Annotated in this window: 47 protein-coding genes and 1 pseudogene (1 of these 48 running past the window's edge); 15 read left to right on the forward strand and 33 right to left on the reverse strand. The window is 71.3% G+C overall.

Going from position 1 to position 57,671, the window contains the following annotated elements:
- The 5 genes and pseudogenes from DA085_RS21170 to DA085_RS11435 form a co-directional block, all read left to right on the forward strand.
- Window positions 1-185, forward strand: a pseudogene (locus tag DA085_RS21170) (aldehyde dehydrogenase family protein); the annotation flags it as partial.
- Between the two features lie 3 nt (window positions 186-188).
- Window positions 189-782: a GNAT family N-acetyltransferase gene (locus DA085_RS11420; RefSeq protein ID WP_109473112.1), complete on the forward strand. Its 594-nt coding sequence runs from the start codon at window positions 189-191 to the stop codon at window positions 780-782.
- Window positions 782-2,731 (forward strand): GNAT family N-acetyltransferase, encoded by a 1,950-nt coding sequence (locus DA085_RS11425; RefSeq protein WP_109473113.1) that lies wholly within the window; start codon window positions 782-784, stop codon window positions 2,729-2,731. The genes DA085_RS11420 and DA085_RS11425 overlap by 1 nt, the downstream gene beginning before the upstream one ends.
- 145 nt (window positions 2,732-2,876) lie before the next feature.
- Window positions 2,877-4,592, forward strand: coding sequence for an ABC-F family ATP-binding cassette domain-containing protein (locus tag DA085_RS11430; RefSeq protein ID WP_237565458.1), 1,716 nt, complete (start codon window positions 2,877-2,879; stop codon window positions 4,590-4,592).
- Window positions 4,589-5,056 (forward strand): GNAT family N-acetyltransferase, encoded by a 468-nt coding sequence (locus DA085_RS11435; protein WP_109473115.1) that lies wholly within the window; start codon window positions 4,589-4,591, stop codon window positions 5,054-5,056. The genes DA085_RS11430 and DA085_RS11435 overlap by 4 nt, the downstream gene beginning before the upstream one ends.
- A gap of 45 nt (window positions 5,057-5,101) precedes the next feature.
- Here DA085_RS11435 and DA085_RS11440 read toward each other — a convergent pair whose 3' ends face one another.
- From DA085_RS11440 to DA085_RS11470, 7 genes are all read right to left on the reverse strand, one after another.
- Entirely contained in the window at window positions 5,102-6,013 is a 912-nt protein-coding gene (locus DA085_RS11440) for a ribokinase (protein ID WP_161958486.1), read from the reverse strand.
- Entirely contained in the window at window positions 6,010-6,963 is a 954-nt protein-coding gene (locus DA085_RS11445; RefSeq protein ID WP_109473117.1) for a nucleoside hydrolase, read from the reverse strand. Before DA085_RS11445 ends, DA085_RS11440 begins: the two co-directional genes overlap by 4 nt.
- Window positions 6,963-7,727 carry a glutamine amidotransferase gene (locus DA085_RS11450; protein ID WP_109473118.1) on the reverse strand — a complete coding sequence of 255 codons (765 nt, stop codon included), beginning with the start codon at window positions 7,725-7,727 and terminating at the stop codon, window positions 6,963-6,965. Before DA085_RS11450 ends, DA085_RS11445 begins: the two co-directional genes overlap by 1 nt.
- A gap of 78 nt (window positions 7,728-7,805) precedes the next feature.
- A complete protein-coding gene (locus DA085_RS11455; protein WP_202619201.1) occupies window positions 7,806-8,855 on the reverse strand; it encodes a phosphotriesterase family protein in 1,050 nt (349 codons plus the stop codon).
- Window positions 8,856-8,857: 2 nt separating this feature from the next.
- A complete protein-coding gene (locus DA085_RS11460) occupies window positions 8,858-9,868 on the reverse strand; it encodes an ABC transporter permease (protein WP_109473119.1) in 1,011 nt (336 codons plus the stop codon).
- An 8-nt stretch (window positions 9,869-9,876) separates the two neighbouring features.
- Window positions 9,877-10,638: an ATP-binding cassette domain-containing protein gene (locus DA085_RS11465; protein WP_202619202.1), complete on the reverse strand. Its 762-nt coding sequence runs from the start codon at window positions 10,636-10,638 to the stop codon at window positions 9,877-9,879.
- 54 nt (window positions 10,639-10,692) lie between these two features.
- Window positions 10,693-11,673 carry a substrate-binding domain-containing protein gene (locus DA085_RS11470; RefSeq protein ID WP_109473120.1) on the reverse strand — a complete coding sequence of 327 codons (981 nt, stop codon included), beginning with the start codon at window positions 11,671-11,673 and terminating at the stop codon, window positions 10,693-10,695.
- A gap of 158 nt (window positions 11,674-11,831) precedes the next feature.
- On the opposite strand from DA085_RS11470, the gene DA085_RS11475 reads away from it, so the two are divergent.
- Complete coding sequence (locus DA085_RS11475) at window positions 11,832-12,833, forward strand: LacI family DNA-binding transcriptional regulator (protein WP_161958487.1); 1,002 nt, start codon at window positions 11,832-11,834, stop codon at window positions 12,831-12,833.
- A 98-nt stretch (window positions 12,834-12,931) separates the two neighbouring features.
- On the opposite strand, the gene DA085_RS11480 is transcribed toward DA085_RS11475, so the two are convergent.
- The 4 genes from DA085_RS11480 to DA085_RS11495 form a co-directional block, all read right to left on the reverse strand.
- Window positions 12,932-13,735, reverse strand: a complete 804-nt coding sequence (locus DA085_RS11480; RefSeq protein WP_154402181.1) for a class F sortase — start codon at window positions 13,733-13,735, stop codon at window positions 12,932-12,934.
- Between the two features lie 128 nt (window positions 13,736-13,863).
- Window positions 13,864-20,832 carry a hypothetical protein gene (locus tag DA085_RS11485; protein WP_109473123.1) on the reverse strand — a complete coding sequence of 2,323 codons (6,969 nt, stop codon included), beginning with the start codon at window positions 20,830-20,832 and terminating at the stop codon, window positions 13,864-13,866.
- Window positions 20,833-21,112: 280 nt separating this feature from the next.
- Entirely contained in the window at window positions 21,113-22,408 is a 1,296-nt protein-coding gene (locus tag DA085_RS11490) for a thymidine phosphorylase (protein WP_109473124.1), read from the reverse strand.
- A gap of 120 nt (window positions 22,409-22,528) precedes the next feature.
- Window positions 22,529-23,104, reverse strand: a complete 576-nt coding sequence (locus tag DA085_RS11495; RefSeq protein WP_109473125.1) for an NADPH-dependent F420 reductase — start codon at window positions 23,102-23,104, stop codon at window positions 22,529-22,531.
- A gap of 154 nt (window positions 23,105-23,258) precedes the next feature.
- On the opposite strand from DA085_RS11495, the gene DA085_RS11500 reads away from it, so the two are divergent.
- The gene (locus DA085_RS11500) at window positions 23,259-23,756 is read left to right on the forward strand and encodes a MarR family winged helix-turn-helix transcriptional regulator (protein WP_109473126.1); all 498 of its coding nucleotides are present in this window, start codon (window positions 23,259-23,261) and stop codon (window positions 23,754-23,756) included.
- Window positions 23,757-23,882: 126 nt separating this feature from the next.
- Window positions 23,883-24,563, forward strand: coding sequence for a hypothetical protein (locus DA085_RS11505; protein ID WP_154402182.1), 681 nt, complete (start codon window positions 23,883-23,885; stop codon window positions 24,561-24,563).
- Here the strand turns inward: DA085_RS11505 and DA085_RS11510 are convergent, their stop codons facing one another.
- From DA085_RS11510 to DA085_RS11550, 9 genes are all read right to left on the reverse strand, one after another.
- Window positions 24,564-24,959 (reverse strand): cytidine deaminase, encoded by a 396-nt coding sequence (locus DA085_RS11510; protein WP_109473128.1) that lies wholly within the window; start codon window positions 24,957-24,959, stop codon window positions 24,564-24,566.
- A gap of 11 nt (window positions 24,960-24,970) precedes the next feature.
- On the reverse strand, window positions 24,971-26,293 hold the full coding sequence (locus DA085_RS11515; RefSeq protein ID WP_109473129.1) for an ABC transporter permease: 1,323 nt from the start codon (window positions 26,291-26,293) through the stop codon (window positions 24,971-24,973).
- Window positions 26,290-27,540 carry an ABC transporter permease gene (locus DA085_RS11520; RefSeq protein ID WP_109473130.1) on the reverse strand — a complete coding sequence of 417 codons (1,251 nt, stop codon included), beginning with the start codon at window positions 27,538-27,540 and terminating at the stop codon, window positions 26,290-26,292. The genes DA085_RS11515 and DA085_RS11520 overlap by 4 nt, the downstream gene beginning before the upstream one ends.
- On the reverse strand, window positions 27,537-29,132 hold the full coding sequence (locus DA085_RS11525) for an ABC transporter ATP-binding protein (RefSeq protein ID WP_109473131.1): 1,596 nt from the start codon (window positions 29,130-29,132) through the stop codon (window positions 27,537-27,539). The genes DA085_RS11520 and DA085_RS11525 overlap by 4 nt, the downstream gene beginning before the upstream one ends.
- Window positions 29,133-29,235: 103 nt before the next feature.
- Window positions 29,236-30,387, reverse strand: coding sequence for a BMP family lipoprotein (locus DA085_RS11530; RefSeq protein WP_337189781.1), 1,152 nt, complete (start codon window positions 30,385-30,387; stop codon window positions 29,236-29,238).
- A gap of 139 nt (window positions 30,388-30,526) precedes the next feature.
- A complete protein-coding gene (locus tag DA085_RS11535) occupies window positions 30,527-31,768 on the reverse strand; it encodes an amidohydrolase (RefSeq protein ID WP_337189782.1) in 1,242 nt (413 codons plus the stop codon).
- Window positions 31,769-31,851: 83 nt separating this feature from the next.
- A complete protein-coding gene (locus DA085_RS11540; protein ID WP_109473132.1) occupies window positions 31,852-33,435 on the reverse strand; it encodes an acyl-CoA mutase large subunit family protein in 1,584 nt (527 codons plus the stop codon).
- A gap of 4 nt (window positions 33,436-33,439) precedes the next feature.
- The gene (locus DA085_RS11545; RefSeq protein ID WP_109473133.1) at window positions 33,440-36,064 is read right to left on the reverse strand and encodes an ATP-binding protein; all 2,625 of its coding nucleotides are present in this window, start codon (window positions 36,062-36,064) and stop codon (window positions 33,440-33,442) included.
- Window positions 36,065-36,067: 3 nt separating this feature from the next.
- On the reverse strand, window positions 36,068-37,165 hold the full coding sequence (locus tag DA085_RS11550; RefSeq protein WP_109473134.1) for a cyclic nucleotide-binding domain-containing protein: 1,098 nt from the start codon (window positions 37,163-37,165) through the stop codon (window positions 36,068-36,070).
- 80 nt (window positions 37,166-37,245) lie between these two features.
- Here DA085_RS11550 and DA085_RS11555 point away from each other — a divergent pair, with 80 nt between their 5' ends.
- Entirely contained in the window at window positions 37,246-37,560 is a 315-nt protein-coding gene (locus tag DA085_RS11555; RefSeq protein WP_109473135.1) for a hypothetical protein, read from the forward strand.
- 10 nt (window positions 37,561-37,570) lie between these two features.
- On the opposite strand, the gene DA085_RS11560 is transcribed toward DA085_RS11555, so the two are convergent.
- A complete protein-coding gene (locus DA085_RS11560; RefSeq protein WP_237565459.1) occupies window positions 37,571-38,653 on the reverse strand; it encodes a quinone-dependent dihydroorotate dehydrogenase in 1,083 nt (360 codons plus the stop codon).
- Window positions 38,654-38,697: 44 nt separating this feature from the next.
- Between DA085_RS11560 and DA085_RS11565 the strand changes: the two genes are divergently transcribed.
- Together DA085_RS11565 and DA085_RS11570 are read left to right on the forward strand one after the other, a co-directional pair.
- Window positions 38,698-39,768, forward strand: coding sequence for a mannose-1-phosphate guanylyltransferase (locus DA085_RS11565; RefSeq protein WP_109473282.1), 1,071 nt, complete (start codon window positions 38,698-38,700; stop codon window positions 39,766-39,768).
- Window positions 39,769-39,902: 134 nt separating this feature from the next.
- The gene (locus tag DA085_RS11570) at window positions 39,903-41,057 is read left to right on the forward strand and encodes a glycosyltransferase family 4 protein (RefSeq protein WP_202619211.1); all 1,155 of its coding nucleotides are present in this window, start codon (window positions 39,903-39,905) and stop codon (window positions 41,055-41,057) included.
- A 4-nt stretch (window positions 41,058-41,061) separates the two neighbouring features.
- Here DA085_RS11570 and DA085_RS11575 read toward each other — a convergent pair whose 3' ends face one another.
- Window positions 41,062-41,610, reverse strand: a complete 549-nt coding sequence (locus DA085_RS11575; protein ID WP_202619203.1) for a 2'-5' RNA ligase family protein — start codon at window positions 41,608-41,610, stop codon at window positions 41,062-41,064.
- A 45-nt stretch (window positions 41,611-41,655) separates the two neighbouring features.
- Between DA085_RS11575 and DA085_RS11580 the strand changes: the two genes are divergently transcribed.
- Both DA085_RS11580 and DA085_RS11585 read left to right on the forward strand, forming a co-directional pair.
- Entirely contained in the window at window positions 41,656-43,239 is a 1,584-nt protein-coding gene (locus DA085_RS11580) for a S10 family peptidase (RefSeq protein WP_109473138.1), read from the forward strand.
- Between the two features lie 129 nt (window positions 43,240-43,368).
- Window positions 43,369-44,073 carry a maleylpyruvate isomerase family mycothiol-dependent enzyme gene (locus DA085_RS11585; RefSeq protein ID WP_109473139.1) on the forward strand — a complete coding sequence of 235 codons (705 nt, stop codon included), beginning with the start codon at window positions 43,369-43,371 and terminating at the stop codon, window positions 44,071-44,073.
- 93 nt (window positions 44,074-44,166) lie between these two features.
- Here DA085_RS11585 and DA085_RS11590 read toward each other — a convergent pair whose 3' ends face one another.
- Window positions 44,167-45,387, reverse strand: a complete 1,221-nt coding sequence (locus tag DA085_RS11590) for an NADP-dependent isocitrate dehydrogenase (RefSeq protein WP_109473140.1) — start codon at window positions 45,385-45,387, stop codon at window positions 44,167-44,169.
- Window positions 45,388-45,625: 238 nt separating this feature from the next.
- Here DA085_RS11590 and DA085_RS11595 point away from each other — a divergent pair, with 238 nt between their 5' ends.
- Entirely contained in the window at window positions 45,626-46,615 is a 990-nt protein-coding gene (locus DA085_RS11595) for a malate dehydrogenase (protein ID WP_109473141.1), read from the forward strand.
- Window positions 46,616-46,712: 97 nt separating this feature from the next.
- Here the strand turns inward: DA085_RS11595 and DA085_RS11600 are convergent, their stop codons facing one another.
- The 9 genes from DA085_RS11600 to DA085_RS11640 all read right to left on the reverse strand — a co-directional run bounded on the left by DA085_RS11600 (window position 46,713) and on the right by DA085_RS11640 (window position 55,350).
- On the reverse strand, window positions 46,713-47,027 hold the full coding sequence (locus tag DA085_RS11600; protein WP_161958488.1) for a DUF3017 domain-containing protein: 315 nt from the start codon (window positions 47,025-47,027) through the stop codon (window positions 46,713-46,715).
- The gene (locus DA085_RS11605; RefSeq protein WP_109473143.1) at window positions 47,024-47,905 is read right to left on the reverse strand and encodes a bifunctional methylenetetrahydrofolate dehydrogenase/methenyltetrahydrofolate cyclohydrolase; all 882 of its coding nucleotides are present in this window, start codon (window positions 47,903-47,905) and stop codon (window positions 47,024-47,026) included. The genes DA085_RS11600 and DA085_RS11605 overlap by 4 nt, the downstream gene beginning before the upstream one ends.
- Window positions 47,906-47,973: 68 nt before the next feature.
- On the reverse strand, window positions 47,974-48,990 hold the full coding sequence (locus DA085_RS11610; protein ID WP_109473144.1) for a DMT family transporter: 1,017 nt from the start codon (window positions 48,988-48,990) through the stop codon (window positions 47,974-47,976).
- On the reverse strand, window positions 48,980-50,587 hold the full coding sequence (gene purH / locus DA085_RS11615) for a bifunctional phosphoribosylaminoimidazolecarboxamide formyltransferase/IMP cyclohydrolase (protein ID WP_109473145.1): 1,608 nt from the start codon (window positions 50,585-50,587) through the stop codon (window positions 48,980-48,982). Before purH ends, DA085_RS11610 begins: the two co-directional genes overlap by 11 nt.
- Window positions 50,584-51,219 (reverse strand): phosphoribosylglycinamide formyltransferase, encoded by a 636-nt coding sequence (gene purN, locus DA085_RS11620; protein WP_109473146.1) that lies wholly within the window; start codon window positions 51,217-51,219, stop codon window positions 50,584-50,586. Before purN ends, purH begins: the two co-directional genes overlap by 4 nt.
- 20 nt (window positions 51,220-51,239) lie before the next feature.
- Window positions 51,240-52,496 carry a cell division protein PerM gene (locus tag DA085_RS11625; RefSeq protein ID WP_109473147.1) on the reverse strand — a complete coding sequence of 419 codons (1,257 nt, stop codon included), beginning with the start codon at window positions 52,494-52,496 and terminating at the stop codon, window positions 51,240-51,242.
- 223 nt (window positions 52,497-52,719) lie between these two features.
- Complete coding sequence (sucD, locus tag DA085_RS11630; RefSeq protein WP_109473148.1) at window positions 52,720-53,607, reverse strand: succinate--CoA ligase subunit alpha; 888 nt, start codon at window positions 53,605-53,607, stop codon at window positions 52,720-52,722.
- A 20-nt stretch (window positions 53,608-53,627) separates the two neighbouring features.
- A complete protein-coding gene (sucC, locus tag DA085_RS11635; protein WP_109473149.1) occupies window positions 53,628-54,800 on the reverse strand; it encodes an ADP-forming succinate--CoA ligase subunit beta in 1,173 nt (390 codons plus the stop codon).
- Between the two features lie 136 nt (window positions 54,801-54,936).
- A complete protein-coding gene (locus tag DA085_RS11640; protein ID WP_109473150.1) occupies window positions 54,937-55,350 on the reverse strand; it encodes a coenzyme B12-dependent isobutyryl CoA mutase small subunit in 414 nt (137 codons plus the stop codon).
- Between the two features lie 277 nt (window positions 55,351-55,627).
- On the opposite strand from DA085_RS11640, the gene DA085_RS21830 reads away from it, so the two are divergent.
- Window positions 55,628-56,593 carry a M23 family metallopeptidase gene (locus DA085_RS21830; protein WP_154402183.1) on the forward strand — a complete coding sequence of 322 codons (966 nt, stop codon included), beginning with the start codon at window positions 55,628-55,630 and terminating at the stop codon, window positions 56,591-56,593.
- Between the two features lie 108 nt (window positions 56,594-56,701).
- Here the strand turns inward: DA085_RS21830 and pcrA are convergent, their stop codons facing one another.
- Window positions 56,702-57,671: the final stretch of a DNA helicase PcrA gene (pcrA, locus tag DA085_RS11650; RefSeq protein WP_109473152.1), read on the reverse strand. 1,463 nt of this gene lie beyond the right edge of the window; only the last 970 of its 2,433 coding nucleotides appear in the window; the start codon falls outside the window, past its right edge — the gene reads right to left on this strand; its stop codon occupies window positions 56,702-56,704.

Raw genomic sequence — 57,671 nt, forward strand, 5'->3', positions numbered from 1 at the left:
CCAACGCCACCGGCCTGAACTGGGGCGACCTCGAAGCCGCCGCCGCCACCAACCTCAAACGCGTCCTGCGCCCCGCCGGCACCACCCCCACCGCCGAAGAACCCGACTTCACCACCGAACCCGGACTCACCCGCATCGAAACCTTCCTCGAAACCAAGACCGTCTGGCACCCCAAAGGCACCTGACACGTGCCCCACCCACTCGACCCCCGGCGCTTTCGTGCCTACTGGCGCCGCCGGGAGATCCTGGACCTCTACACGTTCCCGGTGCACGGACCGGGTCCTGCTGCCGACACCTCGCGGAGCCTCGAGGACGCCACGGCCGAGGTCCTGGACCTGATGCGCGAGGCGTACCCGAAGGACTTCAACGCGCGCAAGCACCAGCTGCTGCTGGACCGACTGACACACCCTGCCGATCGCACCCTGATCATCCGGGACGAGCACGGCGAGGCCTGCGGCTACTGTCACATCACCGACGAGAACACGGAGAACGCCCGCATCAGGCTGCCGATCAAGGTCTCGGCGCGGCAGGCCTACCTGTGGGACGACCAGGTGTTCGCGCGCCACCGGCGACGCGGGCTGCACGCGTTCTCCATCGCGCGGCGTCTCGAGCTGCTGGCCGAGCAGGGCCGCACCGAGGCGCTCACGATCATCTCCCGCCCCAACGAGGCCTCCCGCCGGTCCTACGGGGCGTTCGGCCTGCGGCGGCGACGCGTCCTGATCTACCTGCCGGCGCTGAAGCGCACCTTCTCCGTGCCGGCCACGAGGACGGTGCCCGACTGATGGAGGTCAGGGTCATCACCAGCTCGGAGGAGCTGGCGGGACTGGGCGCGGAGTGGGAGGAGCTGGAGGCTCGCCCCCACACGCCCTACTACGTGCGGCACCGCTTCGTCACCGCGTGGTGGAACAGCTACCGGCAGGCGCCTGGATACCGCCTCCACGTCGTGACCGTGCGCCAGAACGGCCGCCTCGTCGGGATCGGTCCGTTCGCGATCCGTCCTGAACAGCGCTCGGGTCAGCCCGTCCGGGTGCTCCGGTGGGCCAGCCACGGTGACTACCTCTCGCTGCTCCACGCCGACGACTCGCACGGCTCGACCGCCCGACCGGAGGTGATCACCCAGCTCATCCTGCAGGAGCTCACCCGGCTGGTCGATGACGGCACGGTCGTGAGCGTGCACCTGACCGGCATCCCGTCCGAGTCGGACTTTGCCTGGCACGTGCGCAAGTCACAGGACTACCACCAGCGCCTGGCCTTCCTCGTCGAGAACCCCTACCTCGACCTGTCCGACGGCTACACCACGCCCTCCCACACCACCAAGTACCGCAACAAGCTGCTGCGCGAGCACGAGCTGACGTTCGCCGTCTTCCACGGCGCCGAGCACCAGATCCTCGAGCGGATCGCTGCCGTGCACGTCGCCGAGAAGCAGCATCTCGTGGAGCACGGACGTGACGAGCGTCATTCCCTCTACGAGGACCCGCGACGGCTGGAGCACATTCGCGGTGTCTTCGAAGGGACCCGGGATGCCGTGACCTTCGCCTATGTCGAGGGGGAGGACCCGGCCACCGGGACGATCGCTGCCTACCGCACCGTCTTTCGCGACGCCGGCCGGCTGCTGTCCTGGAACAGCGCCTATCTGCCCGCGTACGAGCGCTACCGCATGGGCAAGGTGCTGCAGCTGCGGATCCTGGAGCACCTCTGTGGTCCCGAGGGGGAAGACCTCGGCGTGCAGGAGTTCGACTTCGGGGCTGGCCGGTACCCGTGGAAGTTCGAGTGGACCCCCAGCCTGCGGGCCACCTACCGGCTGCTGATCAAGGCGCCGCTGCTGCCCGAGAAGGCCGCGCCCATCCCGCCCAAGAAGGCCACGTCACCACCGGAGGCAGGGACCCAGCCGCGTCGCCCGGAGCAGCGGCCGCCGGCCCAGCCCGCCGCGGCGCCCTCCGAGGCCTCCGATGCACGGCGGTCCACGGTGCGGCGGCGCACCGCGCGGCTGGCTCGCCGGGTCGCGCCCCACCTGCCGGCTGTGATCGTCGCTCCGGCACGCCGGCTCGTCCGTGCGCAGCGGGTGCGGCGCTCGCCGGTCACCATCTGGTACGCGCCCCACCCCGACGACGAGACGATCTTCATGGCCGGGTCGCTGGCCAGCGTGCGCAACCGGCGCAAGATCATCGTCCTGCTGACGGCCGGTGAGTCGTCCCGGGCGATCGAGGGCATCAACCGCAAGCTGGACCGGCCCATCTCCCGGGCCGAGTTCGTCGCCTCCCGTGACCGGGAGCTCCGCGCGGCCACCCGCCACCTCGGGGTGGCTCGTCGGGACATCGTGCGCGTCGGCCTGCCGGACAACGGGCTCCGGGCCGAGGACGTGCTCGACGTCATCAGGGCCCAGGCCCGCCGGTTCCCCGGGGCCAGCCACCGCACCATGAGCTACCTCGACATCCACCCCGACCACGCGGCGGCCGGAGAGGCTCTTCTGGAGGCGCACCGCCAGCACATCGTGGAGGACGTCCTGTTCCACCTACCGGTCCCCCAGGTGCGTGACGACCGCGCCTCCAGGGTGACGTTCGGCACGGCAGCGACCGAGGCGAAGCTGGCAGCGCTGCGTGAGTACTGCGTCTGGGAGCCTGCTCAGGGTCGCTACGCCGTGGGACGCCGCAGCGTCAGCGAGCTGATCAGGCACCACCGCCGGACACCCGATGAGCTGGTGCACGGTCCGGAGCTGCCCCCGCCGGACTGACGGCCAGCTCTCCCCGGCAAACCGGTTGCAGTGAGGGGAACCGGTCCCATAGCGTTCTCGGCATGTGGATCTCCTGAAGCCGCCCGGCCGCGCTGGTCACCCCACGTCGTGACCGGTGCGGGCCACCGCTTCCCCCTGGAGCTCTGTGTCTCACCCAGCCCCGCTGCATACCTCCGCCGTCTCCGGCGCGGAGCACCTCCGCGTCGACGGCATCTCCCGCTCGTTCGCTGACCGGCGGGTGCTCACCGACGTCTCACTGATCGTCTCCGCCGGTGAGGTGGCCTGCCTCATCGGTGAGAACGGCTCGGGCAAGTCCACCCTCCTGCGGATCGCCGCAGGGCTCGACCACCCGGACGCGGGCTCCGTCAGTGTGCCCGGCACCGTCGGGCTGTTCCACCAGGAGCCACCGTTCCGCCCGACCCTGACGATCGATGAGGTGCTCGCCGAGGCGACGGCGCCCGTGCGACAGCTCGCCCGCCGGGTCGAGGTCGAGGGCCAGGCCATGGCGGACGGTGCCCCGGGGGCAGCAGCACGCCTCCACGCCGCCCTCGAGGCCGCGCAACGGCACGAGGCCTGGGACCTGGACCACCGCGTGGACCGGGTGGTGGCCGGGCTCGGCCTCGCCCAGCTGCCGAGAGACCGTCGGGCCGGTGAGCTCTCGGATGGTCAGGTCTCCCGCCTGTCGCTTGCCTGGTTGCTGCTCCGCTCCCCGGACACCCTGCTGCTGGACGAGCCCACCAACCACCTCGACGACGCCGCCACCGAGACCCTCACCGGTCTGCTGCGCGGCTGGTCCGGGCCGGTCCTCATCGCCACCCACGACCGTGCCTTCCTGGACGAGGTCGCCACGACCCTGCTGGATCTGGACCCGGCACCAGCGCCGTACGCCGCCGTGCGGCACGACACTGACTCCCCAGGCTCGGGGTTCGGGCTCACCGCCTTCACCGGAAGCTACACGGCCTACCTGCAGCACCGGCAGAACGAGCGCGAACGCTGGGTGCGCCGGTTCCGCGAGGAGCAGACCGAGCTGGCCCGGCTGCGTGCCCGCGTGCGCGATGACCACACGGTCGGACGGCCAGACCGACCGCCGCGGACCGAGGGCGCGATGGCCAGGAAGTTCTACGCGGACCGCAACGCCAAGGTGGTCGCCCGCCGGGTCAACGACGCGACCACAGCCCTCCAGCGACTGGAGCGGGACCAGGTGCGTAGGCCGCCGGCCCGTCTGCGCTTCGTGGGACTCGGGCCCAGCGAGGGGCTGGACGCCGCTGGCCGGCGGCGGGTGCCCTCCGCCGGCCCCGTGCTGACCGCGACCGGTGTCGCCGTGGCAGGTCGGCTGGCTCCCACGACGCTCACCCTCGGTCCGCGGAGCCGACTCCTGGTCACCGGTGCCAACGGGTCAGGCAAGTCGACGCTGCTGGCAGTGCTCTGCGGTGACCTGCCGCCCGACCACGGCTCGCTCACCGTGCCCGCCCGGCTCCGCACCCGTCGCCTGAGCCAGGAGCCGCTCTCGCGAGAGGCCTCGCAGACTGTGCGCACGGCATACTCCTCGGCCGTCGGGGTGGAGCGGGCGGAGCGCACCCCGCTGGCCACGTTCGGCCTCCTTGCGGGACGGGACGCCGACCGTCCCGTCGCCGCCCTCAGCGTCGGACAGCGTCGCCGCCTGGACCTCGCGGTGCTCCTGGCGGACCCGCCCGACGTGTTGTTGCTGGACGAACCCACCAACCACCTGTCGCTGTTCCTGGTCACCGAGCTGGAGCAGAGCATGCCCGACTACCCTGGCGCCGTCGTCGTCGCCAGCCACGACCGGTGGCTGCGCGAGGGCTGGACCGGCGAGCGCCTCCACCTGAGAGGACCCGCATGAGCCTGACCATCACCCGTGCCAACGATCCCCGGGCGACCCGCCGGATCCTCGGCGCGCTGCCCTCCTGGTTCGGCATCCCCGCAGCCAACGCGCACTACGTCCGGGCGGCCGCGGAGAAGGACTCCTACCTCGCGCAGGTCGACGGCACCACGGTGGGGGTGGCGCTGGTGGACCGCCACTTCCCGGAGAGCGCCGAGATCCACCTCATCGCTGTCTCCCCCGGTCAGCACGGCACCGGGGTCGGGTCTGCCCTGGTGCGTGCGATCGAGGCGGACCTGGTCGCTGACGGTGCACGGCTGCTGCAGGTCAAGACCGTCGGTGCGTCCCACGAGGACGAGGGGTATGCCGCCACGCGCGCCTTCTATGTCGCGCGCGGCTTCCTGCCCCTGGAGGAGGCCCGGGGCGTGGACTGGGACGGCCCGACCCTGACCATGGTCAAACCGCTCTCGGCAGGACAGATCTGACCGCTCCGACCGGGCGCACCGGGAGGTCGGTGGCGGGCCGCTCGCTCAGGCCGGTGCCTCGACCCCGAAGGTGGGCGGCACCTGGGCTCCGGCGTGCTGCGTGCTCGTCGAGGCCAGGGCGACAGCGCGCCGGACGGCCTCGGGGAGCTCACTGCCCGGCCGGGCGAGCTCGTGGGCGAGCACGCCACAGAAGGCGTCCCCTGCACCGCTGGTGTCACTCGCGGTCACCCGGGGGGCCGGCACGTGCTCCACGACGGCGCCGTCGGGGGCGACGATGACGGCGCCGTCGCTGCCGAGGGTCACCACCAGGGTGCCCCGGAAGTCCAGAGCCGAGGCGCAGTCGCTGACCTCCTCGAGCGTGGTGGGCGCGGGACGGCCGGCGAGCTGTCCCAGCTCGGCGCGGTTGGGCACGAGGATGTCGACGTGCGGGAGCAGCGGGGCCAGCGCGGCCGGGTCGTGCACCGGGGCGGGATTGAGCACCAGGAGCGCCGGCTGGGCCTGCGCCGCCGCCAGGAGTGCCGGGACCGGCACCTCGAGCTGGGCCAGCACGACCTCCTGGCTGCAGTCGCCCAGTGCCTGGCTCACCCAGGCCGGCTCGAGTGCCCCGTTGGCGGCCGGGTCGACGATGATCAGGTTCTCGCCGTCGTCGCCGACGACGACGATCGCCGTGCCGGTCGGGGTGCCCTCGGAGAACCGGCGGACCCCCGTGGTGTCGATGCCGCGGGAGGCCAGGGCGGCCAGCCCCAGCTCGGCGTTGTCGTCCGGGCCCACGGCGCCGATGAAACGCACCCGGCTGCCCAGCGTCGCCGCAGCCACGGCCTGGTTGGCGCCCTTGCCACCCGGGGAGGAGGAACGGTTGTTCGCCAGGACCGTCTCGCCCCGACCCGGCAGTGCCGGCACACGGTAGGTCGTGTCGATGTTGAGCGACCCCACCACGCACACCGCGCCGCTGGTCACGGTGCCTCCACCGGCGCGCCCAGGGTGTCCAGCGCACCGAGCACCAGGTCCCAGTAGCGCTCGGCGTCGAGCCGCACGGCGACCTTCGCGTTCGGCTCCCGGTCCGGGTAACGGTGGAACAGGTCCGCCACGGTGGTCCCGCGGGTCCAGGTCCCGTCCAGCTCGACGGCGAGGAACACCTCTCGCCACTCGATGACGTCGGGGTCGATGAGCGCGGCGATCGTGCAGGGGTCGTGCACCGGCGGCGCCTCGAACTCCCAGACGTCCCGGTAGGACGAGCCGAAGAAGCCCATCCACCCGGCGCAGGTGCGCCCGATGAGGTGCTCCATCGCGGCCATCCGCTCGACCACCTCTGGGGTCGCCAGGGCCTGATGGGTCAGGTTCAGGCCGACCATCCGCACCGGCACCCCGGAGGAGAGCACGATGTCCAGGGCCTCGGGGTCGGCGTAGGTGTTGAACTCCGCCGTGGGGGTGTGGTTGCCGCCCTGCGTGCCGCCGCCCATGAAGATCACCTCGGCGATGTGCTCCGCGATCTCCGGCTCGTCCCGGAGGAGCTGGCCGACGTTGGTCATGGGTCCGGTCACCACGACCGTGACGGGCTCGGGGTGCTCGCGCAGCGTGCGCGCCAGGAGCTCCACGGCGGTCTCCGGCAGCAGCGACTGGGCTGGTTCGGGCAGGTCCGGCCCGTCCAGGCCGGTCCGGCCGTGGACGTAGTTGCCGAGGGCCGCCTCCCCGACGAGCGGACCGGCGGCGCCCTCGGCGACCGGCACCTGCGTCGCTCCGGCGAGGGTGAGCACTCGCAGCGCGTTGCGGGTGGCGTCACTGACGGGGCAGTTGCCGAAGCAGGTGGTCACCGCCAGGAGGTCGATCTGCGGTGAGCCGACGGCCAGCAGCAGCGCCACCGCGTCGTCATGGCCCGGGTCGCAGTCCAGGACGATGGGGACCGCCATCAGCCCTCCCGGCCCGCAACGGGTTCGCCAGCGAGCCAGCGGAGCATGCCGCCGACCAGCGGAGCGAAGCCGTCCCAGTCGAGGAACTCCTGGGGGCACCAGTGCGGTCCGATGTCGGAGGCCCACGCGAGGCTGCGTCCGGACCCCACCTCGCAGGTCGCGAGCAGGACGTCCTCACCGACCCGTGCCAGGACGGCCGCGTCGTCGCGGGCGAGGATCTCGTTGTAGCCGAGCAGGTCGGGCGCGCCGTCGCAGAGGCCGGCCAGCGGGTGGTCACCCCCCGCGCTGCTCACGGACGCACCCTGCGGCGTCTCCACCCGGTCGTCGCCGGAGATCATGGTCACCGGCAGCACCTCGGCGATCGGGCTGCGTCCGAAGTTGGCGACCGCGTTGATCCCCTGGAAGCTGAGGTAGCCGCCGGCCATCATCAGTCCGCCGCCGCCCCGGGTCCACTCGGCGAGTGCGACCAGCGAGTTGTCGCTGCGCCGACCGTGCTGCCAGGTCTCCGGCGTGAGCACGAAGGAGTTGTAGCCGATGTCGGAGATGATCACGACGTCGTACTCCGACAGGGCCTCCGCGGTGCGTGGGAACTTCGCGGGGACATCGTGGCCATACATCTGCTCCACCTCGATCCCCTGCTCGGCGGCCGCGGCGATGAAGGCGTCCGCACCGGTGTCGAAGACGGTGCTGTTGAAGTGGTCGAACCCCTTGTGGTGGGTCTCGTGGACGACCCAGCTCTCCCCTGCCAGTAGCACTCGCGCCATCATGGTCTCCTTCGTCTGTGAGGTGTCTCGGTGTGTGGGGTGGCCGGCGCACGCCGTGGCGGCGGGCCGGCGAGGTGGTCAGGTGCGGTCGTCGCGGCCCGCGAAGAGCGCCCGCGGGTTGTCGATGAGGAGCCGGTCGACCTCGACGCGGGTCAGTCCGTGGCGCAGCAGCCGTGGCACGAAGTACTGGAGGATGTGGCCGTAGCCAGGGCCCCCGTGGCTGCGCAGCAGTGACTTCAGGAAGATGTCCTGCGAGATGAGCAGCCGGTCACCGAAGCCGTCGTGCACCAGCTCCGTCAGGGCAGCCGCGTTCTCCTCGTCGGAGGGGCACTGCTCGCCCTGGTCGGCATAGAAGACCTCCATGCCGATCATGTCGTACTGCACCCAGGCGCCGCGGCGCAGCAGACGGCGCTGGTAGTCCCGGTCGGCCGCGGACGGACCCATGTGGCACAGCACGACGCGCGCCGGGTCCACGCCGGTGTCCTCGGCCAGGTCGAGGACCTCGTCACCCCGCCGGAACCAGGCCGGCAGGTGCACCTGCACCGGCAGACCGCTGTCGACCTGGGCGAGCAGGGCGCCGCGGAGACTGACCCGCTCGGCGTTGGTGAAGTCGGCGCTCACCCCGATCTCCCCGATGATCCCCGGCCGTATGCCGTCACTCCCCTCGGCGAGGTCGGTCAGGATGGTCTCGGCGACCTGTTCGGGCGCCAGGGCGGCGACATCCGTGGGGTGGCTGCCCTCCAGGTAGTAACCGGTCCCGGCCACCACCTGCACCCCGGTCCGCAGACTGACCTCGCGCAGTCCGGACAGGTTGCGCCCGGCGCCCAGACCGGTCGTGTCGATGATCGTGCGCCCTCCGAGGTCGGCGTAGCGCTGCACCTCCGCGCTCGCGGTGTCGACGTCCTCCAGCCGACAGTTGTCGAGGTTGGCGAAGGGGTCCTGGCGCAGGTCCCAGAGGATGTCCTCGCTCACCGGCCGGCTGGCCAGGTCCTCGGGGTCCCAGCCTGTCGAGGAGGTCCGGTGGGACCACGAGCTGGCGTCGTTGAAGATGTGCTCGTGGGTGAGGGTGACCCCCAGGTCGGTGGCCGGCACGGGGCCGGTCACCGTCATGACGCTCGGCTCCGCCACGGTCACTTCCTGGTCCTGGCGATCCGGCTGAACAGCTTGGTGTTGAGGAGGATGGCGACGACGAGGATGAGCCCCTGCACGATCGGCACCCAGTAGACGTCGACGCGCAGCTGCACCAGGCCGTTGCTGATCACCCCGAGCGTCACGGCACCGATCGCGGAGCCGATCACCGAACCCCGGCCTCCCATCAGGCTGGTGCCGCCGAGGACGACCGCGGTGATCACCTCGAGCTCGAACATGGTGCCCGAGTTCGGGGAGCCGCTGGAGAGCCGGGCCGCGGTCAGGATGCCGGCGACGGCCGCCGCCCCGCCGGCCAGGCCCAGGACCGCCATCTGGATGCGCCGGATGTCGACACCCGAGCGCCGCAGCGACTCCGCGTTGGAGCCCACGGCGGTGACGTAGCGACCGAACTTCGTCTGGCTGAAGACGTACCAGGCCAGGAGCACGAAGGCGATGGCGATCCATGTCGGTGTGTACAGGCCGAGCAGCTTGCCGTGGGCCAGCGGCCGGATGAGCGTGGAGTCGATCGGCTCGCTGTAGCCGCCGGTGACCAGCAGGGCGATCCCCCGCACGGCGGTCAGCGCGGCCAGGGTGACGATGAAGGACTGCAGGAGCCCGTATGCCGCGAGGGCACCGTTGACCAGCCCGATCACCAGCCCGAGGGCGACAGTGAGCAGGAGCGCCAGCACCGGGTTGCCCGTCGCGGCCCACAGACCCAGTGCCGCGGCGCTCAGGCCCACCACGGAGCCGACCGACAGGTCGATCTGGCCCGTCGTGATGACGAAGGTCATCGCCATGGCCACGATCACGGTCGGTGCGACCTGCCGGGCCACGTTGACCAGGTTGTCCGCGCTGAGGAAGTTCTCGGTCTGGACGGAGAAGAAGGCGAACAGCACGATCAGCACGACGCTGATCGAGATCACCCCGAAGTGCTTGCCGACGAAGGCCGACAGGGCACCGGTGGAGCGGTTCCGCGAGGCGGCGGGGGCCGGAGCGGTCGTGGAGGTAGTCATCGGTCAGCTCACTTCCCCATCATGGCGGTGACGAGTTCGGACAGGTCGGTCTCGGAGGGCTGGAGCTCACGGTGCAGCACGCCCTCGTAGAGGACGACGAAACGGTCGCAGACCTCGAAGAGGTCCTGGAGCCGGTGGGTGATCAGCACGACGCTGACACCGCGGGCCGAGACGTCCCGGATCAGCTGCAGGACCATCTCCACCTCCTTGGCGGCGAGGGCAGCCGTCGGCTCGTCGAGCACGAGCACCTTGGGGTCGAAGGTCACCGCCCGGGCGATCGCGACGGCCTGCCGCTGCCCACCGGAGAGGTTGCCGACCTCCTGGTAGGTGTCACTGATCCGGATGTGCAGGGTCGAGAGGTCCTGGGCGGCTTCGGCGTGCATCCTCTTGTGGTCCAGTCGCCGGGTCCACCGGTGGTGGATCTCGCGTCCGAGGAAGAGGTTGGCGGCGACGTCCAGGTCGTTGCAGAGGGCCAGGTCCTGGTAGACCATCTCGATGCCGTGGGCCCGCGCCTCCCGGGGCCCGGCCCCGGTCAGTTCGACGCCGTCCACCAGGATCTTGCCGCTGTCCGGTGTGACGGCGCCGGCCAGCATCTTCATCAGGGTCGACTTGCCGGCTCCGTTGTCCCCGACGAGGCCGATGACCTCGCCGGGGGCCACACGGAGGTTGACTCCGCGGAGCACGTCGAGCACCCCATAGCGCTTGCGAATGTCGGCCATCTCCACGCGGGGCTGGGCGTGGCTCGGGCGCTCCGTGGCAGTCGTCGGCACGGGGTGAACTCCTTGGTCGGGGCGGGTTCTGCTACGGGCTGTCGGTGCTGCTGGTCAGGAGAAGATCTCGCGGTAGTCGTCGACGTTCTCGGAGGTCACGATGGTGATCGGCACGTCGATGAAGCCCTTCGGCTCGGCGCCGCCCAGGATCGCCTTGAGCTCCGTGACCGCCTCGACACCCTCCTGCTTCGGGTCCTGCTGGATGACCGCCTCGACCACTCCGCTGTCGATGCCGGCGATGACCTCCTTGGTCAGGTCCCAGCCGATCACCGTCGTCTCGCCGCCGCCGGACAGCGCAGCGGTGGCGCCGACGGTGGCCGGCTCGCCGGTGGTGTAGATGAAGTCCAGGTCCGGCTGGGCCGTCACCAGGTCCTGCGCGGCGGTGGCTGCCGTCTCCTGGACGTTCTCGCCGTTGGCGCTCTGGGTGTACTCCGCGCCGTTGGCGTCGATCACCTCGCGGAAGCTCTCCTCCCGCTGGATCTGGATGAAGGAGTTCTTGGCGTCGACGACGCCGTAGCTGCGGCCCTCGGCCAGGCCGTTGTCGACCAGCCACTGACCGGCCTCCTTGCCCGCGGCAAGGTTGTCCACCCCCACGAAGGTCTCCACGCCCTCGAGCTCGGCGTCGATCGCCACGACCGGGATCCCCTGCGCCTGTGCCGCCTCGACCGCCGGCATGACGCCGTTGACGTCGATCGCGACGACGATGAGCCCGTCGACGTCCTGCGTCACGAAGTTCTCGATGTCGTTGCTCTGTCGGGCCGAGTCGTTGTTGGCGTTGGCGATGGTCAGGGTGCACCCGAGCTCGTCGGCAGCCTCCTGGGCGCCCTCGTTCATCTGGGTGAAGAAGACGGCCGTCTGGTTGATCTGGGTCATGCCGATGGTGCACTCGCCGTCGTCCGCCGCCGTCTCCGCGCCGTTGTCGTTGTCGGCGGGAGCGGGCTCCTCGTTGCCGGTGCTGCACGCACCGAGGAAGAGGACACCGGAGAGGCCGAGAGCAACAGCGAGGCCGGCGCGTGGGGTCATTCGTGGGGTCATGGTTCCTCCAGGGTGGCTCGGCAATCGATTTCCGAGAGTGGGGCCACGGTAGCGTGTCGTCCGCACGAGCGGAAGAGGCGCGCGCAACTTTTTTCCCGGCGACGCCCGCGCACGGGCGAGGACACGGACGGAGGACGATGGCCCGACGGACCCACAGGGTGACGATCAGCGACGTCGCCGCGCGCGCCGGCGTCTCCCCCGCGACGGTCTCCCGTGCGCTCACCGGCAGCCGCCCGATGTCCCCCGAGCTGGCCGAGCGCGTCCGCACGGCCGCGCAGGAGCTGGGTTACCGGGTCAACCTGTTGGGCCGCGCACTGCGCCAGCAGCGCAGCAGCGTGATGGGACTGGTCGTGCCGGACCTGGACAACCCGTTCTTCGCCTCTCTGGCCGAGCACCTGAGCCGGGTCGTGGAGACGTCCGACATCGAGCTGCTCGTCGCCAGTGCGGGTGACAGCGTGGAGACCGAGCGCCGCATGATCTCCTCCTTCCTGGACCGGCAGGTGGACTCGCTGGTCGTGATCCCGTGCGACGAGGTCCAGAGTCAGGGGGGTCTCGAGGAAGCGACCGATCATGCGGTGACCGTGCAGCTGGACCGCCGGGTGCTGGAGACCGGCGCCTACTACGTGGGGTGTGACAACCGCTACGGCATGTCACTGGTGGCGGGTCACGTGCGCGACGACGTCGATGCGGAGGCGCAGCCGGTGGTCTTCGTCGGGGCGGAACCCCGCTCCTCCTCGGCCCACGAGCGGCTGGAGGAGTTCCGCCGTCAGTTCCCGGGGTCTCGGGTCCTTCTCGGCACCTTCGACGTGCGCTGGGGCCAGCAGGCGGCGGACCGGCTCCTCGACGCCGGCATGACCCGGGGCACCCTGGTCGCCGCCGCAGACATCATCGCCCTCGGCCTGCTCAGCCGCCTCCAGGCCCGTGGCCACCGGGTGCCCGACGACTTCCGGGTGATCGGCTTCGACGGTGTCGGCGTCACCCGTCTGGCCCATCCCGAGCTGACCACGGTCCGCCAGCCGGTCGAGGAGATGAGCCGCCGCATCCTGGAGCTCGTCGGCGACCTTCCGGTCGACGGTGCCGAGCAGGAGATCAGGATCCGGCCCACGCTGGTCCTCGGTCCCTCGAGTCCACCGGCCGCACGCTCCGGACGGCGCTCCTGAGCCGGCGGACGAGCAGGCGGTAGGGACGGAGGCGACGGTGAGGATGGCACTCACGCCCGTCCCGGTCGGGGCCGGCCACCGGTCCCGGTAGGGACCGCTCAGGGCACGGGAGTCGCGGTCACCACGATGTTGTCGGTGTGCGTCCACCGGCCGTCCTCGGTGCGGATGATCGGCCCACCGCACGTGACCAGCGTGAGCACCCGGGGCCCGGAGTCGTCGAAGACAGCCGCTGGCAGTGACGTCTTGCGATAGTTGCGGACGGACGTGACTGCCCAGGCCGTCTGGGCACCGGCACCATCGACGGTGACCACCGTGGCCCCCGCCCGCAGCCGCCCCAGGAAGTAGAGGGCACCGTGGTGTCCCTGCTGCGTGACGTGCCCGGCGATCAGGCTCGAGCCCCCGGGCGCCTCCAACGGGCTGGTGGTGTCGAGCAGGCCCACCTGCCGAAGGTCCGACGGCAGCTCCATCTCGTCGGTGGAGGTGACGCCCTGCGGCACGATCGGGGCCGAGACATAGATGGAGGGGATGTAGAGGTGGTTGACCGGGTGCCCCGCCCCGGCCACCGGTCCCGCGCCGCCCGCGCGACCGCTGACCGCCTGCACTGTGTCCGCGCGGACCTCTGCCGGCACGGTGACCGGCGCGGTGTTGACGAACGGACCGAGGTCAGCGTCGTCCGGGATGACGAGCGGCAGGTCCGCGGCGAGTCGGTCCAGCGCCAGGGCCTCGCCCGCGCTGAGCGAGAACTCCTGGTCAGGTGCCGGCGTCGCCTCCGGAGGTGTCTCGCGCAGGCCGGTGAGCACCAGGAACCCACCGCCCGCGAAGAGCAGGGCACACATCGCCACCACGGCGACAGGACCCCACCTGCTCCGGGGCCTCCGGTTCGGCCTGCGGTCCGTCGTCATCTGACCCTCCGTCGTTGAGGGCGGCCGGACCCCGGTGGTCCCGGGGCCCGGCCGCGGGTTGGCTCCGTGCCCGGTCGCTCGTGACCGGTTCCGGCCGCGCGAAGGGCGGAGTGCCTGCGGGAGCTGCGCTAGTTCCGGCGACGGCGGAGGAACGCAGCCGCGCCGAGGAGGGCGATCACCATCGCGGCGAGACCCGAGCCGACCATCCCGGCTCGCGGGCCGCCCGCCACCGGGTCGCCGGTGGGGATCAGTGGCTGAGCGTGTGGTGGCTGCGGCTCCACCGGGGGCTGGGGCTCCACCGGGGGCTGGGGCTCCACCGGGGGCTGGGGCTCCACCGGGGGCTGGGGCTCCACCGGGGGCTGGGGCTCCACCGGGGGCTGCGGCTCCACCGGGGGCTGCGGCTCCACCGGGGGCTGGGGCTCCACCGGAGGCTGCGGCTCCACCGGCGGCTGCGGCTCCACCGGCGGCTTGGGAACGACCAGGCCCGCGACGCACACCTGGACGGTGCGCCGGGCGAGGTCACCGGTCGCCGGGATGCTCGCCGTGTTGGTGTGGGCGAGGCACTCGCCCGGGACGCCCGGCAGGTCGAGCTCGTAGGGGAAACCGGTGGCTCCGTCGTGCCAGTTGACCGTGCCCAGGAGTGTGCCGGGAGCCTCGCCGGTCACCAGGTCGTCGAACACCGGCACGTCGAGGTTGACCTCACGGTCCAGTGCGAATGTCACCTCGACGGGCGCGCTGGACGTCCGACCAGCACCGTCGGCGTCGGTCCAGCTCACCCGCGCCGTCGTGCTGCCCTCGTAGTCGGGTTGCTCCTCGAAGAAGCACTCATAGGGCAGGGACCGGGTCTCACCTGCGGTGAGCACGGTCTCCTCTCCCCCGCCGACGACACAGGAGCCACCGACGCCGGGCACGCCGGTCACCGTCAGCGTCATCTCCTGGAAGTCGTTCGGGTTGGTCACGCTGATCTCTCCCGACAGCTCCCACCCGGAGTCGACGAACCCGTCCGGGCTGGCCGTGACCAGGTAGCTGAAGCGTGCGGCACCGGACTGCGGGAGCTCCGCGTGCGGACGGTCGACCGTCTTGGCGAGCTCCCAGTCATAGGTCCGGTCGTAGGCGGCCTGTGCCGTCGTGCTCACCTGCGGAGCCGCCTCGGTGCAGACCGTCACGTCGACCGACGCCCGGTCCCCCACCGACTGGCCCCCTGCCGCGGCGGCAGCAGCTCCAGTGGCAGACGACCGGAGGACGGCAGTGTTGGTGTGGTCGACACACGTCCCCACCTCCCCGGCCAGGTGCAGCGTGTAGGCGAACTCCGTGGGACCGTCGTGCCAGCCGACCGTGCCCAGCAGCTCACCCGGAGCCTCCCCGGTCGTCTTGTCGTCGTGCACCGCGACCTCCGGGTCGGTCTCCTCGTCCACCGAGAAGGTCACGGGTGCCGAGGCCTCGACCGTGCCCGAGGTGTCCCCCGGTCCGGTCCAGGCCAGGGTCGCCAGCGCAGTGCCCTCGTAGGCCGGCTGCTCACCGAAGGTGCACTCGTAGCCCAGGGCCCGGGTCCCGCCCGGCTCCACGACGACGTCGCCGGGGGCCGCCGCGACACACTCGCCACCCAGACCGGTGACGTCGGTGACACTCAGGGTGAGCTCGCCGCCCTCGTAGGTGTTCGGGTTGGTCACGAGGACCTCTCCGGCCAGGGACCAGCCCGAGTCCGTGTAGCCCTCGGGCACGACCGACACGACGTAGGCGAACTCTGCCGCGCCCTCCTCGGCGAGGACCACCCGGCTCCGGTCGACCTGCTTGGTCAGCGACCAGTCATAGGTGCGGTCGTAGTCCGCCTCCACCGTGGCCGTGACCTCCGGCGCCACCGCCGCGCAGACCGACACGACCTCCTCGGCCTCTGCCCCGGTCGCCGGGATCGTCGCGGTGTTCGTGTGGTCCACACAGGTGCCGGCCTGACCCGCCAGGGCCAGCGAGTACTCGAACGGGGTCGGGCTGCCCTGGTCGTTCCAGGTGGCGCTGCCCAACAGCTCCCCGGGGACCGCACCGGTCGCCAGGTCGTCGTAGACGTCGACCGTCTCGTGCGTCTGCCCGCCGACCTCGAAGTGCACCGGCGCCTCGGTGGTCACGGTGCGCAGGGACCCGTCGGACCCGGTCCACTCGACCGTCGCGGTGGCGCCGACCCCGTCGTCCGGCTGCTCGGCGAACGTGCAGCCGAAGGCCAGCGCCGCGCTCGCCCCGCCGGCCAGCTCCTGGCCGGCCACGTCCGCGACCTCGCACGTCCCGCCGGGCACCTCCGCACCGGTGAGGTCGACGGTGACCGGCGCCTCGGCATACCGGTTGGGGTTGGTCACCAGCACCTGACCGGTCACCGCCCAGCCGGAGTCGACCTGGCCGCTGGGCGTCGCCGTCACCGTGTAGTCGACGGTCGCGGTGCCGTTCCCGGTGACGGTCACGGCCGACTGGTCGGCCCTCTTGCTCAGGTCCCACTCGTAGAGCCGGTCGTAGGTCCCCGACGCGCGCGCCGAGACCTCAGGAGCGAGCTCGACACAGACCGTCACCTGCTCCGTGGCCCGGTCACCGGTCGCCGGGATGACCGCCGTGTTCCGGTATGCCGTGCACTCACCCGGCACTCCGGCCTGCGGGTTCGGGTAGCTGAAGTCGGACGGACCGTCGTGCCACGTGGCAGTCCCGAGGAGCTCGCCCGGGGCCTCCAGGGTCACCTTGTCGTCGAACACCGGAACCTCCACGTTGTGCTCGGTCGCTGCGTGGAAGGTGACACTCTCCGGCTCGGTGGAGGTGCGATGCGCCACACCGGCGCTGTCGGTCCAGATCACCGTGGCGGCGCTCGTGCCACCGCGGTAGTCCGGCTGCTCCTCGAACGCACACTGGTAGGTGGTGGTGGCCCGGCCGCCACCGGGCACCACGAGCTCGGGACGGTCGACCGTGCAGCGGGCGTCGGCACCGAGGTCTACCGTCTCGGTGACGTCCACCGTGACGTCCGCGGTGTTCGGGTTGTCGACCGTGATCTCACCGGTCAGGGACCACGCCGTGTCCGCGAAGCCGTCCGGTGTCGCGGTCACCACGTAGGTGAACCCGGCGGTCCCGCCCTCACTGGTGGTGGCGTGGGTCCGGTCCGCCTCCTTGGTCAGCTGCCAGCCGTAGCTGCGGTCGTACTCCGCCCGGACGGTCTGGCTCACCGAGAGGTCCAGCGGCGAGCACACGGTGACCTCCGCGACGTCCCTGGTGGCGGGGAGCTCGGACAGCCAGGCGGTGTTCTGGTAGGAGACGCACCCACCGGGGTCGCCGGCCAGGGTCACGCCGTAACGGAACTGCCCGGTCTCGCCCTCACCGGTCCACGTGTGCGTCCCGAGCACGACCGGGTTGGCGGGGTCGGTCTCGTCGTCCACCACGGTCACCGTGTCGTTGACCGGGACCGCTGTCCACGTGTCCACCTCGAAGGCTGCCGTCCCGGTGGCGGACGCACCGGGAGTGACGTGCTCCTGCTGGTCCCACGTGGCGGTGGCGGTGTTGGTGCCGCTGTAGGCCGGTTGGACGGCGTAGGTGCAGCTGTAGGCGAAGTCCAGGGACCCGTTGGCAGGGACGGCCCGACGCGGGTCCACGACGGAGCACTCGCCACCGTTGTCGATCGCGTCGGTGACGACGACGTCGACCGGCCAGTCGTTGGCGTTGGCGACGGTGATGGTCCCGTTCATGGACCAGTTGCTGTCGGAGGCCGGTCCGTCCGTGACCTCGACGGTGTACCAGGCCTCGACCTCACCGGTCTGCGGGTCAGCGGTCAGGTGGGTCTCGGCGGCCGTCTTGGTGAGGTCGTAGGCGTGGCTCCGGTCGAGCTCGCCGGTGACCACCTTCGTGACGGTCGGGTCCGAGCCCACGCAGACCTCGACGTCGGCACCGTCCTCGGCAAGCACCTCGTCCCCGTCGCCGACGACCGTCGCCACGTTCGGGTAGGTCGTGCAGGCACCCGCCTCGCCGAGAATCTCCCGTGCGTAGCCGAGGGTCACCGTGCGCCCCTCGCCCACCTCGACCCAGTCCAGAGCCGGAGCAGCATCAGGGAGGACAAGCGGCGCAGGGGCCCCGCCGTCGAAGGCGTCCGCGACGGTCACCTGCCGGTGGTGCTCACGGTCCGGCGCACCGAACCGGACGTCCGCGCTGGCGCCGGCCCGACCGGAGGTGCCGGGGTGGGCTGCCGCGTCCCAGGTGACGGTGGCGGAGTTGACCCCTGGGTCGGTGGAGTCCGGCGCGCAGGTGTAGTCGAACGTGGCCACGTCCTGCGCGGGGACCGTGCGGTCTGCGGCGCCTCCGTCGATGGTGCACGCGGTGCCACCGACGACGTCACCGAGGTCGACGGTGAAGTCGCTGGGGTTGGGGTTGGCCACCCGGATCGCGCCGCTCACGCCGATGTGGGAGTCGGCGTAGCCCTGCGCGGTCACGCTCACGCCGTACCCCACTGTCGCGGGTCGGCCCTCGGGGGTCCGGAACTGCGTGCTGTCGGCCGTCTTGGTGACCTGCCAGGTGTAGCCGCGCTCGTAGGAGGTCCGCGCGGTCGTGGTGACGAGCAGATCGGTCTCGACCCGGCTGTTGGTGAAGGTGCACACCACGTTGCCCGAGTCCGGCATGCTGAACGAGCCGGTCAGGGCGCCGGGGGTGTAGTCGACGTCGGCCCCGGCGCAGGTCAGGTCTGTGACGTAGTCGCCCGTGGTCGCGGGATCCTCGGACAGCCGGACCGTGGTGCCCGGGGCGACCGTGCCGGACGCGGCGTGGGAGGTGTCGACGAAGGCAGCCGTGCTGCCGACCGTGGAGACCGCCGTCTGTGGCTCCTGCCCGCTCGTGATGCTCAGGGTGGTGGAGTCCCCGGCCAGACCGCCCTGCCACTCCTTCTGCAGGGTGACGGTCTGCGCCAGGGTGTTGATCACCTGACACGAGACGACTCCGTCGCTCGGGACGGCCACCGTGAAGCCGTTCGGCCCCGCGTTGTCCGGGGTGACGGTCCGGCCGGTCGCGGTGTCGGTGCAGGAGGCGTTGAGGCCGTCCTGCTGCTCCAGGGTGAAGCCCGGCCGCTGGGTCTCCTCGATGGTGATGTTCCGTGTGGCAGCGCTGTCGGAGTACCCGTCGATCTCGAAGTTGACGGCACCGTTGACGTCGCTCTGGTCGCTGGTCGGCGTGACCCCGGGGTTCTGGGCGGTGAAGGTCCAGTCCTGCCCCGGGGTGAGACTGCCGTCCCGGGTCCGCTCCTGCTTGACCACGCTCAGTGTCCCGAGGCACTGCTCCAGGGCGATCCCGCGCAACAGGTCGCCGACCGTGCCGAGGTCCTCGAGGTAGGTGTCGGCCGGTCCGGCCACCAGCGCGAGCCGGTGCCGGCTCCCCTCCGTCTCGAAGCCTGCCCCGATACCGATGACGATCAGGTGGCTGCTGGCCTTGACGGCGTTGGCGGAGTGGATCGCCTCCTCGACCGCGCGCAGGTTCGAGCCGCTCCCGTCGTTCTGGGTCAGCCCGTTGCGGTAGTGCGTCGGCTCGTCGTCCGTCAGGAAGATCACCACGTCGTAGCGGTCCGCGTCGATCTGGGCGAGGCCCAGGTCCCAGTTGATGCCTCCCGAGTGGGTCAGGCCGTCGATCCTGCTGCGGAGGGCGTCGGCGCCTGCCGCGGTGGCGACAGAGGTCAACGGCATGGTGTTGTTGTTCGTGCTGTTGGCGGGGGCGTAGGTCGCGAAGGTGTAGAGCGCGATGCTGGAGGGCGTGCCCTCCAGGGCGTCCACGAGTCGTCGGCCGGCCGCCCGGTAGTCCGCCAGGTCGTTGGTCACCGTGCCCGACACATCGACGACCAGGGCGATGTCCAGGCCACAGGTCTGTGGCGCGGGCGGGTTGTCGCGGACGTCGGGGAAGGTGCGCCCCTCGCCGGGCAGCTCCACCACACGGTCCTGCGGCGTGTCGTTGCTGGTGATGTTGCCGGTGTTGTAGGCCACCGGTTGCGTCGCATCCCCCCAGGTCAGCGGAGCACTCCAGCCCGCCGGGGCACTGATCTCCGTGACATAGAAGAAGTTGCTGCCACTGCTCAGCGGCACACCGAGTCCACAGACCCCCTGGGCACCGGTCGTGCAGGTGCCGACCCGGTCGCCGCCCGTCAGCGTGCTGGAGTTCTGGACCTTGTAGAACGCAAAGACCGCCCCCGCAAGGCCGGTGACCTCGGTGGAGGTGCCGACGCGGTCACCACCCTTGCGCACCAGGAGCTGCACCTCATCGGTGCCGACACTCACCTCCGGGTCGCCGTCCGGTCCGATCCGCAGCTCGGTCGCTGTGCGCGGCGTGGCGGAACCGCGGGTGTCCGCGCGCTCGGCTGTGCCGGCCCCCGTGCTGGTGGTTGCCCCGACCGGGTCCGTCCCTCCCTCGTCGTCCGCCTGGCCCTCACGCCCGTCGGTCGTCGGGGCTTCCGCGCCAGCCCCATCGGCACCCTCGTCACCCGGGTCTTCCCCGGCACGCTGCTCGTCGTCCTCCACGGACGGTTCGTCGCCGGCGGTGCCCTCGGCGCCCTCCTCGACCGGTGCGCCCTCATCCGTCCCGGGCTCCTCTGCGCCCTCGTCGACCGGGGCACCCTCGTCGACCGGGGCACCCTCGGCCTCCGCGGGCTCGTCGACGGGCTCCGGCTCACTGTTGTCCGGTGTCACAAAGGTGAGCGCGCCCGCTGGCTGCCGCCCGTCCCCAGTGACGGTGGCGTGCTGCTGATCCGTGACGAGGTCGTGTCCCTCACCCGTGCCGACCTGCGTGATGGTGTAGTCCCCCAGCGGGAGGCCGCCCAGGCCGAGCGTGCCCGTCGTCGGGTCAGAGTCCTCCGCCTGGTTGTCTGCCAGTGCCAGCGTCAGCCCGTCGGGGCCCTCCACCTCATAGCTGGTCCCGGCGACGGCTTGACCGGTCGCGTCCGCGGCGGACCAGGTGAGGCTTCCCGTCGCGACGACCGGCGGCTCGTCGATCGCACCCGGGGCAGCCATGGCACCGCTGGACAGCAGTCCGAGGGCGGCGACGGTCACGACCGAGTGGTGGACCCGACGCAGCAGGGTGGCACGGGGCGAGCTGGCAGAACGGTAGGACATCAGGGACTCCCTCGGACGTCCCGGGCCGGAGAGCTCAGGGGTGTCCCGGGCCCGGGTCTCGCAACTGCATCGAGGAGTCCTGCACCGAGGCTCTCCCGATCGCTACTTCTGTGTAACGTGAGAGGAACCTATGTGAATGGTCAAGACTTGGCAAATAGACTCTCTAAAAGTTGCCAAGTTGTTATCAAGACTTGGTCAACTGAGCCGTCTGAATGTGATCGCAGAGAGATGTCCCATCGCTGGCGCGGGAGGTCCGATCGCAGGGATGAGCGGACTGCGTTCAGCCCGCCGCGACGCGCTCGATCACGAGCGGCCCGGGCGCGGACGAGGCACCGGAGGGAGCGATGTCCCAGCCCCCGTCGAGGGCCTCCAGGGCCCGCGCGAACCGCTCCGGGGTGTCAGTGTGCAGCGTCATCAGTGGCTGCCCGGCGGAGACGGTGTCCCCTGGCTTGGCGTGCAGCACGACCCCGGCACCAGCCTGGACCGGGTCCTCCTTGCGTGCACGGCCGGCACCGAGCCGCCACGCGGCGACGCCGACCTGCAGGGCATCGAGTCGACTGAGCACGCCGTCGGCGCCAGCCGTGACCACCTGGCTCTCGCGCGCCACCGGGAGCGTGGCGTCCGGGTCTCCGCCCTGGGCCGAGATCATGGCCCGCCAGGCGTCCATCGCACGACCGTCGGCCAGCGCGTCCGCCGGGTCGACGTCCTCCACCCCCGCGGCAGCCAGCATCTCGCGGGCCAGCGCCAGGGTCAGCTCGACCACGTCGTCCGGCCCCCCGCCGGCGAGCACCTCGACACTCTCCCGGACCTCCAACGCGTTGCCTGCCGTCAGCCCGAGCGGCGTGGACATGTCGGTCAGCAGCGCGACCGTGCGCACTCCGGCGTCCGTGCCGAGGGCGACCATGGTGCGAGCCAGCTCGCCCGCCTGCTCGGCATCCTTCATGAACGCACCGGAGCCGACCTTGACGTCGAGCACCAGCGCACCCGTACCCTCGGCGATCTTCTTGCTCATGATGGAGGAGGCGATCAGGGGGATCGCCTCGACCGTGCCCGTCACATCGCGCAGTGCGTAGAGCCGCTTGTCGGCGGGCGCAAGCCCGGACCCCGCGGCGCAGATCACCGCACCAACCTCCTCGAGCTGACGCACCATCTCCGCGCTGGACAGGTCCGCCCGCCACCCGGGAACCGACTCCAGCTTGTCCAGCGTGCCCCCCGTGTGTCCCAGCCCACGGCCCGAGAGCTGCGGCACGGCAACGCCGCAGGCGGCAACGAGGGGCGCCAGCGGCAGGGTGATCTTGTCCCCGACACCGCCGGTCGAGTGCTTGTCGGCGGTGGGGCGGCTCAGACCGGAGAAGTCCATCCGCTCTCCGGAGGCGATCATGGCCGCTGTCCAGTCACTGATCTCGCGCCGATCCATGCCGTTGAGCAGGATGGCCATGGCGAGGGCGGACATCTGCTCGTCAGCGATGACTCCCCGGGCGTAGGCGTCGATCGTCCAGGCGATCTGCTCGCTGGACAGCTGCTGCCTGTCCCTCTTGGCACGGATGATGTCCACGGTGTCGAAGGATTCACTCACCCACCCATCAAACCCCACGCGGACGCGACCTGGCCACCAGACGGCTGCCGCCGCCCCGGGGAGGGCGGCGGCAGGATGGTCCCGGGTCTTCCGCGACCGCGCGGAGGTGCGGGGGCCCGGTCAGGCGATGACGCCGAACCCACCGGTCCAGGAGATCCGCTCGCTGGCGGCCAGCGTCAGCTGCAGGAAGCCCAGGGCCTCCAGCTCCCGGGCGCGCTTCAGCGCACCGGCGTCCACAGCCTTGAGCCCACCGGCCGTGACGATGCCGGCCAGGGCGGTCTTCGCATCACTGTCGCCACCGGCAATGAGCACGGTGGTCGGCAGCGGACCGACCGCACCGGAGGCGAGGGTCGCCGCGAAGGTGGTGTTGAACGCCTTGAGCACACGGGAGTCGGGCAGCTTGCCCGCGATCACCTGGGCGGCCGAGCCGTCCGCGGGGACCACCAGGGAGTCGAACGTCTCGAAGTTCAGCGGGTTCGTGATGTCGACGACGATCTTGCCGTCGAGCTGTCCGGCACGCTGCGCCAGCACCTCGTCCACCGCCGGGTAGGGCACCGCGAGGACGACGATGTCACCGGTGATGACCTGGTCGGTGTCGTTCTGGCCGAACAGCTCGACGCTGTTGCCGCCCTTGGTGACGATGCTGGAGATGGCCTGGGCCATGGAGCCGGTGCCGATGATGCTGACGTGTGACATGGGATGTTCCTCTCAATTGGTTGTTGCTTTAAGTAACGGTCCGCTGCCAACAGTTGTTCCCACAAGTTCTGCGCTAGGGTGTGACCATGACCACATCCCGACGTCTCCGCCTGATCGGCAGGGTGGGCCCGGGCCGCGCGACAGGGAGCCGCTGATGACGCACTGGCTGGACGACGAGGAGCTCTCGGTGTGGGTCCGCACGGTCGCGGTGCTCGAGCTGCTGCCCTCGCGCCTCGACTCCCACCTGCGCCGCGTCGCCGACCTCACCTACTTCGACTACTACGTGCTCGCGATGCTCTCCGAGGCCCCGGACCGCACCCTGCCGATGAGTCAGCTCGCCGCCCGCACCAACGCGACGCTCCCCCGTCTCTCCCACGTCGCCCGGCGCCTGGAGGAGCGGGGCCTGCTGGCGCGGGGACCCTCACACCACGACCGTCGCGTCACGATCGGCCGGCTGACCGACGCCGGGTGGGACAAGGTCGTGGCCACCGCCCCCCAGCACGTGGAGCAGGTCCGGCAGCTCGTCTTCGACGCGCTCACCCCTGAGCAGGTGCCGCAGCTGGCGGCCATCACCGAGCGGCTGCTGGCCGTGCTGGATCCCGACGGCCTGATGAGCGTGCCCTACTCCCGGCAGCCCGCAGAGGACGTCTGACCGCGAGCCGGGTGGGGGGGACCACGGTATGCCGTGCACCGGCCCCGTTGCCCTGTGCGCGTCGCGGCCGGCGAGCCGTCCCGCCGGACGCGTCTGCTGAGCGTGCGGGTGTGCGATCCTGAGCCGGTGAACCTGGCCCAGGCAATGAAGAGGATCGTCCCCGCCGTGCAGGACCTCAAGCGCCGGTCGCTGGACCAACCCGGCGGGGAGACCACGATGCCCCCGTCACTGATCGCGCTGCGGGACGACCGCGTGCTCGCCGTCGTGACCGCGCCCCGTCTGGCAGCCGTGCTCTCCTGTGCGCAGACCCTGGCGATCGGTCTGGCCCCACAGATGCTGGTCGTGGCGGCCCAGGTGACGCTTCCGGCCCGAGGTGCCACCGACGACGTCCCTGCCCAGGCGGAGGGCGAGGGCATCGCCTACACGACGTTCAACCGTGACCGGCAGGCCAGCCTGGCCGTGCAGCGCTATCTCGTGCGCGGTGGTGAGGTTTCCTTCGGGCCACCCGAGCGCGGACGTCCCGACGACCGCACCCTGATGGACGAGCTCGCCCGGGCGATGAGCCAGGAGTCCCTCGACCCCGCCAGGGTGGCCCGCAAGGAGGTGCCGGTGGGTGCCGGTGACAGGCCGACCTTCATCCCGGAGCCCGAGGGACGCAGGGCTCTCGATGCGGGCACGGTCAAGACCGCCTACGACAAGGTCAGGGGAATCGGTGGCACCGCCCTGTTCCTCGCGGCCGACGGCACGCACGCCACGAGGATGCTCGCGGCCGGACTGCCCCAGGAGTGCCTCCTCGGGGGAGACTGATCAGGCCAGCAGGTCCTCCGGCCCGAAGGCCTGCGGGAGGACCTGAGACATCGGCAGAACACCCTCCGGGGTCGCCAACAGGCAGTCGGCTCCCCCGTGCTCCCAGATGAGCTGCCGGCAGCGCCCGCACGGCATGATGGTCGCACCAGCGTGGTTGACACACGACACCGCCACCAGCCGGCCGCCACCCGTCGCTATCAGCTCCGAGACCATGCCGCACTCTGCGCACAGGGCGACACCGTAGCCGGCGTTCTCCACGTTGCAGCCGCCGACGACCCGCCCGTCATCGACCAGGCCTGCCACCCCGACCGGATAACCCGAATAGGGCGCGTAGGCCCGCTCCATCAGCTCCGTGGCCCGGGCCTGCAGCCCGGCCCAGTCGATCTCCTGTGCCATGTCGTGTGACCTCACTTGGTGTAGGGGACGCCCTCCGCCGCGGGTGCCCGGACTCGTCCGACGAGACCGGCGACGGCGAAGATCGTGATGACATAGGGCAGCATCGCCAGGATCTGTGAGGGCATCGGCGAGCCGATGGTGCCCAGCACGTTGCCGAGGTTCTTGGAGAAGCCGAAGAGCAGGGCTGCCACCAGGGCCCCCGTCGGGTTCCATCTGCCCAGGATCATGGCGGCCAGGGCGATGAAGCCGTTGCCGGCCGACATCTCACGGCCGAAGGCGAGCCCGCTGCCGATCGTGAAGAACGCCCCACCCAGACCCGCGATGGCACCCCCGAGGATGCTGTTCCAGACGCGTCGCTTGTTGACGTGGATACCCACCGTGTCCGCGGCCTTGGGATGCTCACCGACCGCTCGCGTGCGCAGGCCCCAGCGGCTCCGGAAGAGCATGACCTGCAGGATGATCACGGTGGCATACATCAGGTACACCAGGATCGTCTGCCGGAACAGCACCGGGCCGACGATCGGGATCTGGCTCAGCAGCGGGATCTCGATGATCCCGAGCGGCTGGCGGGCGTTCCAGGTCTCCCGGTTGTCCGCGAGGAGCGTGGAGAAGAAGAAGCTGGTCAGTCCGAGCACCAGCGTGTTGAGCACCACGCCGATGATGATCTGGTTGACGTGGTACCTGACGGCGAACCACGCCAGCAGTGCCCCGACCAGGGCACCCGCGATCGGCGCCGCGACCAGGCCCAGGTAGGGCTGGGTCGCGAGCGAGGCCACCACCGCCGCGGCGAAGGCCCCGAAGAGGAGCTGGCCCTCGATGGCGATGTTGATGATGCCGGATCGCTCACACACGACCCCGGACATGGCCCCGAAGATGAGCGGCACCGACAGGGCGAGCGCACCGGCGAGCAGCGAGGTCACCGGGATGACCGAGGTCTTGCCCGCACCTGCCCAGGTGAGGAAGGCCACGACAAAGGACAGGCCCACGACGATGTGCAGCCACACCGGGACGGTCCGGCGAGCGGCTGTCAGCACGTACGCGTACACCGCGGCACCGGCCATGAGGACCGTCAGGACGATGATGCTCAGCAGCGACGGGACGCTGAAGTTGGGGATGGTGAACCACTGGTCGCCGTAGCGCGACTGGAACTCGGTCGACTGGCCCCAGACACCATCGCGTCGGAACAACGTGCCCGCGAGCCCGAGGAGCGACACGGCGGCCAGCACCGCGTAGATCACCGGGATGCGGTAGGAGATCCGACCGAGGACCGGGCCGCCGGTGGGCAGGTCGTCGACGGGTGTTCCGGCGGTCACGGGGACGACGGGCGTGGTCACGCTGCGGCCTCCTTGGTGGCGGCCCGGGACGCCCTGGGCGGCGCGTCAGGATCGGGGAGTCGGAAGATCGCGCGCACCAGAGGGGGCGCGGCGATGAGCAGGACGATCACGGACTGGACCACGAAGACGATGTCGATCGGCGTCGGGGTCACCGACTGCATGAGGGTGCCGCCGGCCTGGAAGGCTCCGAAGAGGAGGCCGGCCAGGAAGGTGCCCAGCGGTCTGGATCGGCCGAGGAGCGCCACGGTGATCGCGTCGAAGCCGTAGGTCGCGGCGACACCCGCGGTCAGCGACCCGCCACCGACGAGCACCTGGGAGGTGGCGGCCAGCCCGGCGAGGGCACCGGCGATGACCATGGTCAGCACGGTGATCCGCCCCACCGACATGCCGGCGGTCCGCGCGGCGTGCGGGTTGGCTCCCGCGGCACGGATCTCGAAGCCGATCGTCGAGCGGTCCAGCAGCCACCACACGAAGATCGTGGCGAGGATGGCCACCACGAAGCCCCAGTGCAGACGGAAGGTGTTGCCCGGGAAGAGCGCGTCAGGGATCAGCGGCGGATAGGCCGCGCTGGAGTCGATCTGGGGGCTGCGCAGTCCGGTGCCGCTGGCATTGAACCTGCCGAGGGTGAGCACATAGGCGATGAGACTGACCGCGATCCAGTTCAGCATGATCGTCACGATCACCTCGTTGGCACCGGTGCGGGCCTTGAGGATGCCGGGGATGAAGCCCCAGAACGCTCCACCGAGCGCGCCGCCCAGGATGCACAGCAGCAGGTGCACCACGGGTGGGAGGTCGAAGGCGAAGCCGACATAGGCAGCGAGGATGCCGCCCACGATGATCTGGCCCTGGGCGCCGATGTTGAACAGGCCGGCACGGAAGCCGACGGCGATGCCGAGTCCCGCCAGGATCAGCGGGATCGCGAACGTCATCGACTCCGTGAGGGGACGGACCTTGCGGTTGAGGGTGTCGGCCTCGTAGTCGAAGACCGCACCGCGGAAGAGCGCCTTGTAGGCCTCGCTGACCGCCTCCCAGGAGGCGGCGAGGAAGTCGCTGGGCCGGGCGAAGACATAGCTGACGGTCGTGGCGACCTGCTCGTCGGCGAAGGCGATCAGCACCCCACCGATAGCGAGGGCGATGACCACCGCCAGGAAGGAGATGACGACGTCGCCACCGACGATCTGGCGCAGGACCGACGACCCGGTCCGGGGAGACGTGGCCGCGTGGCCCGGAGTGCTCGAGTCGCTCACGTCAGGTCCTTCCCCTCGGCCGCGGCGTCGGCGCTGGCGAGCACGGACCGGTGACCGGCCGCCTGCTGCACAGCGTCCTCCAGCGGCACACCGGCCATCATCAGGCCGAGCGCATCGCGGTTGATGCCGTCTGCTCCGGCCTCGGCGGCGTCGATGATGCCGACGATCCGGCCGCGGTACATCACGGCGACCCGGTCGGCCAGGGCGAGCACCTCGTCGAGCTCGGTGGAGACGATGATCACCGGTGTCCCCTGGTCGCGCTCGGCGACGATCCGTTTGTGCACGAACTCGATCGAGCCGACATCCAGGCCGCGGGTCGGTTGGGAGGCGACCAGGAGGCGTAGCGGACGGGACATCTCCCTGGCCAGGACCACCTTCTGCGCGTTGCCCCCGGAGAGGGTGGAGATCGGGTCGTCGATGTGCGTGAGCCGCACGTCGAACTCCTTGGTGCGGGCCTCGGCGTTCTGCGCGATCCGGTCGAGGTTCAGCGAGACACCCCGGGAGAACTCGTCCGTGGAGTAGAGGTCCAGCACCAGGTTCTCGGCGATCGAGAAGCTGGCGACCACGCCGTCGGTGGACCGGTCCTCCGGCACGAACCCGAGCCCCGACCGCAGGCGCTGCCGGACGGTCCTGCCCAGCAGCTCCTCCCCGTCGAGGCTCACAGAACCGGCTGCGGCCTCCTCGATCCCGAGGATCACTTCCGCGAGCTCGGTCTGCCCGTTGCCCTGCACGCCGGCGATGGCCAGGATCTCGCCGCCGTTGACCTCGAAGGTGACGCGGTCCACGACGGGTGTGGACCCGTTGAGGACGGTGAGGTCCGAGACGACCAGCCCGTGGTCACGCACCTCTGCAGGGGACTTCTCGACTGAGAGGTTCACCGATCGACCCACCATCAGCGAGGCGAGCTCGGTCTCGGTGGACTCCGGGCTGGCCTCCCCCACGACCTTGCCACGCCGGATGACGGTGATGCGGTCGGCGACCGCCCGCACCTCACGCAGCTTGTGCGTGATGAACACGATGGAGGTGCCGGCCGCCTTGAGCTCGCCCATGATCTTGATGAGCTCGTCGGTCTCCTGCGGGGTGAGGACGGCTGTCGGCTCGTCCAGGATCAGGATCTGCGCATCGCGGGACAGTGCCTTGATGATCTCGACCCGCTGCTGCACACCGACCGGCAGGTCCTCGATGAGGGCGTCCGGGTCGACGTCGAAGCCGAACCGTTCGGAGATCTCCTGCACCTTGCGGCGCGCGGAGGCAAGGTCGAGGATCCCCGCCGGTCCGGCGGGCTCGTAGCCGAGCGCGACCGACTCGGCCACGGTGAACACCGGGACGAGCATGAAGTGCTGGTGCACCATGCCGATGCCCGCGCGAACCGCATCGCCGGGACCTGGAAAGGTGACCGGCTCGTCGTCCAGGAGGATCTGGCCGTCGTCGGGGTCATAGAGGCCGTAGAGCACGTTCATCAGGGTGCTCTTGCCGGCCCCGTTCTCACCCAGGAGGGCGTGGATCTCGCCGGGTTCGACGATGAGGTCGATGTGGTCGTTGGCCACCAGCGATCCGAAGACCTTGGTGATCCCGCGCAGTTCGAGCTTCATCGCTCCTCGGCTCTATCGGTGTGGTTGCGGGACAGCGTAGCGGCCCAGCCAGAGGTGGCTGGGCCGCTACAGCGGAGGTTGTGGCCCTTCCGTACGCGGTGCGTCAGGGGGCGTTGGGCGACTCGATCACGAGCTCGCCGGACTTGATCTGCTCCTCGTACTCCGCCAGCTTGTCCTTCAGCTCCTGCGGGACCGCGTCCTCGAAGTCGTAGAACGGAGCCAGGCTGACTCCACCGTTCTCCAGGGTGCCGACGTAGGGCTCGTTGGTGAACGATCCCTCGACGCTCTCCTGGATCGTGGCCTCCACGGCCGGACCCATGTCCTTGAGCACGGAGGTGAGGATCAGGTCGCCGTACTCGGTCGTCACGTAGCCGTCCGAGTCGACCCAGATCAGCTTGGTGTCGGTGCCCTCGGCGACGGAGGCGGTGCCCAGGCCGACCGGGCCGGCGACCGGCATGATGATGTCCGCGCCCTGGGAGATGAACTGCTCACCCAGCGAGGCGCCCTGGGACTGGTCGTCGAAGGAGTTGGCGAAGGAGCCGTTCTGCGCCTCCTTGTCCCAGCCCAGGAGCTCCACGGCGGTGCCGTTGTCCTCGTTGTACTGGTTGACGCCGTCGGAGAAGCCGTCCATGAAGATCTGGACCGAGGGGATCGGCAGGCCGCCGTAGGTCGCAACCTTGTCCGTCTCGGTCATCCCTGCGGCCAGGTAGCCGGCAAGGAACGCCGCCTCGGAGGTGTTGAAGAGGATCGGCTTGCCGTTGTCGAGCTCGACCGGGGCGAAGTTCTCGTCGGAGAAGCCGGAGTCGAGCAGACCGAAGGTCGTCTCCGGGTTGGCCTCGGCGGCGGCCTGGATGGCGTCCTCCAGGAGGAAACCCACCCCGATGACGAAGTCACAGTCCTGCTGGACCATGGCGTCGATGTTGGGGCCGAACTCGGCGTCGGAGTTGGACTCCGCCTCGGCCTTGGTGATGCCCAGGTTCTTCTCGGCGGCGAGCAGGCCCGAGTAGGCACCCTGGTTGAACGACTGGTCGTCAAACCCACCGGCGTCAGAAACCATGCACGCCTTGAAGTCCGCGTTGTCGCCGCCAGCAGCGGCGGTCTCACCCTCGCTGTCGCCGGTCTCGGTGCCACCGTCACCGCCCGCGGTGCTGCCGGCGTCAGGGGTGGTCTCGGTTTCCTCGCTCGGGGCCTCGCCACACGCAGCAAGAACCATGACGGCGGCCGCACTCACAGCGGCGATCTTGAAGACCCGCACGGGGCACTCCTTCGGGTATGGGGACGTAGATCACGCGAATGCTACCCCGTGGTAGGCACGCCGGAACCCTGTCAAGTCACCAGATGGCCAGATGGTGTCCGATTCGTGACCTTGGGGTGTCCGCACCCCCTGCGACCCGCTAGACGAGACCGTCCGGACCGACCGAGCTGAGGACGGAGGCGGCGAGGAACTTGCCCGCGATGACCACCGACTCCTCGTCGACGACGAGGTCACCCTGGTGCAGCTCGTGGGTCTCGCCGCCGGGCGTGCGGGTGCCCAGCCGCGCCATCGCCCCGGGGACGTCGGTGAGCAGCCACCCCAGGTCCTCCCCACCCAGTGACTGCCTGGTCGGCACCACCGCCGCGGGGCCGAACACCGCACCGGCGGCGGCCGTCATCGCCGAGATGGCCGCGGGGTCGTTGTCGACCGGTGGGACCCCTCTGACGTGCCGGACCTCCGCGCGCACCCCGTAGGGGCTCACGACGGCGTGCACGATCTCCTCGATCAGCGGCCCGGTGGTCGACCAGGTCTCTGAGTCCAGCATCCGCAGCGTCCCGACGCACTCTCCGCGCGAGGGGATCACGTTGGCGACTGCGCCGGCGCGGACGGCCCCCCACACCAGAGCGGTGCCGGAGCGCGGGTCCAACCGACGCGACAGTGCGGCAGGCACATCCGTGAGGACCTTGCCCAGGGCGAACGTCAGGTCCTGGGTCAGGTGCGGGCGGGAGGTATGGCCGCCCCGGCCGGTCAGCGTCACGTGGACGGAGTCGGACGCCGCGGTGACGGGCCCCACCTTGAGACCGATCGTGCCCACGTCGATCGACGGGTCGCAGTGGACCGCCAGGACGCGGTGGACCCCCTTCATCCACCCGTCCTCGACCACCTTGAGGGCGCCGCCCGGGATCGACTCCTCGGCCGGCTGGAAGATCAACCGGACGCCGACCGACATCACCTCTAGGCGTTCCTGCAGGGTGGCCAGCGCGAGTCCGGCCCCGAGAACGCCCACGGTGTGCACGTCGTGGCCGCAGGCGTGGCACACGCCCTGCTGCCGCGAGGCGAAGGGCAGGCCCGTCTCCTCCTCCACCGGCAGTGCGTCGAGGTCGGCCCGCAGGGCGATCCGGACGCGCGGCTCCGCCGCACCGAAGTCCGCGACGGCACCGCTGCCGGGCATGGCACGCACCGGCACGCCCGCAGCCTCGAGGCGTTCGATGACCACCGACGTGGTCCGGTGCTCCTGCCAGGACACCTCGGGGTGGGCGTGGAGGTCGCGGCGCAGCGCGAGCAGCTCGTCGCGACGGGACTCCACGGCAGCCACGACGTCCTCGATGAGGTCGTCGGTCGCGGGGACGGGGGCGGCGGGTGGGGTCTCGTGCAGCGTCACGCGGGTCTGGTCCTGGGGTCGTGGTGGATCGGGGGCCGGTAGGCCACGTTACCCGTAGCGGCCGGAACGGAGGGGGTTGCGCCTCAGAAGTGCTCGGTCGGGACGTACTGGCCCCACACCTCGCGCAGGGCGTCCGCGACCTCGCCGCCCGTGGCCCTCACGCGGAGTGCCTCCCGCATCGGGACGAGCACGTTGTCGGTCGTCTCCGCCGCGGCCCGGACGGCGTCCAGGGCCCTCGTCACCGCGGCACCGTCGCGCTCGGCGCGCAGGGCGGCCAGTCGCTCGCGCTGGGCCTCCTCGATCGCGGGGTCGACGCGCAGGGGCTCATACGGCTCCTCCACCTCGGAGGTGAACCGGTTGACGCCGACGACCACGCGCTCACCGGAGTCGATCTCCAGGGCGGTGTCATAGGCGGCGCGCTCGATCTCGGTCTTCTGGAAGCCCTGCTCGATGGCCCCCACGGCGCCGCCACGGTCCTCGACCGCCTGGATCAGCTCGAGCGCGGCCGCCTCGATCTCGTCGGTCATGCTCTCCACCACGTAGGACCCTGCAAACGGGTCGACCGTCGACGTCACGTCGGTCTCGAACGCCAGCACCTGCTGGGTCCGCAACGCCAGTCGCGCTGCCTTGGTCGTCGGGAGCGCGATGGCCTCGTCGTAGGAGTTGGTGTGCAGCGACTGGGTGCCGCCCAGGACGGCGCCCAGCCCCTGCAGCGCGACTCTGACCAGGTTCACCTCCGGCTGCTGGGCGGTCAGCTGGACACCGGCGGTCTGGGTGTGGAACCGCAGCATCATCGACCTGGGGTTCTGCGCGCCGAACTCCTCCTTCATGATCCGCGCCCAGAGGCGTCGGGCCGCCCGGAACTTGGCGACCTCCTCCAGCAGGGTGGTGCGCGCGACGAAGAAGAAGGACAGTCGTGGAGCGAAGTCGTCGACCCCCAGGCCCGCGGCCAGTGCCGCGCGGACGTACTCCTTGGCGTTGGCCAGGGTGAAGGCGATCTCCTGGACCGGGGTGGCACCGGCCTCCGCCATGTGGTAGCCCGAGATGGAGATGGTGTTCCAGCGGGGCAGCTCGGTGTGGCAGTACGCGAAGATGTCGCTGATCAGACGCAACGACTGGGACGGCGGGTAGATGTAGGTACCGCGGGCGATGTACTCCTTGAGCACGTCGTTCTGGATGGTGCCGGTCAGCGCGGTGCCCGGCACACCAGCCTCCTCGGCGACCAGCTGGTACATGAGCAGCAGCGAGGAGGCCGGGGCGTTGATCGTCATCGAGGTGGAGACCTCGTCCAGGGGCAGGCCACCGAAGAGGACCCGCATGTCATCGATCGAGTCGATGGCCACGCCGACCTTGCCGACCTCACCAGAGGCGCTCGGGTGGTCCGAGTCGTATCCCATCTGGGTCGGCAGGTCGAACGCGACCGAGAGGCCGCCGGTGCCGTGCGCCACCAGCTCGTGGTAGCGGGCGTTGGACTCCGCTGCGGTGCCGAACCCGGCATACTGCCGCATCGTCCAGGGCCGTCCGGTGTACATCGTCGGGTAGACGCCGCGCGTGTACGGGTAGGAACCGGGCTCGCCGAGCCTCTGCTCGAGGTCGCGACCAGCGGTGTCTGCCGGACGGTAGACGGGTTTGATCTCGAACCCGGACTCGCTGCGCGCACCAGACATGGGGTCAGGGTACTGGTCGCCGCTCGCCGGCCGACCGGACTGCCGGCGGCTCCTCCGTGGTCAGGGCGGCCAGTCCGTGGGCGAACGCGTCCTCGAGCGTCCGGTCGGCACCCGCACCGACCGCGGCCTCCCACGCCTCACCCAGCCGGTCGCGCGCCGGCGCCAGCAGCCGCTCGAGGCGCTCCAGATCCGGGCCGACGCGCGGCAGGACCGCAGCATCACGCCCGCTGCGGGCGGCGCCCACGAGGGCTGCTGCCACGTCATCCAGCTGCCTGGCGACGCAGACGCACGCCAGGTTCTCGACCACCTCCAGCGAGAGGTCCGTGTCGCCCAGCTCCAGGGCGGCCGTGCCGTGCTCGCGGAGCACCCGGCCGGCGCCGGCGCTGTCGCCGGCGACCAGGAGTGCCGTGGCGATGTTCACGTGATCGGCGAAGATGCCCCAGGGGTCACCCAGCGTGGTGTCCAGCTCCAGCACCTCCCGGAAGAGACGCAGCGACTCCTGCGGGTCGCCGAGGTCCAGCTCGAGCAGGGCCAGGTTGGACTTGGCGTTGACCTGTAGCTGCGGGTTCGCTGACCTGCTCGCCAGCACGATGGCCTCCCGGAACAGGACTCCGGCCTCACGTGCGTCACCCTGTACGCGCCGGGCGAGCGCCAGGCTGTTGAGGGCCACCGAGGTCCGGTCGGTGTCTCCGGCCGAGCGCCAGGCTGCAAGGGTGCGGCGCAGCATGCTCTCTGCCTCCGCCACCCTTCCCTGCTGCATCAGCATGATCGCCACGCCGTGCAGTGCCCGGTTGACCACGGGCCCGTCCAGCCCCGCCGAGGCGCGCTGCACCTGCGAGAGCCAGCGCGCGCCCTCGGTGGCGTAGCCGCACGAGTACCAGTAGAACGACAGGTCGGCACAGAGCCGCAGACCCGTGGCCGCGTCCGGACTGTCGGGCTCCAGCGCGTGCTCCAGCACCCGACGGAACAGCGGGTGGCGGCGCCCGAGCTGGTCCCGCGCGCTGAGGTGACGAGGGCTGCGCAGACCGGCAGCGACCTCCTCGACCCAACCGCGCACGTGCTCGGCCAGCCGGGAGCGCACCACAATCTGCTCGTCGGGGTCGTCGGCAAGACGGTGGGCAGCGTAGGTGCCGATCACGTGCAGCAATCGGAACTCGGGCTCGCCCCCGGGGGCCTCCACCGTCCGGACCAGGCTGGCCTCCACCAGGTCGAGCAGCTGGTCGATCGCCTCGTCCTCCGCCACGTCGAGCACTGCTGCCGCGTCGCCCACGCCGAACCCGCCGGCGAGGGCGCCGAGGCGGCGGAACGCGGTCGCGCCCGCCGGAGACAGCAGGTGGTAGCTCCAGTCGAGCACCGCGGTCAGCGATCGCTGGCGTTCGGGCACATCATGGGCGCGGCTGCGCAGGTCCAACCCGCCGGAGAACCGGTCCAGCATGGCTCGGGGTGTCAGGAGCTGGCCACGTGCCGCGAGGAGCTCGATCGCCAGGGGAAGCCCGTCGACCCGCTCGCACAGCTGACGCACCACGGCCCGGTCGGCCACGTGGTCCGGACGGACAGTGGCCAGCCGCTGGAGGAAGAGCTCGACCGCGTCATCCGGACCGAGCGGCGGCACCGGCACGAGCCGCTCCCCCACGACGTGGACCGGACGCCGTGAGGTCAGCAGCAGCTCCGGGGCAAGCGTCCGGTTCAGCAGCTGCGTGATCACCTGGTGGATGTCAGGCAGCTGCTCGAGGTTGTCGAGGACGAGGAGCAGGTCCCGGTCGCGCAGCCACGCCAACAGGTCGCCGCGCTCGCGCTCGGAGGCCGGGATCCCGGTGGCGTCGGCGATGGCTGTCCACACGTCCTCGGTGCTGCGCGTCTCGGCCAGACCGACGTAGAACACTCCGTCACGGACCCGTTCGGCGCAGCGCTCGGCCACGGCGATGGCCAGGCGGGTCTTGCCCACGCCACCGGGGCCGAGGAGTGTGACGAGTCGGAGGTCGCTGTCGAGCAGGAGACGGGCCACGTCACCCACCAGGTCCTCGCGCGCCACCAGCGGCGTGGCTGGGCGCGGGAGGCTCGCGGGGGCGCCCATGGTGCGCACCGGGCGGTCCTCCTCCACCAGGTCGGGGACCACGAGCCTGAGCAGGTGCTCGGGCTCGCTGATGTCCTTGAGACGGTGCCGGCCGAGGTCCCGGACGGTGGCACTGACCTGGCCCTCAGCGAGGGCCCAGGTCGCCGGGGTCAGCACGATCTGACCTCCGTTGGCTGCCGCTGCCACCCGGGCGGCCCGATGGACGTCCATGCCGATATAGCCGTCCTCGTGCCGGTCCGGCTCGCCGGTGTGCAGGCCCATCCGGACCCGGAGGTGGCCGCCGCCCCCGACCGTCACATCCCGCAGGGCACGTTGCGCCTCGATCGCGGCCCGCACCGCCTCGCCCGCGGAGGCGAACACCACGTAGAAGCTGTCGCCCTCGGTGCCCATCTCGTGCCCGTGGTGCGTCTGCACGGCACGACGGATGATCCGCCGCTGCTCCGAGAGGACCTCGCGGTAGCCGGCACCGAGCCGGTGGAGCAGCTGGGTCGAACCCTCGATGTCGCTGAAGAGCATGGTGATCGTGCCCTCGGGCAACCCCGGGCCGGTCGACAAGGGCTACTCCCCGGCCCCCGGCACGGTGGGCACCGAGTCCTCACGACGGTGCACGAGCGACAGCTCGTGCAGGCTCGAGGTGTCCAGGGCCTCTGCGGGCACCCTCGCGACACGCACCCTCGTGCGGGCCCGCACTTTCGCAGTGCGCACTCCGTCGGCCAGCCCGGCACGCTCGCCCACGACGGCCCCGGGTCCGACCTCGGCCACCTGCGTCCCGTCGACGAGGACGTCCAGGGCACCGTCCAGGACGAGGAAGACGTGTTGGTCCCGGTCACCCTGACGGATGAGCACGTGTCCTGCCGGCAGGGTGCGCACCTCGGGCCGGCCACGCCCCTCGGGCCGGCCACGCCCTTCGGACGGGCGGCGCGACCCCACCCGGCCGGGCCCGCCGCGGCGGCCCGCCATGATGGCGGCGGAGAGGCGCCGTTCGATGGCCGTCTCGGCAGCGATCACGAGCGCCGTGGAGTCGGCTGCGCCCCAGGGTGTCCGGGGCCCGAAGGAGTGGTCCAGCCACTTCTGCAGCTCGGCCACGGCGCTCTTGGCCGTCAGTCGGCCCGCCGAGTCATAGACCCAGTGCCGCGGGAAGGCGCTGGCACCGACCAGCCCGACCTCCGAGCTGCCGTCGCGACGGAGCGTCAGCGCGAGCGTGGTCCACACGATGGGCGCCTGCCAGCGGACGTAGGGCGGGTGCCGGACGGTGCGAGGCAGCGGCACGCCGGTGCGGCCGCCCACCGTCTGGGTGAGGACGACCGTCCCCTCGTCCGGCCTGGCGATGTCGCGCAGCACGGGCAGCGAGTAGCCGAGAAAGGTGGCGCTGCCGACCCCGAGGCGCACCGTCGTCGACCCCATGAGCAGGCCCGAGTCGTCGCCCCAGCCGGCGGTCGTCCCCTGCCCGGCGAAGTCGGCCCAGCCGCTGATCACGTTGGCGAACCGGAACCGGTCGTCCTGGCGCATCCGGTCGACCTCCGCGGGACCTGCGAGCCGGTCGTCCGGTGGTGTGTCGTAGTGCGAGAGACGCAGGTCGAAACCGCCCTTGAGCCACCCGGAGACGGACTCGGACGGGATCCACGACACGGAGGTGCCACGGCCTTCGACGCGCACCTGCCCAGTGTGGCACCTTGACCCGTTCTTGACGAGCCCTATTCATTGTCTTGACCCGGAATGAGGCCTACCGTGGGCTCATGACGCCTCCTCCAGAGCCCGGCTCCCCCCGGGACCGCTCGAGCGGCGAGCCGCCGGCCGAGCCGTCCGGCCTCGAGGTGGTGGCTCACCTCGCCCCGCAGCCCGCCAACATCTTCCCGCTGCTCCAGGCACCGGGTGGCTTCGTCGAACCGTCAGATGGCTTCGTCGACCAGTCCGGTGGCTTCGTCGACGCCCGGTCCGTGGGCGCCCTGCCGGACCCTCAGACGGCGAGCGCCCCGATCACGCTCGACCCGGGCCAGGAGTCGGCGACAGGCTCGTTGCTCGGCCCCACCAAGATGCGGCACTCCACCTGAGCGCAGTACCTCACAGCGTCGCGATCCGGCGGACCAGGCCGGGACCGGCGTAGATCAGGCCGGTGTAGACCTGCACGAGGTCGGCGCCGAGGTCCAGGAGCGCGGCCGCGTCGTCGGCGGTCATCACCCCGCCCACCCCGATGAGCGGGAGGTCGGTCTCCCTCCTGATCCGGGCGACGACCTCTCGGGACCTCCGGGTCAGCGGCGCGCCAGAGAGGCCGCCGGCCTCGCGTCCGGCCAGGTCCCGGTCGGCCGGCGCGACGTGTCGCCGGGCGATGGTGGTGTTGGTGGCGATCAGTCCGGAGGCGCCCGACCCGGTGGCCACCTCCAGCGCCTGGTCGAGGGCCGCGTCCGACAGGTCGGGGGCCAGCTTGACCAGGACCGGCGTCGCCCTGCCCCCACCCGCCAGGTCCCGGGCCTGCCCCACGACGCCTGAGATGAGCTCGGCGAGCGGACCGGCGTCCTGGAGGCCCCGCAGTCCCGGGGTGTTCGGGGAGGAGACGTTGACGGCCAGGTAGTCGACCAGCCCGTCCAGCGTCCGGACGGAGGTGAGGTAGTCGTCGACCGCGTCCGCCAGGGGCGTCACCTTGGTCTTGCCGATGGAGACCCCGACCGGTATGCCGATCGCTCCCTCCGCGCGTGCCTCCCGCAGGCGCTCGGCCAGGGCCGCCACCCCGGAGTTGTTGAACCCCATCCGGTTGATCACGGCCCGGCTCGCCGGGAGCCGGAAGAGCCGGGGCCGGTCGTTGCCGGGCTGCGGACGTGCCGTGACGGTGCCCAGCTCGACGTGCCCGAAGCCCAGCGCCTCCCAGCCCCGCACCGCATGCCCGTCCTTGTCCATCCCGGCGGCCAGACCCACGCGGTTGGGGAAGGTCAGACCGAGCAGGTGCACAGGTCGCGGTCGCTGCTGCAGCAGCCGGGAGACCGCGGCGCGTGCCCGGGGGCGGGCGCCGAGGGCCGCGACGAGCTCGACAGTGCGGTGGTGGGCGGCCTCCGCGTCGCCACCGCCGACACCGAACATGACGGACCTGACGCCACGCCGGTAGCCGAGGTCGAGGACGCGCGTGCGCAGGTCAGGGTCGGGCTGGCTCACGGCTGCCACCCTATGCTGGCAGCGTGAGCACCACCGACGAGAGCATGCCGCACTTCTGGGGGGTGATCCCGGCGGGAGGGGCAGGCACCAGGCTGTGGCCGCTGTCCCGCCGTTCCTCCCCCAAGTTCCTGCACGACCTCACCGGCAGCGGCCACTCCCTGCTGCAGGACACCGTGTCCAGGTTGACCCCGCTCACCGGTGCGCGGGTCATGGTGGTCACCGGGGTGCGGCACGCCGACGCGGTGCGCGAGCAGCTGCCTGACCTGCCGGCCGACCAGGTGCTGGTCGAGCCCAGTCCCCGCGACTCGATGCCCGCCATCGGGCTCGCCGCGGCCGTGCTGGAGGCGCGCGACCCGGAGGCGGTGATCGGCTCCTTCGCCGCCGACCACGTGATCGGCGACCCGGAGAGCTTCCGGGACTGCGTCCGCGAGGCGGTGGCCACCGCGGACTCGGGGGCCTTGGTCACCCTCGGCATCACCCCGGGCTACCCGGCCACCGGCTTCGGGTACCTCAAGGTCGGCGACCCCTGGCTCGATGCCCACCGGGCGCGGCAGGTGGTGGAGTTCGTCGAGAAGCCGCCGCGCGACCTCGCCGAGCGCTACCTCGAGTCGGGGAGCTACCGCTGGAACGCCGGCATGTTCATCGTGCGCGCCTCGACCCTGCTCGACCTGCTGGCGACCTGGCACCCCGAGCTCGCCGAGTCGCTCCGCCAGCTGGCCGCCGAGCCGGCCATGATCGACCAGGTCTGGCCCTCACTGACCAGGATCTCCATCGACCACGCCGTGGCCGAGCCAGCCGCCGACGCCGGGCGCGTGGCCGTCGTGCCGGCCGACTTCCCGTGGGACGACGTGGGTGACTTCGCCTCCCTGACGTCCCTGCTCGAGGAGGCTCCCGACGGGCTCCGGGTCCTCGGACCCCGCGACGAGGTGGTGTCCAGGGACAGCACCGGACTCGTGGCGGCGCACGGGGGCCGCACGGTGGTCACCCTGGGAGTGGAGGACATCGTGGTGGTGGACACGCCCGATGCCCTGCTGGTCACCACGCGGGAGCGAGTGCAGGAGGTCAAGGACATCGTCGAGATCCTGCAGGGTTCCGGACGCGAGGACCTCACGTGAGCAGCAGTCCCCGGCACCGTGCCCGCCCCCGGCGACTGCGCGACGCGCTCGGACACCCACTGGTCACCTCCCGCTCACTGGACACCACCCGGCACGTCGCCGCGCCACCACCCGGGGGCGCCACTCTGGATCACGTGAGAGTCGCGATCGTGACCGAGTCCTTCCTGCCCGCTCTCAATGGCGTGACCACCAGCGTCTGCAAGGTGCTGGAGAGCCTCCGCGCCGGGGGGCACGACGCCCTGGTCATCGCTCCGGGCACCACCCCCTGGGCGGAGACCGCCGCACCCGAACGCTACGCCGGTTTCCCGGTGCACACCGTCAGCAGCGTGCCGATCCGGCAGTTCCGCGTCGGTCTGCCCTCCTACGAGCTGGAGACCGTGCTGCACCGGTTCCGCCCCGACGTCGTCCACGTCGCCTCCCCCTTCGTCCTGGGCGTGCGGGGACTCACCGCCGCACGCGGCCTGGGTCTGCCGTCCGTCGCGATCTACCAGACCGATATGCCGAGCTATATCCGCCAGCACTCCGGACCGGTCGGCGACCTGACCGCCCGCGCGGCCTGGCGCTGGATCCGCAGGATCCACTCCCAGGCCGACATCACGCTGGCACCGTCCAGCGCCGCGCTGCAGGACCTCGCCGCGCACGACGTCCCCCGGGTGGCGCTGTGGGGCCGGGGCGTCGACTCGACCCTGTTCCACCCCGACCGGCGCAGTGACCCCGAGACCGCCGCCCTGCGCCGACGGCTGGCCCCGGACGGCGAGGTGCTCATCGGGTATGTCGGTCGGCTGGCTCCGGAGAAGGAGCTGCACCGACTCACCGAGCTCAACGGCCTGCCGAACACCAGGATCGTGCTGGTCGGGGACGGACCCAGCGCCGACCTGCTGCGCGGACAGCTCCCCGGAGCGGTCCTCCTCGGGCGGCGGGAGGGGATGGACCTGGCCCGCAGCTACGCCGCCTTTGACCTGTTCGTCCACACCGGCACGCGCGAGACGTTCGGGCAGACGATCCAGGAGGCCGGGGCCGCGGGGCTCCCGGTCGTCGCCCCGGCACGCGGCGGCCCCCTCGACCTCATCGACCAGGGGCGGACCGGCCTGCTGTTCGACCCGGACCGACCGGGCGCGCTCCGTGAGGCGGTGCGGAGCCTGACCAGCGGTCCACTGGCGCCGGAGCGGGCGGAGATGGGGGCGGCGGGACGCCGCAAGGTCGAGGAGCGGTCCTGGCCGGCGCTCACCGAGCAGCTGATCGGCTACTACGCCCAGGCGATGGGCCAGCACCGCGTGGCGGTCGCCTGAGCAGTCAGCCCACCGTCGGCGGGCCCGTCAGCTGGTAGGTCACCAGCGGCCGCCAGACCTCGTCGCCATGGTGCACGTAGGCCACGAACTCGGTGGCCTCGAACTCCGCGGTGAAGTCCGCCAGCTCATCGAAGGCCCGGTCCAGCACCTCTGTCGGCTCGTCGTGCACCACGGTCACGTGCGGGTGGTAGGGGAAGACGAGCTCACGGCATACCGGCCCGTCACGCACCGCCTGCTCGAGCTGCTCGCACGACGACACCCCCTGCGCGACCTGGATATACACGACGTCCGACACCGGGCGGAAGGTCCCTGTCCCCCGCAGCACCATCGCGAAGGGCGGGTTGTCCCGGGCGACGTCCGCAAGATGCTCCAGCAGCGCCTCGAGCCGCGCCGCGGTCGTCTCCGTCGGCGGCAGGAGGGTGACGTGCGTCGGGATGTGCGCCGCGCGGGCCTCTCCGTAGCCCAACCGCGCCTCCCGCACCGCGGTGCCCCACGGGTCCGGCACGGGCAGGGCGACGCCGACCGTGACGGGTCCGTGGGGTTGGAGACTCACGAGCACCGACCCTACTCCGGGCGGCCTCTGCCTTAAGGTCGGGGGATGGCCCCCACCGACGAGTCCACGCCGCCGAGCCCGGACACCGACAGGACCCCGGACGCGACCCGTGGCAGGGCCACGGAGGAGCACACGGTCACCACCGAGCCGGCCGAGCCACAGGACGACCTGGTCACGACCAGGCACACGCTCCGGCTCGGCCGCGGCAAACTGTCCTACACCGCCACCACGGGACGCATCGTCCTGCGGGAGGAGGTCTACGAGGACGACGTCTTCACCGGCACCAAGGCCAGGGCCGAGGTCTTCCTGACCTCGTACGTCGCAGACCGGCCCGACGGGGCGCCGGAGCGGCCGGTGACCTTCGCCTTCAACGGCGGGCCGGGCTCGTCGTCGGTCTGGCTCCACCTCGGGCTGCTGGGGCCGCGCCGCGTCCAGATGGGCGACGTCGGGGCACTGCTCCCGCCGCCGTACGGCCTGGTCGACAACCCCGAGTCCCTGCTCTCCGTCTCGGACCTGGTCTTCATCGACCCGGTGTCCACCGGCTTCTCCCGCGCGGTGGAGGGCGGCAAGACCAAGGGCTACCACGGCTTCTCCGGCGACCTGGAGTCGGTCGGCGAGATCATCCGTCTGTGGACCGCCCGCAACGAGCGCTGGCTCTCCCCCAAGTTCCTCGCCGGGGAGTCCTACGGCACGCTGCGGGCCGCCGCCCTGGCCGACCACCTGCAGTCGCGCTACGGCATGTACCTCAACGGCGTGATGCTGATCTCGTCGGTGCTGGACCTCGGCTCCATCGGGCTGCAGGAGCCGGACACCGACCGGGCCTTCGCCGGGTTCCTGCCGACCTACGCGGCGGTCGCGCACTACCACGGCAAGCACGGGCGCAAGTCCCTGTCGACCGTGGTCCGCGCCGCCGAGGAGTACGCCGCCAGGGACTACCCCTACGCCCTCAGCCGAGGGTCACGGCTGACCGGCCCCGAGCGCGCCCAGCACGTGACCCGCGTCGCCGAGCTCACCGGGCTCCCCGAGGACTGGGTGGACCGGGCCGACCTGCGCATCGAGCACATCCGGTTCTTCACCCAGCTCCTGCGCGACCAGCGCCGGGTGGTCGGCCGCCTCGACTCCCGGTTCACCGGCCCCTCCGCCGCGGGGAACGCCGAGATGATGGATGCCGACCCCAGCCACGACGCCATCGCCGGGCCCTACTCCGCGGCCTGGAACCACCACGTGCGCGCGGACCTCGGTTACGAGTCCGACCTGCACTACGAGCAGATCTCCCGCCGCGTCCACCCGTGGTCGTATGCCGACTTCGAGGGTCGGTCGGTCGACGTCACCCCCCAGCTGGCGCGGGCCATGCGCGCCAACCCGCACCTGCGCGTGCACGTGGCCTACGGCTGGTACGACGGCGCCACCCCGTTCTTCGCGGCCCGCGAGGTCCTCGCCGGGCTGGACGTGCCCGCAGAGCTGCACGACAACATCGAGCACCGCTACTACGAGGCGGGGCACATGATGTATGTGCACGAGCCGTCGCGCATCCAGCAGTCCCAGGACCTCGCGGACTTCGTCACCCGCAGCGTGGGAGGCGGACCGCCTGCTGCCGCGGGGCGGGGCGGGACCCCGGGCGCGGGCTGAGCCGCCCGCCGGTAGGGGCCGTTTGGGCCCGGCTGGGCACGTGCCCTTGCGGGAGTGCGCCGGGCGCGGGAGCATCGGTAGCAGGACCGGCGGCCGCACCGGCCGGCCCGTAAGGCACTGGGAGGCACGATGTCCGAGGGAAACCTGGCCGCAGGTCGCGCGATCGACCTGCTGGCCGACGCCGACAGGGCGCTGGCACGGACGATGGCCCGGATGACGGAGCAGGACCTGCGCGGTCCGAGCCTCTGCGCGGGCTGGACCCGCGCGCACGTGCTGGCGCACCTGGCCCGCAACGCCGACGCCCTGCAGCACGTCGTCCTGTGGGCGGCCAGCGGTCGGGAGACGCCGGCCTACGCCTCACGCGAGCAGCGCGACCGGGACATCGAGGAGGGCGCGACGCAGCCCCTGGCGCGGCTGCGTGCTGACGTGATCTCCTCGTGCGACGCCTTCCGCGCCCGGGTCGCCACCCTGCGCGGTCGCACCGACCTGCACCCTGTCGTCATCTCGGGCCGCACCGTGCCCGGGGAACGCCTGCCGTGGACCAGGCTCCGCGAGGTGACCCTCCACCACGTCGACCTCGATGCGGGCTTCACCCTGGCGCAGGTGCCTCCCGAGGTGGTGCGCGCCGCCCTGGTCGAGGCCGCGGAGCGGCTGGGACAGGCCGGCAGCCCGCCGCTCACGCTCGTGGGCACGGACGGGCGGCACTGGCACGTGGCCGGCGGCGGCACCGAGGTGCACGGGCGGCCCGCCGACCTGCTGCTCTGGCTGGCCCGCGGGATCGACCAGGGGCTGACCAGTCACCGCCCCCTCCCGACCCTGCCGCCCTGGGGCTGAGCCCACCAGCGTCGGTCGTGCTGATCGCGCACCGGGACGCGGCAGCGGCCGCCCACCCGGTGGGGTGGACGGCCGCTGCCGGTGTGCTGTGGCTCAGGCCGCCATGGCCTTCTGCAGGTTCTCGTCGATGGCGGCGAGGAACTCCTCGGTGGTCAGGTAGGGCTGGTCCGGGCTGATGAGCAGGGCCAGGTCCTTGGTCATCTTGCCCTCCTCGACGGTCTCGACGCAGACGCGCTCGAGGGTCTCGGCGAACGCCGTCACCTCCGGCGTGTTGTCCATCTTGCCGCGGTAGGACAGCCCGCGGGTCCACGCGAAGATCGAGGCGATCGGGTTGGTGGAGGTGGGCTTGCCCTGCTGGTGCTGCCGGTAGTGGCGGGTCACCGTGCCGTGCGCGGCCTCGGCCTCCACGGTCTTGCCGTCCGGGGTCATCAGCACGGAGGTCATCAGGCCCAGCGAGCCGAAGCCCTGCGCGACGGTGTCGGACTGGACGTCGCCGTCGTAGTTCTTGCAGGCCCAGACGTAGCCGCCCTCCCACTTCATCGCCGCGGCGACCATGTCGTCGATCAGGCGGTGCTCGTAGGTCAGGCCGGCGGCGTCGAACTGCTCCCTGAACTCGGCGTCGAACACCTCCTGGAAGATGTCCTTGAACTGACCGTCGTAGGCCTTGAGGATCGTGTTCTTGGTCGACAGGTAGCACGGGACGCCACGGTCCAGCGCGTAGTTGAAGCTGGCGCGGGCGAAGTCACGGATCGAGTCGTTGAAGTTGAACATGCCCATCGCGACACCGCCGTCCTCGCCGTACTCGGCCACCTCGTGGACCTGGGGCTCGCCGCCGTCGGCCGGGGTGTAGGTGATGGTGACGGTGCCCGCACCGGGGACCTTGAAGTTCTGCGCCTTGTACTGGTCACCGTGGGCGTGACGACCGATGATGATCGGCTTGGTCCAGCCCGGGACCAGCCGCGGGACGTTGGAGATGATGATCGGCTCGCGGAAGATCACGCCACCGAGGATGTTGCGGATGGTGCCGTTCGGGCTGCGCCACATCTCCTTGAGGCCGAACTCCTCGACCCGCGCCTCGTCGGGGGTGATCGTCGCGCACTTGACGCCGACGCCGTACTCCTTGATGGCGTTCGCCGCGTCGACGGTGATCTGGTCGTTGGTCTCGTCGCGCTTCTCGACCCCGAGGTCGAAGTACTTCAGCTCGACGTCCAGGTACGGGTGGATCAGCCGGTCCTTGATGAACTGCCAGATGATGCGCGTCATCTCGTCGCCGTCGAGCTCGACGATCGGGTTGGCGACCTTGATCTTCTCCATGCCTGCAGGCTCCTGTGGTCAGTCGTGGTGGCCGTCTGCACGGCCTGGCGTGACGTGCGGCCGCACGGGCGGCCGCCGGGCCTCAGGTTATCGCGGACGCCGCGACCACATGACCACGGCCACCGGGCCGACCACCGGACCGTGACCAAGACCACCCTCCCCGGCCCTCCGGCATACCGTCCGCGCGGTGCTAACGTCACCGGTGAACTCAGCCCCCTCGGACCGAAGGAAGAGCACCGTGAACCCCACTCCCGTCAAGGTCGCAGTGACCGGCGCCGCCGGCCAGATCGGCTACAGCCTCCTGTTCCGCATCGCCAGCGGCGACCTGCTCGGCAAGGACACCCCGGTCGAGCTGCGGCTGCTGGAGATCACCCCGGCACTGAAGGCGCTCGAGGGCGTCGTCATGGAGCTCGACGACTGCGCGTTCCCGACGCTGGCCGGCGTCGAGATCGGCGACGACCCGAACGTGATCTTCGACGGCGCGAACGTCGCGCTGCTCGTGGGCGCGCGCCCGCGGACCAAGGGCATGGAGCGCGGTGACCTCCTCGAGGCCAACGGGGCGATCTTCACGGGCCAGGGCAAGGCGCTCAACGACCACGCGGCAGACGACATCCGCATCACGGTGACCGGCAACCCGGCGAACACCAACGCGCTGATCGCGATGAGCAACGCCAAGGACATCCCGACCGAGCGGTTCTCCGCCCTGACCCGGCTCGACCACAACCGCGCGCTGGCGCAGGTCGCCGCCCGGGCCGGCGTCCCGGTCGCGGACATCCGCAACATGACCATCTGGGGCAACCACTCGGCGACGCAGTACCCCGACCTGTTCCACGCCGAGATCGGTGGCCGTCCCGCCGCGGAGGTCATCAACGACCAGCCCTGGCTGGAGGACACCTTCATCCCGACCGTCGCCAAGCGCGGGGCCGCCATCATCGAGGCCCGCGGCTCCAGCTCGGCCGCGTCCGCCGCCTCGGCGACGATCGACCACACGCGTGACTGGCTGCAGGGCAGCCAGGAGGGCAACTGGCTGTCGATGGCGGTCCGCTCCGACGGCTCCTACGGCGTGCCCGAGGGGCTGATCTCCTCCTTCCCCGTGACCACCTCCGGCGGCAACTGGGAGATCGTCCAGGGTCTGGAGATCGACGAGTTCTCCCGCGCCAGGATCGACGCGTCCGTCGCCGAGCTCGACGAGGAGCGTCAGGCGGTCACCGACCTCGGACTCATCTGAGTCCAGCTGCAGCACACCAGGACCCGTCGGGTATGCCGTGAGGCAGCTCGGCGGGTCCCGTGCGTTGTGAGGGTGGGCACCCGGGAGCTGGTCGGGCTCAGCGGATCAGCAGGGTCGCGCTCAGGCCGGCGATCCCGACGGCCAGCGCCAGCAGGGTCAGGACGTCCCAGGCGCGGGAGCGGACCACCAGGCCGCCCACCGCGCCGCGCGGCACGACCAGCCGCAGCAGGGCACACAGCGCCAGGGTGCCGGCGATGACGTAGCCGGAGGCGCGCAGGCCGCCGTTGAAGAGGACGACCACGGCGACGGCGAGCCCGAGCGGCAGGACCCACCAGAGCCCCAGGGGCTGACTGCCCCAGTTGGCCGGACGGCGCGCCCGGGGAGTCTCCGGGGCGGGGTCGGGTCCGGTCACCCGACCGGCTCGCGCTCGGCTTTCCCGACCGCCCTCGCTGCCTCGGACTCCGCGGCGGCGACGACGTTGGTCAGCAACATGGCGCGGGTCATCGGCCCGACCCCTCCGGGGTTCGGCGAGACCCACCCGGCCACCTCGGCCACGTCCGGTGCGACGTCGCCGGCGATCCTGCCGTCACGGCGGGCGACCCCGACATCCAGCACAGCGGCACCCGGGCGCACCATGTCGGCGCTGATCAGGTCCGGGACGCCCGCCGCGGACACGATGATGTCCGCCCGCCTGGTGTGGGCAGCGAGGTCTCGGGTGCCGGTGTGGCACAGGGTGACGGTGGCGTTCTCGGAGCGCCGGGTCAGGATCAGCCCGAGCGGCCGACCGACCGTCAGCCCCCGCCCCACCACCACGACCTCCGCGCCGTCCAGCTCCACCTCGTGCCGGCGGAGCAGCTCCACGATCCCGTAGGGGGTGCAGGGCAGCGGTGCCGGCTCCCCCAGCACCAGGGACCCGAGGTTGACCGGGTGCAGGCCGTCCACGTCCTTGGCCGGTGCGATCCGGGAGAGGATGGCGAACTCGTCGAGCCCGGTCGGCTGCTGCACGAGGAATGCTGTGCACGCCGGGTCCCCGTTGAGCTCGTCGACCACGGCCTCCACCTCGGCCTGCGTCGCGCCCGCGGGCAGGTCGCGGCGGATGGAGTGCACCCCGATCTCGGCGCAGTCCTTGTGCTTGGCGTTGACGTACCAGGTGCTGGCCGGGTCCTCACCCACCAGCACGGTCCCCAGACCCGGCACGATGCCCTGCTCGGCCAGCCTGGCCACGCGGGCGCGAAGGTCCGTCTTGATCTCGGTGAGCGCGGCCCGGCCGTCGAGGATGCGTGCGGTCATGGGCGACAGTCTAGAAGGCGCCCTGCGCCCTGCTGCCGCCCGGGACCCGGCAGGACACGGGGCCCTGGTCAGCGGTGGACGGGGCGGGCGCGCCGGCGGGACCGTGCCCTGGCCAGGGCCGCCCACACCGCCGCGACGACGGTCAGGCCGATCCCGGCGAGCAGCTGCACCCCCACCTGGTCACGGGTCTCGGCCTTGACCAGGTCCAGCAGCACACCCGTGCCCATCTGGCTGGTGATCGTGACGAGCCCGAAGAGCAGCACACCGCTGTGCATGACCGCCCAGGCGGCCAGGATGATAAAGAACACCCCCAGCACGCCGCCCGTCCAGGTCCACCAGGGGATGCCGGTGAGGTCCGGCCAGCCCGCGGGCAGCACCGTCCACGCGCCGATGAGGACGAGCAGGACCGACCCCGTCGCGAAGTTGAGGAACGCGGTCACCGTGGAGGTGCCGCTGACCGCGGTCACCCGGGCGTTGGTGGCCTGCTGGACCGCCGTCGACATGCCCACGAGGAAGGCGATGGCCACCGGCAGCCAGAGGAAGGTGCCGTCCTGCAGCCCCGGCGTGACCGCGATCACCACCCCCACCACGGCCAGTGCGGCGGCCGCCACGCGGGCGGGCGTGATCAGCTGCGGCGCAGCCGGTCCCAGTCGCAGCCGGTCCACCAGCAGGGCGTTCACGGTCTGCCCGCCGATCAGTGCGATCAGGAAGGTCGCCACACCCACGCGCGGCACGGCATACGTCTGGGTGGCGACGACGAGCGCTCCGGCGAACCCGCCCAGGACCTGCCAGGCCGGCAGCCTGCCGCCGCTGACCGCGGCCCTGACCGCCGCGACGCCCTGACGGAAGCGCCGGGTGACCCACAGCAGGGAGATCGCCAGCAGACCGATGAAGAAGCTGAACCACGCGGCGGCCATCGCGGGGACGTGGGTGCCCAGGTCCCCGTTGATCCGCGACTGTCCGGCCAGGAGGATCCCGCAGACGAACGCTGCGACCAGGGCCAGGGACTGGTCCCCCGGCCGACGGCGGGCCCGGGGGACGGTGGTGGGAGCGGGCCCGGCGGGCGGTGGCCCGTCAGTGGGCAAAGTGTCGCGTGCCGGTGAAGTACAGCGTCACGCCGGCCGCTGCGGCCGCCGCCACGACCTCCTCGTCGCGGATCGAGCCACCGGGCGAGACGACGGCCCGGACGCCCGCATCGAGCAGGATCTGCAGGCCGTCCGCGAACGGGAAGAAGGCGTCGGACGCGGCCACGGAGCCGTGGGCCCGGTCCGCCCCCGCGCGCTCCACCGCCAGGCGGCAGGAGTCCACCCGGTTCACCTGGCCCATCCCGATGCCCACGCTCGCACCGTCGCGGGCCAACAGGATCGCGTTGGACTTGACCGCACGCACGGACCGCCACGCGAAGGCGAGGTCTGCCCGGGTCTGGTCGTCCGCCTCCGGACCGGTCGCGAGCTCCCAGTTGGCCGGGTCGTCGCCCTCGGCGTCGATGACGTCGAGGGACTGCAGCAGCGCGCCGCCGGCGATCGTGCGCATCTCGACCCCGCCGCGCTGCGGTGACGCGGCCCGGACGACACGGAGGTTCTTCTTGGCCTGCAGCAGCTCCAGCGCCTCCGGGGCGAAGTCCGGCGCGATGACCACCTCGGTGAAGATCTCGGCGACCTGTGCCGCCAGCTCCGCCGTCACGGCGCGGTTGGTGGCGACGATGCCGCCGTAGGCCGACACCGGGTCGCACGCGTTGGCCTTGCGGTGCGCCTCGGCGATGTCGCTGCCGGTGGCGATGCCACACGGGTTGGCGTGCTTGATGATCGCCACGGTCGGCACGTCGCCGTGGTCGTGCGCCGCCCGGCGCGCCGCGTCCGCATCGACGTAGTTGTTGAACGACATGGCCTTGCCGTGCAGCACCTCGGCCTGCGCGAGGGCGGGCACGGGCTGGAACCCGTTGCGGTACAGCGCCGCCCGCTGGTGCGGGTTCTCCCCGTAGCGCAGCACGTCGGCCCGCTCCCAGGTTGCGCCCATCCACGCCGGGAAGCCGGTGCCGTCCGAGGTGTCGGTGAGCACGTTGCCCATCCAGGAGGCGACGTGCACGTCATACGTCGCGGTGTGGACGAAGGCGCGGGCGGCCAGCTCCCGGCGCTGGGCGAGGGTGAACCCACCGCCGGTGGCGCTCGCCACAACGTCCCCGTAGGCCGTGGGGTCGACCACCACGGCCACGGACGCGTGGTTCTTGGCCGCGGCCCGCACCATGGAGGGACCGCCGATGTCGATCTGCTCGACGCACTCCTCCTCGGAGGCGCCCGACCCGACCGTCTCCGTGAACGGGTAGAGGTTGACGACGACCAGGTCGAACGGCTCGATCTCCAGGTCGGCGAGCTGGGCGACGTGGTCGGGGTTGCGCGTGTCGGCCAGGAGGCCCGCGTGGACGCGCGGGTGCAGGGTCTTGACCCGGCCGTCGAGGCACTCCGGGAAGCCCGTGAGCTCCTCCACGCGCGTGACGGGCACACCGGCCGCCTCGATCCGGGCGGCCGTCGAGCCGGTCGAGACGAGCTGGGTGCCGGCGTCGTGCAGCCCGGTCGCCAGCTCCTCCAGGCCGGTCTTGTCGTAGACCGAGATGAGCGCGCGACGGATCGGGCGGCGACCGCCCGTGTCCTGCGGAGTGCCGGCGTCCTGCGGGGTGGCGTTCACGGGATCGTGACCTTCCTGTCGGTGAGGGTGTGGCCGTGCCGGGCCAGGCGACCCACCACGTCCACGAGCATGCTGCGTTCCACGGACTTGATGCGTTCGTGGAGGGTCTCCTCGGTGTCGTCGTCCTCGACGGGCACGGCGCGCTGGGCGAGGATCGGGCCGGTGTCGACACCGCCGTCGACGAGGTGAGCGGTGCACCCCGTCACCCGGACACCGTAGGCCAGGGCGTCGGCCACGGCGTGCGCCCCCGGGAACGCGGGCAGCAGCGCCGGGTGGGTGTTGACCACCGTGTGCGCGGCCAGGACCCGCTCACCGAGGAGCTTCATGAACCCTGCCGTGACCACCAGGTCCGGGACGTGGGACGCGAGGTGGGCCGCCAGCGCCCGGTCCCAGCTGGCCCGGTCGTCGTGGTCGGAGACCCGGCAGACAAAGGTCGGTATGCCGTGTCGCTCGGCCCGCTGCAGGCCCACCGTCCCGTGGCGGTCGGCCCCGACAGCGACGATCGTGACGCCGTAGGCCGGGTCCCTGCTCGCGTCGATCAGGGCCTGAAGGTTGCTGCCGGTGCCGGAGACCAGCACGGCCACCCGGGCGGGACCGGGCGGACGTGTCGCTGGGGTGGGCGTGGGGCTCACCGGATGACGATAACCCGCTCTCAGAGACGGCGGCGGAGCAGGTGCAGGACCGTCAGCGTCACCAGGGCGCCGCACAGCACCTCGGCGCCCAGCAGCCCGGTGGCACGCAGGGGTGCCGTGCCCACCTGGTTGAGCAGTCCGGGGCTCATGCCTCCCACGGACAGCCAGCTCAGCAGCAGCACGACCACGGTGACGCACACGCAGGCCGACAGGGCGATCTGGGCCTTGGCCCACCAGGAGGCCAGTCGGGGCGCCGCCCGCGCGCTGCGGAACCCGAGCCACGCCCCGGCCAGCAGGGGCAGCAGCACGGACAGCCAGAGCCCGGCGGGCAGGGGGCCCGGCTCCGGGAGGGCGGCCAGGACCGGCAACAGGGGGAGGTCGCCGGCGCTGGATCCGTCCCAGCCGACGTGGACCGTGCCGACGGCCACCTCGGCGCCGCTGGTCCAGCCCAGGGCCCAGACCAGGATGTTGGGCAGCGCCAGCACCTGCCCGAGCGTCAGCACGGTCGTCCCGACGGTGCCCGCATCGAGCGCCTCGTAGAGCGTCATCACCCGGCCGAGGCGGACCACCAGCAGCGCGACCACGACCAACAGGGCACCGACGCCCAGGATGCCGAGCGCCTGGGCCGCGGGTCGCACACCGCGACGCAGCAGGACCGGTGTGTGGAGCTCGACCCAGCGCAGCCCCTGGTCCAGGGTCGGGTGCTCCTGGCGACGGTGCTCGCGCCACAGGCTCAGGGCGATCGCCACCAGCGGGACGAGGACCAGCCCCGGCACGGCGCTGGAGACGTCCACCGGTGCCTGGCCCAGCCCGGCCAGGGAGCACAGCAGGAGTCCGGAGCCGGCGTAGCCGACCACGAAGGAGAGCAGCTCGGGCACCCCCAGGGCGGCCCAGGCGAAGCGCCACCCGGTGACGTCGTCGAGCTCGCCGCGCACGTCGGGACGGTCGACGACGACCTGCCCCACGGCATACCAACAGGCCAGGAGGGGCACCACGGTGAGCAGGAGGGGGGCCAGGACGACCTGGGTCTCCCCCACGTGGATGGTTGCCCGGTGGGCCATGGCCCACAGGTCCACCCCGATGCCCGCGGTCTGCCAGATCGAGGTCGAGCTGCGGTCATCAGCCAGCCAGGCGACGAAGACCGGCACGGTCACGGTGACCCACGAGATGAGCGCCGCCAGCAGCCCCGCGACGGCGGCGAGGACGACCGCGCGCAGGCGGCTGACGATCGTCGCGGCATCGGCAGGGGTGACGGGGCTTCGCTCCAGCAGTGTCATAGCGCCACCATCGTCCCTCCTGCGGTGCCGACAGCCGTGGAGGACTCACCGGCTCGCCCGAAACACCCCGGGCTGGAGCCGAGGTGTGTGGCCAGGTCCCACCACTCCCGCTCGGCCCGGCGGGCCGGGGCACCGACAGACGGACCGGGGCACCGACAGACGAACTCGGGCCCCCGACCGACACCAGGGTCGTGGTCGAGGGCCCGAGAGCGCGCGGGTCGGGTCAGGCGTCGAGGTCCCTGATGATCTGCCGCATGAGCTCAGCCGTCTCCGAGGGGGTCTTGCCCACCTTGACGCCGGCGGCCTCGAGGGCCTCCTTCTTGGCGGCAGCCGTGCCCGAGGAGCCGGAGACGATGGCGCCCGCATGGCCCATGGTCTTGCCCTCGGGGGCCGTGAAGCCGGCGACGTAGCCCACGACCGGCTTGGTCACGTGGGCCTTGATGTACTCGGCAGCCCGCTCCTCGGCGTCGCCACCGATCTCGCCGATCATCACGATGGCCCTGGTCTCCGGGTCGTTCTCGAACGCCTCGAGCGCGTCGATGTGCGTGGTGCCGATGACCGGGTCCCCGCCGATGCCGATGGCGGTGGTGAAGCCGTGGTCCCGCAGCTCGTACATCATCTGGTAGGTCAGGGTGCCCGACTTAGACACCAGGCCGATCGGCCCCTTGCCGGCGATGGTGTGCGGCGTGATCCCGGCAAGGGACTCCCCGGGGGAGATGATGCCGGGGCAGTTCGGGCCCACCATGCGGGTGCTCTTGCCGTCCAGGTAGGCGAAGACCTCGGCAGTGTCCTTGACCGGCACTCCCTCGGTGATCACCACCATCAGCGGCATCCCGGCGTCGATCGCCTCGATGCAGGCGTCCTTGGTGAACGCCGGTGGCACGAAGAGCACGGACACGTTGGCGCCGGTGGCCTCCATGGCCTCCTTGACCGTGCCGTAGACGTGCAGCTCCTGGTCATTGAGGGTCACCGTGCTGCCAGCCTTGCGGGCATTCACGCCCCCGACGATGTGGGAGCCGGCCAGCAGCATCAGCTCGGTGTGCTTGGAGCCCATGCCACCGGTGATGCCCTGGACGATGATCTTGGAGTCCTTGTTGAGGTAGATCGTCATTTGTTCGTTGTCTCCCGGTCTCAGGCGTTCGCCAGCTCAGCGGCCTTGTCGGCCGCGCCGTCCATGGTGTCGACCTGGGTCACGAGCGGGTGGTTGAGCTCGTCCAGGATTGCGCGTCCCTTCTCGACGTTGTTGCCGTCGAGCCGGACCACGAGGGGCTTGGTGGCGTGGTCGCCGAGGATCTCCAGCGCGCCCTTGATGCCGTTGGCGACCTCGTCGCACGCGGTGATGCCGCCGAAGACGTTGACGAACACAGCCTTGACCTGCTCGTCCCCGAGGATCACGTCGAGCCCGTTTGCCATCACCTCGGCGTTGGCGCCGCCTCCGATGTCGAGGAAGTTGGCGGGCTTGACCCCACCGCGTGCCTCGCCGGCGTAGGCGACGACGTCTAGCGTGCTCATCACCAGGCCCGCGCCGTTGCCGATGATCCCGACCTGGCCGTCCAGCTTGACGTAGTTGAGGCCGAGCCCCTTGGCCTTGGCCTCCAGCGGGTCGGTCGCGGACGCGTCCTCGAGGTCGGCGTGGTGCTGCTGGCGGAAGTCGGCGTTCTCGTCGAGGGAGACCTTGCCGTCCAGGGCGATGATCTGCCCGTCGGTGGTCTTCACCAGCGGGTTGACCTCCACGAGGGTGGCGTCCTCCGCGCGGTAGACGTCCCACAGCTTGACGAGGACCTGCGCGATGGCGTCCTGGTCGCTGGTGAAGCCCGCGGCCTGGACGATCTCGGCGGCCTTGGCCTCGTCGATGCCGGTGATGGCGTTGACGGGGATCTTCGCGAGGGCCTCGGGGCGCTCCACGGCCAGCTGCTCGATCTCCATGCCGCCCTCCTTGCTGCACATCGCCAGGAGGGTGCGGTTGGACCGGTCGAGGAGCACCGAGAAGTAGTACTCCTCGGCGATGCTCGCGCCCTGGGCGATCATCACCGCGTTGACGGTGTGGCCCTTGATGTCCATGCCGAGGATCTGTTCGGCAGCCGCCGTGGCCTCCTCGGGGGTCTTGGCCAGCTTGACGCCGCCCGCCTTGCCGCGGCCGCCGGTCTTGACCTGCGCCTTGACCACGACGACACCGCCGCTGGCGGCCCCGATGCGCTCCGCTGCGGCCGCGGCGTCACCGGCGTCGGTGATCACCTCGGCGGACAGCACCGGCACGCCGTGCGCCTCGAACATGTCCCGTGCTTGGTACTCGAAAAGGTCCACGAGTCAGCTATCCCATCCTGTGTCGTTGTGGGTCTGTGCCTGTTGCTTCTCGGTCGGGCCCGGCGGTGCTGCCCGCCCCTGTCGCCGAGGACGACGATGGGGGCGACCGGGCTGGCCTCGTGCCAGCAAGGTTAGATCAGTCGCGACCGAGGTTGTCGCGGACCCACCCCGTGATCTCCGTGGTGGTCGCTCCGGGCGTGAAGATGCGCGAGACGCCCAGCTCCTGCAGCAAGGGGATGTCGGCCTCGGGAATGATGCCTCCGCCGAACACCACGATGTCCTTGGCGTCGCGGTCCGCGAGGAGCTCGATCACCCGCTTGAACAACGTCATGTGCGCGCCGGACAGGACCGACAGCCCCACCGCGTCTGCGTCCTCCTGGATGGCCGCCTCGACGATCTGCTCAGGCGTCTGGTGCAGGCCCGTGTAGATGACCTCGACGCCCGCGTCGCGCAGCGCCCGGGCAACGACCTTGGCGCCACGGTCGTGGCCGTCAAGGCCTGGCTTGGCCACGACGACGCGCAGCGGTGAGGTGCTGGGTGCGGAGGACATGGCTGCAGATTAGCGCACCGTCCACACCGTGATGAGGGCCACATTGGCCTGACTGCACGAGCAGGCTAGGGTGCTGAGCGTCCGCGTGCCCCGGGAACCCCCGCCTGGTGGGCAGCCCGCTGCCGGACGACCGATCCTGCCCCCTCTGGGAGTTGATGTGCCCGAGCATTCTGCTGGCCGGCCCTCGCCCGCGCCCTCCGACGGGTCACGCCGGGCCGCGCTGGAGCAGGGCCGGAGGACGCGACACAGTGCGGGCAGGGAGGCCACGGAACCCTCGGTGCCCCAGTCGCGACGGGAGGCCCGCGCACTCGCCACCCACACCCCCACCACCCGACGCGAGGCCCGCGCACTCGCCACCCACACCCCCACCACCCGACGTGAGGCCCGCGCCCTGGCCACCCAAACCACCCGACGCGAGGCCCGCGCACTCGCCACCCACACCCCCAGCACCCGACGCGAAGCCCGCGCCCTGGCTACCCGCAACTCGGGTCTCTCAGCACTCCCTCCACGACTGCTGGCGTCCGCGGTGGCAGCGGCGTTCGTGACGGCGACCTCGGTCGCGACCGTCGTGGGACTGCCCACGAGCGTGACTGCGGGCACGACGACTCACCTGTCCACTGCAGAGGTGCTGTTCTCGAGCAGTGACGCGATGGTGTCGACACCGGCGATGATCCGCGGTCGTGGGGCGTCGGTGGCCTCGCGCGGCTCGACACCCCGGCTCAGCCTGGCCTGGGGCGTCGCTGCCGCGGCCGAGGGACGACGCACCATGTCGGTGCAGATGGAGGCGATCCGCTCATCGGTCACGGTGGGCGTCGACGCCACCGAGGGTGCACGCAGCCATGCGCGGGAAATCGCGGCTGACCGGTCGTTCCACGAGCCGATCCTGAGCGGTCACCAGACGTCCGGGTTCGGTTGGCGCTGGGGACGGATGCACAACGGCATCGACTATGGCGCGGACACCGGGACGCCGCTCTATGCGGTCGGCCACGGCACGGTGACCAGCGCAGGCTGGAGCTCCGGCCTCGGCTATCACGTCAGACTCACCCTCGAGTCGGGTGAGGTCATCGTCTATGGCCACCTCTCCCGGATCAGCGTCATGTCCGGGGAGCGGGTGTCGCCGGGCACCCAGGTCGGTGAGGTGGGGAGCACCGGACGGTCGACGGGAGCGCACCTGCACTTCGAGGTCCGGACCGAGCAGGGCCCTGTCGACCCGGTGCCGTGGCTCGAGGCCCAGCGCGGCTGAGCCGCCCTCGCCCGGCCGGCGGCCGCCCGGCCGGCGCCCATCCAGCGGCACCGCTCCCCGACGACAGGTCCGGGCGCCTCTCGTGGTCGGCAGCCGCGCCCCGGACCGTCAGAGCTTCTCGAGTGGTGCGTAGCGCAGCAGCAGCCGCTTCACACCCGCCGCGCCGAAGTCGACATGTGCCATGGTGTGGTCGCCGGTCCCCTCGACGCGGATGACGGTGCCGAGCCCGAACGAGTCGTGGTTGACCCGGTCGCCCGCAGCCACCGACACCGGCTCGACGGTCCTGCGCACACCTGAGCCACGGGGGTTCAGCCGCACGACGCCGCCCTGAGACGCTCCGCGGGGCCCTCCGCCCCATCCCTGCCGGACGGACGCGCTGGGCCGGCCTGCGGCGCTCATCCGGTCCCGGTCCGAGCGTTCCCAGTTGACGACGTCCTCCGGGATCTCGTCGAGGAACCGGGAGGGCGGGTGGTACTGCGGTGCACCGAACGCCGCCCTCGTGCCCGCGCGGCTGAGATACAGGCGCTGCCGTGCCCGGGTGATGCCGACATAGGCGAGGCGCCGCTCCTCCTCGAGCTCGGTCGGGTCGTCCATCGAGCGCTGGTGCGGGAAGGTCCCGTCCTCGAGCCCGGTCAGGAACACCACCGGGAACTCCAGCCCCTTGGCGGTGTGGAGTGTCATCAGCGTCACGACGCCGGCATCGGTGCCCTGACCACCCTGGGGGATCTCGTCGGCGTCCGCCACCAGCGAGACCTGCTCGAGGAAGTCGACCAGCGTGCCCTCGGGGTAGTTCTCGTCGAACTCGCGGGCAACGGCCACGAGCTCGGCGAGGTTCTCGATGCGGGTCTCGTCCTGCGGGTCGTGGCTGGCCCGCAGCTCCTTGGTGTAGCCAGACCGGTCGAGGATGGCCTCGAGCAGATCTCCGACCCCCGAGTCGTCGTCGGCCGCCACGGTGCCCACCGCCTCCAGCATCGCGGTGAAGGACTGGACCGCCGCGACGGACCGGGTCGCGATGCCGGGGGCGTCCTCGACCCGGCCGAGGGCTGCCACGAAGGGGATCCGTTCCCGGGCCGCGAGC

This window comes from Ornithinimicrobium cavernae (assembly GCF_003121625.1).
Lineage (GTDB): Bacteria > Actinomycetota > Actinomycetes > Actinomycetales > Dermatophilaceae > Ornithinicoccus > Ornithinicoccus cavernae.

Bases quoted from the DNA above. Each gene is read 5' to 3' on its own strand.
- DA085_RS11640 (WP_109473150.1), bottom strand. From the start codon at position 55,350: ATGTCCTCCGCACCCAGCACCTCACCGCTGCGCGTCGTCGTGGCCAAG.
- DA085_RS11435 (WP_109473115.1), top strand. From the start codon at position 4,589: ATGAGCCTGACCATCACCCGTGCCAACGATCCCCGGGCGACCCGCCGG.
- DA085_RS11540 (WP_109473132.1), bottom strand. From the start codon at position 33,435: ATGTCTGGTGCGCGCAGCGAGTCCGGGTTCGAGATCAAACCCGTCTAC.
- DA085_RS11470 (WP_109473120.1), bottom strand. From the start codon at position 11,673: ATGACCCCACGAATGACCCCACGCGCCGGCCTCGCTGTTGCTCTCGGC.
- DA085_RS11460 (WP_109473119.1), bottom strand. From the start codon at position 9,868: ATGACTACCTCCACGACCGCTCCGGCCCCCGCCGCCTCGCGGAACCGC.
- DA085_RS11485 (WP_109473123.1), bottom strand. From the start codon at position 20,832: ATGTCCTACCGTTCTGCCAGCTCGCCCCGTGCCACCCTGCTGCGTCGG.
- DA085_RS11500 (WP_109473126.1), top strand. From the start codon at position 23,259: ATGACGCACTGGCTGGACGACGAGGAGCTCTCGGTGTGGGTCCGCACG.
- DA085_RS11445 (WP_109473117.1), bottom strand. From the start codon at position 6,963: ATGGCGGTCCCCATCGTCCTGGACTGCGACCCGGGCCATGACGACGCG.
- sucD (WP_109473148.1), bottom strand. From the start codon at position 53,607: ATGACGATCTACCTCAACAAGGACTCCAAGATCATCGTCCAGGGCATC.
- DA085_RS11585 (WP_109473139.1), top strand. From the start codon at position 43,369: ATGTCCGAGGGAAACCTGGCCGCAGGTCGCGCGATCGACCTGCTGGCC.
- DA085_RS11565 (WP_109473282.1), top strand. From the start codon at position 38,698: ATGCCGCACTTCTGGGGGGTGATCCCGGCGGGAGGGGCAGGCACCAGG.
- DA085_RS11495 (WP_109473125.1), bottom strand. From the start codon at position 23,104: ATGTCACACGTCAGCATCATCGGCACCGGCTCCATGGCCCAGGCCATC.
- DA085_RS11625 (WP_109473147.1), bottom strand. From the start codon at position 52,496: ATGACACTGCTGGAGCGAAGCCCCGTCACCCCTGCCGATGCCGCGACG.
- DA085_RS11450 (WP_109473118.1), bottom strand. From the start codon at position 7,727: ATGGCGCGAGTGCTACTGGCAGGGGAGAGCTGGGTCGTCCACGAGACC.
- DA085_RS11605 (WP_109473143.1), bottom strand. From the start codon at position 47,905: ATGACCGCACGCATCCTCGACGGCCGGGCCGCGCTCACCGAGATCAAG.
- DA085_RS11425 (WP_109473113.1), top strand. From the start codon at position 782: ATGGAGGTCAGGGTCATCACCAGCTCGGAGGAGCTGGCGGGACTGGGC.
- DA085_RS11525 (WP_109473131.1), bottom strand. From the start codon at position 29,132: ATGAAGCTCGAACTGCGCGGGATCACCAAGGTCTTCGGATCGCTGGTG.
- DA085_RS11580 (WP_109473138.1), top strand. From the start codon at position 41,656: ATGGCCCCCACCGACGAGTCCACGCCGCCGAGCCCGGACACCGACAGG.
- DA085_RS11590 (WP_109473140.1), bottom strand. From the start codon at position 45,387: ATGGAGAAGATCAAGGTCGCCAACCCGATCGTCGAGCTCGACGGCGAC.
- DA085_RS11555 (WP_109473135.1), top strand. From the start codon at position 37,246: ATGACGCCTCCTCCAGAGCCCGGCTCCCCCCGGGACCGCTCGAGCGGC.
- DA085_RS11480 (WP_154402181.1), bottom strand. From the start codon at position 13,735: ATGACGACGGACCGCAGGCCGAACCGGAGGCCCCGGAGCAGGTGGGGT.
- DA085_RS11510 (WP_109473128.1), bottom strand. From the start codon at position 24,959: ATGGCACAGGAGATCGACTGGGCCGGGCTGCAGGCCCGGGCCACGGAG.